This is a genomic window from Streptomyces sp. NPDC013187, assembly GCF_042899705.1.
GTDB lineage: Bacteria > Actinomycetota > Actinomycetes > Streptomycetales > Streptomycetaceae > Streptomyces > Streptomyces hawaiiensis_A.
Genome location: NZ_JBIBAF010000003.1, coordinates 476,781 through 534,000 on the forward strand (window position 1 = coordinate 476,781; position 57,220 = coordinate 534,000).

At 71.3% G+C, this 57,220-nt stretch carries 48 protein-coding genes and 1 pseudogene (2 of these 49 only partly in view); 26 read left to right on the top strand and 23 right to left on the bottom strand.

What is annotated here, in order from left to right; translation table 11 throughout:
* A protein-coding gene (locus ACFY5B_RS08045; RefSeq protein WP_389966131.1) for an acyl-CoA dehydrogenase family protein crosses the window boundary here: on the bottom strand, positions 1–326 show its beginning. 1,309 nt of this gene lie to the left of the window's left edge; 326 of the gene's 1,635 nt are visible here — the first part of the coding sequence; its start codon is at positions 324–326; its stop codon lies beyond the left edge, outside the window.
* 110 nt (positions 327–436) lie between these two features.
* Here ACFY5B_RS08045 and ACFY5B_RS08050 point away from each other — a divergent pair, with 110 nt between their 5' ends.
* From ACFY5B_RS08050 to ACFY5B_RS08070, 5 genes are all read left to right on the top strand, one after another.
* On the top strand, positions 437–1,564 hold the full coding sequence (locus ACFY5B_RS08050) for a YihY/virulence factor BrkB family protein (protein ID WP_389966134.1): 1,128 nt from the start codon (positions 437–439) through the stop codon (positions 1,562–1,564).
* Between the two features lie 262 nt (positions 1,565–1,826).
* Complete coding sequence (locus ACFY5B_RS08055) at positions 1,827–5,720, top strand: hypothetical protein (protein ID WP_389966137.1); 3,894 nt, start codon at positions 1,827–1,829, stop codon at positions 5,718–5,720.
* A 22-nt stretch (positions 5,721–5,742) separates the two neighbouring features.
* Positions 5,743–6,162: a hypothetical protein gene (locus ACFY5B_RS08060; protein ID WP_389966140.1), complete on the top strand. Its 420-nt coding sequence runs from the start codon at positions 5,743–5,745 to the stop codon at positions 6,160–6,162.
* Complete coding sequence (locus ACFY5B_RS08065; RefSeq protein ID WP_389966143.1) at positions 6,159–6,551, top strand: hypothetical protein; 393 nt, start codon at positions 6,159–6,161, stop codon at positions 6,549–6,551. The genes ACFY5B_RS08060 and ACFY5B_RS08065 overlap by 4 nt, the downstream gene beginning before the upstream one ends.
* A gap of 69 nt (positions 6,552–6,620) precedes the next feature.
* Positions 6,621–7,307, top strand: a complete 687-nt coding sequence (locus ACFY5B_RS08070; protein WP_389966146.1) for a helix-turn-helix domain-containing protein — start codon at positions 6,621–6,623, stop codon at positions 7,305–7,307.
* On the opposite strand, the gene ACFY5B_RS08075 is transcribed toward ACFY5B_RS08070, so the two are convergent.
* From ACFY5B_RS08075 to ACFY5B_RS08125, 11 genes and pseudogenes are all read right to left on the bottom strand, one after another.
* A complete protein-coding gene (locus ACFY5B_RS08075; RefSeq protein WP_389966149.1) occupies positions 7,290–7,691 on the bottom strand; it encodes a VOC family protein in 402 nt (133 codons plus the stop codon). The two genes, ACFY5B_RS08070 and ACFY5B_RS08075, sit on opposite strands and share 18 nt — an antisense overlap.
* 73 nt (positions 7,692–7,764) lie before the next feature.
* A complete protein-coding gene (locus tag ACFY5B_RS08080; RefSeq protein WP_389966152.1) occupies positions 7,765–7,953 on the bottom strand; it encodes a DUF397 domain-containing protein in 189 nt (62 codons plus the stop codon).
* Positions 7,950–8,484, bottom strand: a pseudogene (locus tag ACFY5B_RS08085) (DUF5753 domain-containing protein); the annotation flags it as partial. The pseudogene ACFY5B_RS08085 and the gene ACFY5B_RS08080, both read right to left, overlap by 4 nt.
* A 271-nt stretch (positions 8,485–8,755) precedes the next feature.
* Positions 8,756–10,009 carry a TolB family protein gene (locus tag ACFY5B_RS08090; RefSeq protein ID WP_389966155.1) on the bottom strand — a complete coding sequence of 418 codons (1,254 nt, stop codon included), beginning with the start codon at positions 10,007–10,009 and terminating at the stop codon, positions 8,756–8,758.
* 148 nt (positions 10,010–10,157) lie between these two features.
* The gene (locus ACFY5B_RS08095; RefSeq protein ID WP_389966158.1) at positions 10,158–11,201 is read right to left on the bottom strand and encodes a LacI family DNA-binding transcriptional regulator; all 1,044 of its coding nucleotides are present in this window, start codon (positions 11,199–11,201) and stop codon (positions 10,158–10,160) included.
* Between the two features lie 185 nt (positions 11,202–11,386).
* Complete coding sequence (locus tag ACFY5B_RS08100) at positions 11,387–13,066, bottom strand: glycoside hydrolase family 43 protein (RefSeq protein ID WP_389966161.1); 1,680 nt, start codon at positions 13,064–13,066, stop codon at positions 11,387–11,389.
* A gap of 93 nt (positions 13,067–13,159) precedes the next feature.
* Entirely contained in the window at positions 13,160–14,074 is a 915-nt protein-coding gene (locus ACFY5B_RS08105; RefSeq protein WP_389966164.1) for a carbohydrate ABC transporter permease, read from the bottom strand.
* A complete protein-coding gene (locus ACFY5B_RS08110) occupies positions 14,074–14,958 on the bottom strand; it encodes a carbohydrate ABC transporter permease (RefSeq protein ID WP_389966167.1) in 885 nt (294 codons plus the stop codon). The genes ACFY5B_RS08105 and ACFY5B_RS08110 overlap by 1 nt, the downstream gene beginning before the upstream one ends.
* An 8-nt stretch (positions 14,959–14,966) precedes the next feature.
* Positions 14,967–16,304 (bottom strand): ABC transporter substrate-binding protein, encoded by a 1,338-nt coding sequence (locus tag ACFY5B_RS08115; protein ID WP_389966170.1) that lies wholly within the window; start codon positions 16,302–16,304, stop codon positions 14,967–14,969.
* Between the two features lie 406 nt (positions 16,305–16,710).
* Positions 16,711–17,799, bottom strand: a complete 1,089-nt coding sequence (locus ACFY5B_RS08120; RefSeq protein WP_389966172.1) for a LacI family DNA-binding transcriptional regulator — start codon at positions 17,797–17,799, stop codon at positions 16,711–16,713.
* Positions 17,800–18,161: 362 nt separating this feature from the next.
* The gene (locus ACFY5B_RS08125; protein ID WP_389966175.1) at positions 18,162–19,175 is read right to left on the bottom strand and encodes a hydroxyacid dehydrogenase; all 1,014 of its coding nucleotides are present in this window, start codon (positions 19,173–19,175) and stop codon (positions 18,162–18,164) included.
* 426 nt (positions 19,176–19,601) lie between these two features.
* On the opposite strand from ACFY5B_RS08125, the gene ACFY5B_RS08130 reads away from it, so the two are divergent.
* The 9 genes from ACFY5B_RS08130 (at position 19,602) to ACFY5B_RS08170 (ending at position 32,799) form a co-directional block, all read left to right on the top strand.
* Positions 19,602–20,951, top strand: a complete 1,350-nt coding sequence (locus ACFY5B_RS08130; protein ID WP_389966178.1) for an extracellular solute-binding protein — start codon at positions 19,602–19,604, stop codon at positions 20,949–20,951.
* Complete coding sequence (locus ACFY5B_RS08135; RefSeq protein WP_389966181.1) at positions 20,948–21,943, top strand: carbohydrate ABC transporter permease; 996 nt, start codon at positions 20,948–20,950, stop codon at positions 21,941–21,943. Before ACFY5B_RS08130 ends, ACFY5B_RS08135 begins: the two co-directional genes overlap by 4 nt.
* Entirely contained in the window at positions 21,940–22,803 is an 864-nt protein-coding gene (locus tag ACFY5B_RS08140; RefSeq protein ID WP_389966184.1) for a carbohydrate ABC transporter permease, read from the top strand. The genes ACFY5B_RS08135 and ACFY5B_RS08140 overlap by 4 nt, the downstream gene beginning before the upstream one ends.
* A gap of 34 nt (positions 22,804–22,837) precedes the next feature.
* Positions 22,838–24,367 carry a glycosyl hydrolase family 28 protein gene (locus tag ACFY5B_RS08145; protein WP_389966187.1) on the top strand — a complete coding sequence of 510 codons (1,530 nt, stop codon included), beginning with the start codon at positions 22,838–22,840 and terminating at the stop codon, positions 24,365–24,367.
* An 83-nt stretch (positions 24,368–24,450) separates the two neighbouring features.
* The gene (locus ACFY5B_RS08150; protein ID WP_389966468.1) at positions 24,451–27,735 is read left to right on the top strand and encodes an alginate lyase family protein; all 3,285 of its coding nucleotides are present in this window, start codon (positions 24,451–24,453) and stop codon (positions 27,733–27,735) included.
* A gap of 25 nt (positions 27,736–27,760) precedes the next feature.
* Complete coding sequence (locus tag ACFY5B_RS08155) at positions 27,761–29,008, top strand: alginate lyase family protein (protein ID WP_389966190.1); 1,248 nt, start codon at positions 27,761–27,763, stop codon at positions 29,006–29,008.
* 102 nt (positions 29,009–29,110) lie between these two features.
* Entirely contained in the window at positions 29,111–30,727 is a 1,617-nt protein-coding gene (locus ACFY5B_RS08160; RefSeq protein WP_389966192.1) for a carboxylesterase/lipase family protein, read from the top strand.
* A 255-nt stretch (positions 30,728–30,982) separates the two neighbouring features.
* The gene (locus ACFY5B_RS08165; RefSeq protein ID WP_389966194.1) at positions 30,983–31,951 is read left to right on the top strand and encodes an ABC transporter ATP-binding protein; all 969 of its coding nucleotides are present in this window, start codon (positions 30,983–30,985) and stop codon (positions 31,949–31,951) included.
* Positions 31,948–32,799 (top strand): ABC transporter permease, encoded by an 852-nt coding sequence (locus ACFY5B_RS08170; RefSeq protein WP_389966197.1) that lies wholly within the window; start codon positions 31,948–31,950, stop codon positions 32,797–32,799. Before ACFY5B_RS08165 ends, ACFY5B_RS08170 begins: the two co-directional genes overlap by 4 nt.
* A gap of 22 nt (positions 32,800–32,821) precedes the next feature.
* On the opposite strand, the gene ACFY5B_RS08175 is transcribed toward ACFY5B_RS08170, so the two are convergent.
* Together ACFY5B_RS08175 and mmuM are read right to left on the bottom strand one after the other, a co-directional pair.
* Positions 32,822–33,883 carry a LacI family DNA-binding transcriptional regulator gene (locus ACFY5B_RS08175; RefSeq protein ID WP_389966200.1) on the bottom strand — a complete coding sequence of 354 codons (1,062 nt, stop codon included), beginning with the start codon at positions 33,881–33,883 and terminating at the stop codon, positions 32,822–32,824.
* Between the two features lie 289 nt (positions 33,884–34,172).
* Positions 34,173–35,084 carry a homocysteine S-methyltransferase gene (mmuM, locus tag ACFY5B_RS08180; protein WP_389966203.1) on the bottom strand — a complete coding sequence of 304 codons (912 nt, stop codon included), beginning with the start codon at positions 35,082–35,084 and terminating at the stop codon, positions 34,173–34,175.
* A 128-nt stretch (positions 35,085–35,212) separates the two neighbouring features.
* Here mmuM and ACFY5B_RS08185 point away from each other — a divergent pair, with 128 nt between their 5' ends.
* The 3 genes from ACFY5B_RS08185 to ACFY5B_RS08195 are packed head-to-tail and all read left to right on the top strand — an operon-like array spanning position 35,213 to position 38,582.
* The gene (locus ACFY5B_RS08185) at positions 35,213–36,604 is read left to right on the top strand and encodes an amino acid permease (protein WP_389966206.1); all 1,392 of its coding nucleotides are present in this window, start codon (positions 35,213–35,215) and stop codon (positions 36,602–36,604) included.
* Between the two features lie 9 nt (positions 36,605–36,613).
* Positions 36,614–37,732, top strand: coding sequence for an aminoglycoside phosphotransferase (locus ACFY5B_RS08190; protein ID WP_389966209.1), 1,119 nt, complete (start codon positions 36,614–36,616; stop codon positions 37,730–37,732).
* A gap of 22 nt (positions 37,733–37,754) precedes the next feature.
* Positions 37,755–38,582, top strand: coding sequence for an MOSC domain-containing protein (locus ACFY5B_RS08195; protein ID WP_389966212.1), 828 nt, complete (start codon positions 37,755–37,757; stop codon positions 38,580–38,582).
* 27 nt (positions 38,583–38,609) lie between these two features.
* On the opposite strand, the gene ACFY5B_RS08200 is transcribed toward ACFY5B_RS08195, so the two are convergent.
* On the bottom strand, positions 38,610–38,858 hold the full coding sequence (locus tag ACFY5B_RS08200; RefSeq protein ID WP_389966215.1) for a hypothetical protein: 249 nt from the start codon (positions 38,856–38,858) through the stop codon (positions 38,610–38,612).
* Positions 38,859–39,036: 178 nt separating this feature from the next.
* Between ACFY5B_RS08200 and ACFY5B_RS08205 the strand changes: the two genes are divergently transcribed.
* Together ACFY5B_RS08205 and ACFY5B_RS08210 are read left to right on the top strand one after the other, a co-directional pair.
* The gene (locus tag ACFY5B_RS08205; RefSeq protein WP_389966218.1) at positions 39,037–40,152 is read left to right on the top strand and encodes a family 43 glycosylhydrolase; all 1,116 of its coding nucleotides are present in this window, start codon (positions 39,037–39,039) and stop codon (positions 40,150–40,152) included.
* A 1-nt stretch (position 40,153) separates the two neighbouring features.
* Positions 40,154–41,566: an RICIN domain-containing protein gene (locus tag ACFY5B_RS08210; RefSeq protein WP_389966221.1), complete on the top strand. Its 1,413-nt coding sequence runs from the start codon at positions 40,154–40,156 to the stop codon at positions 41,564–41,566.
* 27 nt (positions 41,567–41,593) lie between these two features.
* Here the strand turns inward: ACFY5B_RS08210 and ACFY5B_RS08215 are convergent, their stop codons facing one another.
* A complete protein-coding gene (locus ACFY5B_RS08215) occupies positions 41,594–43,258 on the bottom strand; it encodes a rhamnogalacturonan lyase B N-terminal domain-containing protein (protein WP_389966224.1) in 1,665 nt (554 codons plus the stop codon).
* A gap of 190 nt (positions 43,259–43,448) precedes the next feature.
* On the opposite strand from ACFY5B_RS08215, the gene ACFY5B_RS08220 reads away from it, so the two are divergent.
* From ACFY5B_RS08220 to ACFY5B_RS08230, 3 genes are all read left to right on the top strand, one after another.
* Positions 43,449–44,531 (top strand): rhamnogalacturonan acetylesterase, encoded by a 1,083-nt coding sequence (locus ACFY5B_RS08220; RefSeq protein WP_389966227.1) that lies wholly within the window; start codon positions 43,449–43,451, stop codon positions 44,529–44,531.
* Between the two features lie 79 nt (positions 44,532–44,610).
* Positions 44,611–46,293 carry a DUF2264 domain-containing protein gene (locus ACFY5B_RS08225; RefSeq protein WP_389966230.1) on the top strand — a complete coding sequence of 561 codons (1,683 nt, stop codon included), beginning with the start codon at positions 44,611–44,613 and terminating at the stop codon, positions 46,291–46,293.
* 76 nt (positions 46,294–46,369) lie between these two features.
* Positions 46,370–47,170, top strand: a complete 801-nt coding sequence (locus ACFY5B_RS08230; protein WP_389966233.1) for an isocitrate lyase/phosphoenolpyruvate mutase family protein — start codon at positions 46,370–46,372, stop codon at positions 47,168–47,170.
* A gap of 145 nt (positions 47,171–47,315) precedes the next feature.
* Here the strand turns inward: ACFY5B_RS08230 and ACFY5B_RS08235 are convergent, their stop codons facing one another.
* Complete coding sequence (locus tag ACFY5B_RS08235; protein WP_389966236.1) at positions 47,316–47,993, bottom strand: response regulator transcription factor; 678 nt, start codon at positions 47,991–47,993, stop codon at positions 47,316–47,318.
* Positions 47,990–49,243 (bottom strand): sensor histidine kinase, encoded by a 1,254-nt coding sequence (locus tag ACFY5B_RS08240; RefSeq protein WP_389966239.1) that lies wholly within the window; start codon positions 49,241–49,243, stop codon positions 47,990–47,992. The genes ACFY5B_RS08235 and ACFY5B_RS08240 overlap by 4 nt, the downstream gene beginning before the upstream one ends.
* A gap of 125 nt (positions 49,244–49,368) precedes the next feature.
* On the opposite strand from ACFY5B_RS08240, the gene ACFY5B_RS08245 reads away from it, so the two are divergent.
* Genes ACFY5B_RS08245 through ACFY5B_RS08255 form a run of 3 tightly spaced genes read left to right on the top strand, consistent with a single transcriptional unit; the run spans position 49,369 to position 52,708 of the window.
* A complete protein-coding gene (locus tag ACFY5B_RS08245) occupies positions 49,369–50,316 on the top strand; it encodes an ABC transporter ATP-binding protein (protein WP_389966242.1) in 948 nt (315 codons plus the stop codon).
* Positions 50,313–51,875 (top strand): ABC transporter permease subunit, encoded by a 1,563-nt coding sequence (locus ACFY5B_RS08250; RefSeq protein WP_389966245.1) that lies wholly within the window; start codon positions 50,313–50,315, stop codon positions 51,873–51,875. The genes ACFY5B_RS08245 and ACFY5B_RS08250 overlap by 4 nt, the downstream gene beginning before the upstream one ends.
* On the top strand, positions 51,872–52,708 hold the full coding sequence (locus ACFY5B_RS08255; protein WP_389966248.1) for an ABC transporter permease subunit: 837 nt from the start codon (positions 51,872–51,874) through the stop codon (positions 52,706–52,708). The genes ACFY5B_RS08250 and ACFY5B_RS08255 overlap by 4 nt, the downstream gene beginning before the upstream one ends.
* A gap of 56 nt (positions 52,709–52,764) precedes the next feature.
* Here ACFY5B_RS08255 and ACFY5B_RS08260 read toward each other — a convergent pair whose 3' ends face one another.
* Both ACFY5B_RS08260 and ACFY5B_RS08265 read right to left on the bottom strand, forming a co-directional pair.
* Positions 52,765–52,941: a hypothetical protein gene (locus ACFY5B_RS08260; protein ID WP_389966251.1), complete on the bottom strand. Its 177-nt coding sequence runs from the start codon at positions 52,939–52,941 to the stop codon at positions 52,765–52,767.
* Positions 52,938–53,537, bottom strand: a complete 600-nt coding sequence (locus tag ACFY5B_RS08265; protein ID WP_389966254.1) for a TetR/AcrR family transcriptional regulator — start codon at positions 53,535–53,537, stop codon at positions 52,938–52,940. Before ACFY5B_RS08265 ends, ACFY5B_RS08260 begins: the two co-directional genes overlap by 4 nt.
* 165 nt (positions 53,538–53,702) lie before the next feature.
* Between ACFY5B_RS08265 and ACFY5B_RS08270 the strand changes: the two genes are divergently transcribed.
* On the top strand, positions 53,703–54,992 hold the full coding sequence (locus ACFY5B_RS08270) for an MFS transporter (protein ID WP_389966257.1): 1,290 nt from the start codon (positions 53,703–53,705) through the stop codon (positions 54,990–54,992).
* Here the strand turns inward: ACFY5B_RS08270 and ACFY5B_RS08275 are convergent.
* The 3 genes in view from ACFY5B_RS08275 to ACFY5B_RS08285 are tightly spaced (at most 1 nt apart) and all read right to left on the bottom strand, a layout consistent with a single transcriptional unit that may run on beyond the window.
* Positions 54,982–55,788: an ABC transporter permease gene (locus ACFY5B_RS08275; RefSeq protein ID WP_389966260.1), complete on the bottom strand. Its 807-nt coding sequence runs from the start codon at positions 55,786–55,788 to the stop codon at positions 54,982–54,984. The two genes, ACFY5B_RS08270 and ACFY5B_RS08275, sit on opposite strands and share 11 nt — an antisense overlap.
* A 1-nt stretch (position 55,789) precedes the next feature.
* A complete protein-coding gene (locus ACFY5B_RS08280) occupies positions 55,790–56,593 on the bottom strand; it encodes an ABC-2 family transporter protein (protein ID WP_389966263.1) in 804 nt (267 codons plus the stop codon).
* 1 nt (position 56,594) lies between these two features.
* Positions 56,595–57,220, bottom strand: partial view of an ATP-binding cassette domain-containing protein gene (locus ACFY5B_RS08285; RefSeq protein WP_389966471.1) — the 3' portion only. Its footprint extends 370 nt past the window's final position; 626 of the gene's 996 nt are visible here — the last part of the coding sequence; its start codon lies beyond the right edge, outside the window — the gene reads right to left on this strand; its stop codon occupies positions 56,595–56,597.

The window sequence follows — 57,220 nt, forward strand, 5'->3', positions numbered from 1 at the left end:
CCCCAGGCGGCCGTCAGACCGGCCGAGACGCCCTTGCCGAGCAGCCGGTGCCAGGAGGGGTGGAACTCGACCTCGTCGAGGCGGTTGCCGTACCGGTCGTGCGTCAGCAGCCGCGGCGGGTTCTCGTTGGCCAGCCGCCCCCACTCCTGCACCTGGGCCGAGCCGGAGGTCCGGCCGAGCGCGGACAGCTCGCCGAGGACCTCCTCGCGCGGGCCCGGATCCAGATGCCGGTCGACCGCCTCGGCCAGGGCCCGGTCGGCGGAGAAGACGTCGTACCCGACCAGAGGCGGGACCTGGTTCGTCACGGTGTGGGTGCTGCCTGCCATGCTGCGAACGTACCCCGCGGTAGCACCTTGGCACCCGGTGGACCCGGCCCGGTCCGCGAAGACCCGGCCTGTGGGTGAGTGGGGCAGGGCACGGCGGATACCGTTAGGGGGTGCAGCCAGCAAGTGAAACCCCCGACACGCCCTCCGGGCGCCTCCACCGGGCGCGGGCCCTTTACCGGAACGTCTCCAAACGCAGGACCGCCTGGCTGTTGGTCAAGGACACCGTCAATTCCTGTGTCGAATACCGCATCCTGGGCCTCGCGGCCGAGGCCGCGTTCTTCACTCTGCTGTCGGTGCCGCCGCTGCTGCTGAGCATGATCGGACTGCTCGGCTACGTCGACGCCTGGACCGGCGCCGACACCATCCAGAGCCTTCAGACCAACCTCCTGGAGGCCTCACGCACGGTCCTGTCCGACCAGGGCGTCCGCGAGATCGCCCAGCCGATCCTGCACGATGTGATGAAGGGCGGCCGGCCGGACGTCATCTCCATCGGCTTCCTGTTCGCCCTGTGGTCGGGCTCCCGCGCGGTGAACGTCTTCATCGACACCATCACCGTGATGTACGGCCTCGACGGCGTCCGGGGCATCGTCAAGACCCGCCTGATGGCCTTCCTGCTGTTCATCGTCGCCCTGCTGATCGGCTCGGTGGCGCTGCCGCTGATGGTGGCCGGGCCGGACGCGGTGGTGCGGATCGTGCCCTGGTCGACGACCGTCGTGCAGGTCCTGTACTGGCCCACGGTGATCCTGCTGTCGATCGCCTTCCTGACGACGCTGTACCACGTGTCCGTCCCGGTCCGCTCCCCGTGGATCGAGGATGTGCCCGGCGCGCTGGTCGCCCTCGGCATGTGGGTGCTCGGCAGCTTCCTGCTGAGGATCTACCTGACCAGCACGGTCGAGGGCCCCACGATCTACGGCTCCCTCGCCGCGCCCGTCGCCGTGCTGCTGTGGATCGGTGTGTCCGCGTTCGCCGTGCTCGTCGGGGCCGCCGTCAACGCCGCCATCGACCGGGTCTGGCCGGCCGCCGCCACGGCCGCGGCCCGCGAGGCCAACGAGCGGCTGCGGCAGGCCCAGGTCGCCGAGTACGTGGCCCGCGCCAGTGCCGCGGGCGAGGCCGACCCGGACATGCCCTCCGAGTTCCCGGAACGCTGGTCCCGCTTCCTGCCGCCGGAGGACGTGACGTCGCGGTTGCGGACGCACGTGAAGAGCACGCACCCGCCGCACAAGCGGGAGGACTCCTAGGTTCCCGAGCATCGGGCGTGGCCGAAAGTAATCGAACTCCGGACCGAATCGCGCGTTCCGTGAGGATCATTCGGTTGCCATGATGAGCGCGTCCCCGAGGGGAGGGGGCGCGGGGGTGCGTGCTGACCACACGCGAGAACGGGGACATCTGTACCGGGGGCTTCTCTCTTTCCGTACATCTCTGGCTTTTTCTGCGCCGTGTCTTGCCGCAATCGTGCCTTTCCCTCGTGGACGGACTGACCATCCACAGAGAGGCGTCGGCGTGCGCACAGCACGAAGAGAACCCCGAAGAGAACCCCGAAGAGGACCACGAAGAGGGACCTTCCGCAGTGGCCTGGCGGCCACCGCACTGACCACCGCGGCGGTCGTACTCGGCGGCCTTGTCACCGCCGCCCCCGCCGTCGCGGACGAACCGGGTGACAATCCCGCCAACCCCTACGAACGCACCCTGCGCATCAGCCTGGGCGCCCAGGCCCGCAAGGACCGCTGCCAGGCCGGGCAGGCCGTGCACTACGGCGGCCCCGAGCTGAAGTCGGTCACGGCGGCGAAGCTCACCGGCACGGACGCCGGACTGCGCGAGTACGTACGTCCGGATGCCCTCGGCGGCGAGTGGGACCAGGCCGCCGACCGCGACCGGGACGCGGGGATCGCCGCCCTGCGCGCCTTCGAGGCCCGGCAGACGAAGCTGGACGAGAGCAACCAGCCGTACCGCTCGGTGAATTCCTCCGGCGGCCGCGACTTCTGGGCCCCCGAGTTCGGCGAGGACATCGTCACCTTCACCCTCCGCGACCAGGAGAAGCTGTACAACAAGAACTCGGATGCGACCCCGCGTCCCGGCAAGGCCGCCCTGGACAAGGCGCGGCAGGTCTTCGACGCGTTCAGCACCGGCGACGACGCCTGGGCGGGCGCGTACAAGGACGTCGCGGGGCGCGCGTTGTTCGGTACGGATTCCTGGGATCGGGCCTCGGCCAACGACATCGCGACCTTCCTGCGCTTCGGTGGCTTCGCCACCCAGGCTCCCGAGCCGGACTCGCTGGAGTTCCGCACCGAGGTCGAGGCCCTGAAGCAGGCCTGGGCGGCCTGTGACAGCGACAACCCCATCGACCACTACCGGGTGCTGACTGGCCCCGTCCTCCAGGCGTACTCGGAGTGGGAGACCGAATACACCGGCCAGGCCGAACAGCGCAAGCTGATTCTCGCCGCCGAGGCCTCCGCGTCCAAGGAGACGCGGATCGCCACCGAGGCGATGATCGAGTCGGTGCGCCAGGCGTGGCTCGCGGACCAGATCCTGTACTGGCAGAAGCACTGGGCGGCCAACAAGGACGCCCTGAACTACCCCAGCAAGGCCACCTTCACCAAGGCGACGGCCGACCTGAACGCGGCGAAGACGGCGGCCGCCAAGCAGGTGGCCCTTGCGGACGCCGCCGCGGCACGGGCCAAGACCGCCGCGAGCAGTGCGACCGCGGCACAGCAGAAGGCGTGGGAGATCGCCGACGCCGCGAAGCAGCCGCGCGGCCGGGGCCTGCTCTACGCGCAGCAGTCCGTTCAGGTCGCCAAGGCCTCCGCCGCGGCCGCGCAGGCGGCGGCGAAGGCCACGCTGACCGCGTCGAACGCGGCGAAGGCCACCGTGGCCGATTCCCAGACGCTGCTGGCGCTGGCCAAGACGCAGACGCACGCGCTGAACACCGAGTTCCGCAAGGCGGCCGCGCTGGAGGCCAAGGCACAGGCGAAGGCGGCCGCCGAGTCCGCCGCGAAGCAGGCCGAGGAGGCCGCCGCCAACGCGGCCACGGCCAAGCAGGCCCGCGCCACCGCGGAGAAGGCGGAGCAGGACGCCAAGGCGGGCGCGGCCGAGGCGAAGCGGCAGCGGGGCATCGCGGAGGCCGAGAAGGCCAACGCCGAGCGGGAGCGGGACAACGCGGCGCGCGAGCGGCAGAAGGCGCAGGCCGCGGAGGCGCGGGCGCGCGACGAGCAGGACAAGGCCGCGCAGGCCCGCTCGGCCGCCGGTACGGCGGGTACGACGGCGAGCGAGAAGGCTGCCGTGGCCGAGGAGGCCGAGCGTCGCGCCTACGAGCTGCGTGACGAGGCGGTCAAGGCCGAACGCGAGCGGGACGCCACCCGGTCGCGGGCCGCGGCCCTGGAAGCGGCTGCCGCGGCGGCCGAGGGCACGGCGGCGGCCGGTGAGACCCGGGCGGCGGCCACGGAGGCGCGGAGCGCCGCCAACACTGCGGCGGGTGCCGCGACGCGAGCCAGGTCGGCGGCGAACGAGGCATCGACGGCCGCGGTGAACGCACGTGCGGCTGCGACCCGCGCCGAGGGCGCGGCCAAGCGCTCCCGTTCCGCTGCCGACGCGGCCTGGTCGGCGTACCAGAAGACCAGCGCGGCGGCGGCCACCGCCCACGCGGCGGCCGCCGAGGCGATCGACGCGGCGGCCGCCGCGAAGGCGAACGCCGAGAAGGCCGATGCCGACGCGAAGAAGGCCCAGGCCGCCGCGATCAACGCGCGCAAGCAGGCCACCGCGGCGGTGGCGGAGGCGGCCAAGACGGCCGCCTGGGCGGCGAAGACCGCCGGGTTCGCCGCCGCCACGGCCCAGTACGCGCAGGCCGCGCGGGACGCGGCCACCGCCACCACGAAGGCGGCCGACAAGGCGATCAGCCTCGGCTCCCCCTACCGTGAGACGGACTCCGCGGCCGCGTTCGCGGTGCTGATCGGCCAGACCTCCAAGACCCTCGCCGAGCAGCAGGCCGCCGCGGCCAAGGCCAAGTCGGACGAGGCGAAGAAGGCGGCGGCCCAGGCCAAGGCCCTGGCCGACAAGGCGGCCGGTGACGCCAAGATCGCCCTCCAGGCGGCGGCCGACGCCGCGATGTACGCGGAGAAGGCACAGGACTCCGCGGACGCGGCCCGTGCCTCGGCCGCTGCGGCGGCCATCGACGCGAAGGCGGCGAAGAAGGCCGACGCGAACGCCCAGAAGTACGACGAGCAGGCGGGCGTGGACGCGGTCCACGCCGGTTTCGCCGCGAACGACGCCGAGTCGGCGGCCGCCCAGGCCGACCGCGAGGCCACCGACGCCGAGCGCGACGCCGCGAGCGCCCGCTCCGCCGCGTCCTCCGCCGAATCCGACGCCGCCGCGGCGGACCTGATCGCCACCCACGCGGAGTCGGACGCGACCAGGGCTGAGAAGTCCGCCGCCAACGCGGAAGGCGCGGCCAAGGACGCCGACGCGGCTGCCACCCGCGCCGAGGAGGCCCAGCGCAAGGAACTCGAGGAACTCCGCAAGGAGCGCGCGGAGAAAGCTCCCGATCTCGGCGCCGACCTCTCCAGTGACGAGGAAGCGGCACTGCTGCGCATGTGCGGCCAGGAGTGCGTGGACCAGTACCGGGCCGCGCGCGCCCTCGCGGGCCAGAGCCTGCTGGACTGGGTGAAGGCCAATGGCGGCCAGATCCTGCTCGACCACATCGGCTGGACCGACGTCAAGAACTGTCTGACCAAGGGCGATGTCGAGAGCTGCCTGTGGACCCTGGTCACGGCGGTCGGCGTGGCCATCCCGGTCACCAAGATCCCAGCGCTGGGCAAGGCGATCATCAAGATCGCCACAGGCGTCGTCGGCTTCTTCGAGAAGTCGGCCCAGGCGAAGCGGACTCTCGACAAGCTCCGGAAGCTCGCCGAGAAGGCGAAGAGGGAACCGGACCTGCCGCCCTGCGCGAAGAAGAAGTCCGTGAAGGTGGCGGCGTTCACCAGTCCGGTGTCCTTCGCCCAAGGGTCCGCGACTGCGGCTGCGGCCTCGGGCGACGACGAGCCGGACGTGTGCAGCCTCGACCCGCAGAAGGCCCTGCCCTACGAGATCCTGGACAAGATCGACGAGAAGTACGGGCCCGACGTGGCGGACGGCGTCGAGTACCAGTGGCAGCGGATGATGGGGAACAGCAAGGAAGCCGGCGACCACAACATCCCGGGGGTCGGCCGTGACCTGACGGCGATGGCCGAGTACTTCAAGAAGTGGCGCGGAAAGGCCACCCACAAGGACTCGGACACGGGTAACGGCGTCGCCTACGACGGGGACAAGGGCGTGGTCGTCATCATCACGGCCCGGTTCATCCACGGATACAAGATGTCCGAGGCCGACTTCCTGAAGGCGGGAAAGTATGTGCCGAAAAAGTAGCGAAGCGGGAGGAGGAACACGTATGCGAACGGAGTTCGAGCTGACCCGCGACGGGGAGGATTTCGTCGCGCGGCTCGACCCGTCCCAGGCGAGCGCCCTGGGGGAGGCGCTGAGCTATGCGCGCCGCGGCAACGCCGGTGACGCGTACCTGAGAGTGCTGCTCGGCGCCGGCCGCGACGTGGTCGACGGCCTGGTGCAGCGCCTGCGGGGTCCCCACACCGAGCCGCTCGACGTGCGACTGCGGCCGGAGGAACTGCATGTCGTGCTGAGCGCGCTGACGAATGCCGCGGCGCATTTCGTCTCCCCCGACGGCCGGTTTCCCCAAGAGCCCTTTCTCATCCGGCTGGGATTCTTCCGGGAGAACTTCGACGCCTTGGCCCTGGCCATCGTCAACGCGGCCTACCGGGCGTACGAGACTGGAGCCGACGAGGTGACCGAGTGAGACTGCGTATCCGCCTCACCCGTGACGGAGAGGAGTTCATCGCCCGGCTTCGCCCGTACCACGCCGATGTCCTCCACCGGGCACTGACCTGCCTGCGGGCCCAGCGGCACGGAGACACGGCCCTGGCCGTACAGGTCGGCGCGGGTCCGGAAGGGGTGGACGCCCTCGCCGCACGTCTCGCGGGGGACCACTCGACCTCGTTCGACCTGCGGCTGTCCGCGGTTGAGGTGCACCTCCTCCACAGTGCGCTGACGGCCGTGCCGCTGATGTTCCTGGACGGCGAGGACCGTCTGTTCTCGGCAGAGCGGTTCCACCAGGAGACGGGCTCCTTCAGGGAGCATTTCGACTCCCTGGCGCGCAGCCTCGTGGAAGAAGCCTCCGAGGCATGATCATGACGAGGGCCCGGAGACCTGTGCTCCGGGTCCTCGTCCCGTTCCGCTACGGCGTAGCCTCGATACGTGTATGCGGAGCGCACGTCCCGGCTGGCCGGTGCGGTGGTGTGGACGAACACCCCGGCCGGCGGCGGTGCGGGGCGCATCCTGCCCGACGGGTGTATGGATCTGCTCTGGAACGAGGGCCGGCTGCTGGTCGCGGGCCCTGACACGCGGGCGTACGTCACCGAGGGCGAACCCCGCAGCTGGGCGGGGATCCGCTTCTACCCGGGCACCGCGCCCGCCCTCCTCGGCGTACCCGCCCACGAACTGCGTGACCGCCGCGTCGCCCTCGCCGACCTGTGGCCCGCCCCGGAGGTACGCCGCCTCACGGCACGGGTGAACGGGGCTCCAGACCCGGCGAGCGGCCTGGAGCAGGTGGCCCTGGCGTGCGCGGCCGACGCCGAGCCTCCTGACCCACTGCTCCGGCAGGTCGTCGCCGCGCTCGACGCGGGCCGCCCGGTCGCCGCGACCGCCGACGAACTCGGCCTCGGCGCACGGCAGTTGCACCGCCGCTCACTGGCCGCCTTCGGCTACGGCCCCAAGACGCTGGCCCGGGTACTGCGGATGCGACGCGCCCTCGCACTGGCCCGGAACGGTGTGCCCCTCGCGGAGACGGCCGCCCGGGCCGGGTACGCGGACCAGGCCCATCTGGCCCGGGACGTCAAGGACTTGGCGGGTGTGCCGGTACGTGCCCTACTGGGCGGCCGGTAGGGGAGCGAAAAGATCGACACCGTTGCCGTCCGGGTCGGTCACCACCGCGTACCGCTGCCCCCAGAAGGCATCCCAGGGTTTGAGCTCGCCGTGGTAACCGGCGCCCACCAGCTCCTCGTACAGAGTGTCCACCTCCTTCGGGCCGTCGCACAGGAAGGCCAGCGAGGACCGGCCCCCGCCGCTGGGCGGTTGCCATCCGGGGTGGAACGAGCGCACCGTCTCCTCGGTGTCGAGCAACAGCCGAAACCCACCCGGCAGTTCGGCCTCGACGTGCGGCTGCGCCTCGGATCCCTCCGGGAAGGGGAGCCCGAGGCGACGGTAGAAGGTCACGGACGCGGCCATGTCGGAGACGACGAGGCCGATGGCGTTGAATCGTGCGGTCATGCGGCCACCGTAGGCAGGGCCTGGCGGGCCGGTCTTGAAGGAATCGGACAGGCGGGCCGCCACCTGTCCGTTCTCAGGCCTCGTCGTCGGGCAGCTTCAGGAACGCGGTCCAGGCGGACGGGGTGACGGTGAGGTGAGGTGCGGTGGGAGTCTTCGAGTCGCGGATGTGGACGGTGGTGGGGCGGGTGGCGACTTCGAGGCATGCGCCGCCTTCACTGCCGCTGTAGCTGGACTTGAACCATTCAAGCGCGGTGCCGCTCATTGCTCTCCCAGAAGACGGTCCAGCAGGTCCCTCGTGTCCTCGGTGATAAGGGCCTCTGTCGGCAGCCTCGCATACTTCTGATTGAGGATCGCCACTTCGTCCGGGTCACCGATCAGCTGGCTGCCCCGATGGGCTCCGGTGTAGGCCAGCCGCTGATGCTCCGGTGTCTCCAGCAGGATGAACGGTCCGTCCAGCCCGGCATGCGAGGTGCGTCCCAGTGGCAGGACCTGCAAGGTGAGGCCGGGAAGATCGGCGTACTCGCGTGGTGCCGCAACTGTTCGACGTATACCTCCCGTCCGCCCAGCCGATCCCGCAGCGCTGCCTCCCAGACCACGAGACCCGTCGTCGGAGGCACCTTCCGGTGCAGGATCTCCCGCCGCTCGATGCGTGCCGTCACCAACTGCTCGATCCGGTCCTCGTCGACACAGGCACGCGGCTTCGGAAGACCGCCCGTGCATACGCCTCGGTCTGCAGCAGGCCAGGGATCACCTGGCTCTCGTACCAGGAGATGGCGATCGCCTCCCGCCTCCGTGCCGTCGAGTCGTGCTCATGCGGTCCAACTCCCCACCCGCGCAGGTACGTTCACCGTCGTGCGCCCGTACAGACGCGCTGTACGGGCGCACGCACTGTTCCATGATGGGGCTAGGAGGGCTGTATGCCTCGACGTCGAGGTCGTCGCGCCGGCCGAACTGCGCCACGTCATGGCCGAAACCGTAGGCGCACTCGCCAGGGCCTACGGACCGGCCTCCCCCCCCAGGACCACCTTCAGGCGGCCGTGGAGCAATGTCGTTCGCGCGGGCCGTCACCGCACGCGCGTCACGACCGCCTGCCGCTCGCTGAAGCCGTTCTCGCCCTGGAGGTCGAGCCGCTCCCCGTCGAAGGCCACGACACGGCCCCGGGCGTCGATGCTCGGACGGGCGGCGGGCCGCTGGTTCACCGAGCCGTCGGGGCGCGCGCTGAGCAACTCCACCCGGCCGGTGCGCAGATCACGCCAGTAGACGACCTGAAGCGGGCGCTGACCGACCTCCGACTTGGTCGCGGTGAAGGCGATCCGGCTGGCATCCGCGCTCGGCCGGGGGTTGTGCGCGCCGTACTTCGGGTCCGGGGCCGGCACGGGCCGCAGGGTGCCGCGCCGCAGGTCCCGTAGGAAGACGCCTCCGGCATCGCCGGAGCCATCCGGGGGCCCGGTCCGGCACCCCCAGTTGAACGCGACGTGGCGGCCGTCGGCGCTGATCCGAGGATCACTCACCCCGCTCTCCAAGGGGTCTCCCGTGCACTCGATGTCCGCGCGGATCCGCTCACCCGTCCGCCGGTCGAGGACGTAGACACCCTCGTGGTCCTCGCCGGGATCGGTTCCCGCGTCCCACACGGCGTAGGCGACGCGGCTGCCGTCGTGGCTCAGTGTGGGGGAGATGAGGTCCTGTTCGCCGCTGGGCAGCGGGTGGTCGATCCAGGTACCGGTGTCGCGCCGGAGGTCGCGCACGTAGATCCGGGATCGGTCGCCGGTCCCGGCCGGCTGCCCGGTGAAGGTCAGGTACCGTCCGTTTCCACTGAGGACCGGTGTCGACACGCGGCGGAGGGCGGGGTCGGTCGACTCGTCGATTCGTTCCGTGCGGCCCGTCCGGGTGTCATGGACGTAGGCCGGGAGTGTCACGTCCCGGGGCGGCGGCCAGGTGTTCGGGGGCAGCGCGGCGAACGCCACCCGGGTGCCGTCCCCGCTGATCGACGGCGTCCCGAAGGCCACCCCCTCGCCCTCGCCGCCGGGGACGTCGCTGACCCAGCGGAGCTTCCCGGTCCGCAGGTCCTTCACGTAGACATCGGCGGTGCTGTCGGTGTCGCCGGGCGCCAGGTTCGTGGCCCAGGACAGGAACGCGACGTGCCTCCCGTCGGCACTGACCACGGGGTCCGACGACGCTCCGTTCCCCTTCACACCGTTGGCAGTGAGGTCGACGAACTCCAGGCCCGGTCTCAGCTCTGACGCCTCAGCGGGCACGGCCGACGCCACCGCGCACAGGGATGCGACGGCGGCGACGGCCGCGCGTAACGCAAAACGCATTCTTCCCCCCCGGTAGACACGTCCCCTCGCCCCTGCGGCAAGGGGCCCGCCCTCATGCAACGGCCGCATCGGCCCCAGGTCAATGCGCTCTTTTCCGTACAACATAAATGCGTGGCCGTCCGTCCGCGCCCGCGAGGGAGGCGCGGCCCTACACCCGCCGCGCCGCCGTGCTCGCCCGCTCCACCAGCCGTGTCGACAACTCCGTGCGTGTGCTCTCCGGGCGATGGCCGTCCATCATGCGCAGCAGCGACCGCAGGGCCGTGGCCGCCATCTCCGACAGCGGCTGGCGCACGGTGGTCAGGGCGGGGGAGGCCCAGCGCGCCTCGGGCAGGTCGTCGAAGCCGACCACGCTGATGTCGTCCGGAACCCTCAACCCCCGTTCCGCCAAGGCCTCGTAGACGCCCAGTGCCATCCGGTCCGAGCAGACGAAGACGGCGGTCGGCGGCTCGGGCAGGTCGAGGAGTTCCAGCATGCGGCGGCGGGCGACGCTCTCGTCGAAAGCGGCGTGCCGGACGTACTCGGCGCGGTGCCGGATTCCTGCCGACGTGAGCGCCGAGCGGTATCCGGCGACCCGCGCGCTGCTGCACATCGTGCGCCGGGGACCGGCGATGACGGCGACCCGCTCGTGGCCCAGGGACAGCAGGTGCTCCGTGGCGGTCAGGCCGCCCTGCCAGTTCGCCGCCCCCACCGAGACCACGCCCTCCGGCGGCTCCTGCACCGGGTCGATCATCACGAACGGGATGCGGTGCTGCTCCAGCCACGCGTACTGCGAGTCGCTCAGCTCGGCCAGGTTGAACAGCACGCCGGACGAGCCCCGGGCGACCAGCTTGTCCAGCCAGCCGCGTTCGGGGCGGCCGACCCGGGAGCGGATCAGCGCCGCCGACACCACGACCTCCAGGCCCGCGTCGTGGGCCGCCTCCTCCACGCCGTGCAGCACCGCGCCCGACCAGGAACTCTCCAGCGAGTGCACGACCAGGTCGATCAGCCGGGGTGCCTTCGCCGCGTCGAAGCGGGGTCTGCGCACATACCCGAGCCGGTCGAGCGCCTCGGTCACGCGGCGGCGGGTCTCGGGTGCCACGTCCTCGCGGCCGTTGACCACCTTCGACGCGGTCGGCACCGACACCCCCGCCTCGCGAGCCACGACCGCCAGCGTCGGACCGGCCGTCACGCTCGCACTCGCCGTACGGACCATCGGGAACCCACCTCTCCGGCCCGCCCGAGGGCCGTGGAAAGTTTCGACCAGCGCTGCACACGGCGGTCACGGGGTCCGGCCGCGCAGAAAGCGCTTCCTATCGTAGATGGGGCGCAGGACGGCGGGAAGACAACTGAATTCACTGCTTCGCGCCGGTCAAAACTTTCGAAACCCCGAACACGGCCTCAGCGGGGTGTGCAGGTCAGCCGAAACCCGGTGAAGTCCGCCGTGAACGCCGCGTCCACGAGGTCCCGGGCGTGGATCCCCGCCATCGCGCCGGTGAACCGCAGCCGGGAGCCGTGGTCGTCGGACAGCCGGCCGAAATCCAGCGCCGGCCCGACCGCCGTACGCACCCCGTCGCGGACGTACCAGAAACGGGCGTCGGCCCCCTCGACCGTCACCCCCAGCGTCACCGGCCCCCTGTCCACCCGCCGGCCCACCAGTCCGTCCACCGGCCCGTCCCCCTGTCCGTCCACCCGCCCCTCCACCCGTCCGTCCACCGGCACGTCGACGACGGCGATCTGCCGCTGCCCGTCCTCGCCACGCTCGACGAGACTGAGCACCGTACGGCCACGGCCACGGCCTCCTGTCCCGCTCCACTGCTGTCCGCGCTGCGGTTCGCCCTCCGGCTCCGCCCACGTCAGGTCCAGGGCGAGATACGCCTCGGGGTTGTACCAGAGCACCAGACCGGCCGCCTGCGTGAAGGTCACCGGCCGTGCCTCCACGGTGACTTCGGCCTCCGCGTGGTGCTCGGTGACACGCTGGGCCAGCAGGGAGGCCGCCCACCGGGACTCCGGCCCGTGCCGGCCGCGCAGCCGGATCCACCCGGGGCGGACCGTCGTATCGGCCCAGGACGGGTCCGGCGGCTCGCGCAGGGTGCTCCACGGCCAGGACAGGTCCGCCGGCGGTGCGGCCGGTGGCAGCGGGTGCGGACGCGTCGGCACGTCGACCTCGACCGCGGGGTGCCACCCGCCCTGCCGCAGCCGGGGCCAGCCCTCCGCGTCCCAGGTCACCGCCTGGATCGCGGTCTCCCGGCCGAGGGTGCAGCGGCGGCCCCGCGGGGTGTGCAGCGGACGGGCCGTCAGATGGCTGAGCAGCCACTGTCCGTCCGCCGTCTCGACCAGCTCACCGTGCCCGGCCTTCTGCAACGGCACCCTCGGATCGTCCCGGGTCGTCAGCAACGGCCGTTCGTCCAGCTCGTACGGCCCCGTCAGCTCCTTGCCGCGAGCCACCCGCACCCCGTGTTCCCAGCCCGTTCCGCCCTCGGCGAGCACCAGGTAGTACCAGCCGTCGCGCCGCAGCAGCTTCGGCCCCTCGATCAGCCGGTCGTGCTGGAGCAGCAGGTGCGTGCCGCCGACGGGTTCCAGCGTGTCCCGGTCCAGCTCGGTCGCGACGATCCCAGCGAACCGCTCACCCCCGGGCCGGTGGTCGTTCTGCAGGTTCAGCAGCCACAGCCGGCCGTCCTCGTGGAACAGCGCCGGGTCGAAACCGTGGCTCGCGACCCGGCGCGGGGCGCTCCACTCACCGCCGACGCGGGAGGCCGTCGAGATGTACGTGTCGAGGTCGAAGTAGGGGGTGCCGACCGAGCGCACGACGGTGTACGTCACCCAGAACCGTTCCCCGTCCCAGCTCAGCGACGGGGCCCAGACGCCACCCGAGTCGGGCACCCCGGCCAGCGAGTCGCCAGGCGCCGCCCCCCGCACATGGCCCGCGTACTCCCAGTGGGCCAGGTCCCGGGAGCGGTGCAGCGGGATCGTCGGGAACCACTCGAAGGAACTGGTCGCCACGTAGTACCAGTCGCCGACCCGCACCAGCGACGGATCGGGGGCGAAGCCGCGGAGGACGGGATTGTGCAGGACGGTCACGCGAGGGCTCCCGGAGCGTCGGCCGCCCTGGGGGCCGCAGGGAGTCAGGGTCACCTGCGGCCCCCAGGAGTCGGGGGATACGGCGAAGGGGTCTCACTTGAGGGCGCCGAGGGTCACACCGGTCCGCCAGTAGCGGCGCATGGCGACCATCATGATCCCCATCGGGACGATGGACAGCAGCGCGCCGGTCAGCACCAGCCCGGTCAGGTCGATGCCGGACTCCAGCCGCGTGCCGGTCCAGTTGTAGAGACCGAGGTTGAGCGTCCAGTTCTCCTTGCCGCGCAGCACGGTCAGTGGCAGGAAGAAGGCGTTCCAGGTGTTGACGAAGGCCAGCAGGAACACCGTCGCGCCGCCCGTCGTCATCATCCGTAGCACGATGCTGAAGAAGATCCGCAGCTCCCCGGCACCGTCGATCCGGGCCGCCTCCAGCAGCTCGTAGGGAATCGTCGCCTCGGTGTACACCTTGGCCAGGTACACACTGAACGGGTTGATCAGGCAGGGGATCAGCATCGCCCACGGTGTGTCCACCATGCCGATCGCGGAGAACAGCAGATACAGCGGCAGCGTCAGCAGCGCGATCGGGATCAGGAACGAGCCCACGACACACGCGAAGATCGCGTTGCGCCCGGGGAAGTCGAAGCGGGCCAGTCCGTAACCGGTTGCGAGGGCGATCAGCGTTCCGCCGAGCGAGCCGACACCCGCGTACAGGAACGAGTTGGCCGTCCACCGCAGGAAGATCCCGTCCTGGTACGTGAACACCTGATGCAGGTTGTCCCACAGGTGCCAGCCCGAGAACCACAGGCCGTTGCTCTGGTACAGCGCCGTACGGTCCTTCGTCGCCGCGACGATCAGCCACCAGACCGGGAACAGACTGTAGGCGCTGGCGAGCACCAGCCCGACGAGGAGGAAGCGCTGGCCGCCCCGTCCACGGGAGGCCGGGTCGGGCTCGGACAGCCGCCGCACGCCACGGACCTGCGGCCGCTCGGTCGTCCGCTCGGTCAGCGTCATCAGTCGGCCTCCTTCGAGGTGAGCCGGTAGAAGAGGAAGGAGGCGATGCCCAGGATCAGGGCAAGGAGCACCGACAGGGCGGCCGCGTAGTTGTAGTTGCCCGCGTTGAACGCCTGGTTGTAGATGATCATGATCGGGGTGAAGCTGTCGCTGACCGTCTGCGGAGTGATGTTCCGGAACAGCGCAGGCTCGTTGAAGATCTGCAGCATCTGGATGATCGACAGCAGACCCGTCAGGACCAGCGCCCCACGCACGAACGGGATCTTGATACTGCGCGCGATCCGCAGCTCGGAGGCGCCGTCCAGCCGGGCCGCCTCGAACAGCTCCCGGGGCACGCCCTGCAGCGCCGAGTAGATGATCACCATGTTGTAGCCGATGCCGTGCCAGGTCAGCAGATTGCCGATGGACGGCCACACCATCGACGGTGCGAAGAAGTTCCAGTCGAGGCCGAGGGGCTTGCCGATCGCGGTGAGCGGGCCGACGTCGGGGCTGTAGAGGTTGACCCACACGATCGCCGCGACCACGCCCGGGATCATGTACGGCACCAGCAGCACGATCCGGAACCTGCTCGCCACCCGGGACGTCAGCGCGTCCAGGAACAGCGCCAGCAACAGGCTGATCAGCAGCATCACCGGGATCTGGACACAGGCGAAGAGCACCACCCGCAGGATGGAGTTCACGAACGCCGAGTCCGTCAGCCCCTGGGTGTAGTTGTCGAGCCCGACGAACTCCGTCGTGGCGCCACCCAGACCGAGCCCGGACTGCTTCTCCGTGAACAGTGACTCGTAGACCGCGTAGCCGATCGGAAGCAGATACAGAAACAGGAAGCCGAGCTGGAAAGGCACCGTGAAGGCGGCGCCTTTCCAGCGCATGGAGCGAATCATCGAGTGCCTCAGCCCTTGACGCTGATACCGCGGGACTTCAGGTCCTTCACCGTCCACTCCTGCATGTGCGCGAGCAGGTCGGTGACCTTCTCCTGCTTGTTGACGACCTTGGCCCAGCCCGCCTGGAGCTCGGTGAACATCGCCGTCCAGTTGGGCCCGAAGGTCCAGTCGGTGGTGACCGTTCCCAGACTGTCCGTCACGACCTTCTGCGCCGGCTCGTAGTTCTTCCCGAGCAGCTTCTGCGAGATCGACTCACCGACGTAGGAACCGCTGTCCTTCAGTGCCGGCATCACGCCGTTGCCGGTCTCCGGGCTCGCCATCGTCTTGACCGCGTCCTGGTTCGTCGACATCCACAGCGCCGCCTGGGCCGCCTGCTTCTGGTCCTTGCACTGCTTGGTCACCAGGGTCACGCTGCCGGTCAGGTTCGTGCCGGCCGGTGTCTTCGCCGCCTCGCCCTGGTACGCCGGCCAGGGCGCGAGCGCCCAGTCGCCGAAGGACTTGGTGAAGTTCTGCACCATCCCGGCCATCTGCCAGGTGGAGATCTGCCGGGTCGCGGTGGCACCGCTGTCGTAACTGCGCTGCACGGCCGCGTAGTCGGCGAAGGACAGCTTGGCGTTCAGGTCGTTGTCGATGATCTCCTGGATCACCTTCGCGGCCTTCAGGGTGCCCTCGTCCTGGAAGTCCACCTTCCAGGCGTTGCCGTCGATCGCGTACCAGTGCGCCCCGGCCTGCATCGCGAGCACCTCAAGGGTGCTGGGGTCCTCACCGGCGTAGTTCGTGATCTTGATGTTGTGCTTCTTCAGGACCTTGCCGGCGGCGATGACGTCGTCCCAGGTCGCCGGAGGCTTGAGCCCGTACTTCTTGAAGATGTCCGTGCGGTAGATCGTGAACTGGGGCGCCGAGCTGGTGGGAACGCCGTAGAGCTTGCCCTGCACCTGCGCGCTCGCCCAGGCACCGGTGTTGAACTTGTCCTTCTCGCCCTCGACGTAACTCGTGATGTCGGCGAGTGCGCCCTGCGACACCCAGCTGGTGACGTACTCGGCGGTGTTCTGCACCAGACAGGGGGCGTTGCCGGCCTTCACCGCGTTGGTCAGCTGCTTCTGCATGGTCAGCTGGTCGGTGACCTTCGTGTACTTCAGCTGGACGTCCTTGTGCGAGGCGTTGAACGTCTTGACGACCGCCTCCTGGCCGTTGGCCCAGCCCCAGAAGGGGAGGGTGACCGGGCCGGACTCCGACGCCGCGTCGTCACCCGAGTCGGAACCGCCGCAGGCGGAGAGCAGACCTGTCAGCGCGATACCCGCGACAGCGGCGGAGGCGAACCTTCTCCGGGGGCTGGTGAAGTTCATCTGACCGTGATCCTTCGGAATAGGGCGTTCTCAGAACGAGAGGACGGCGGCGGCTCAGGCTGTCGACCGGGAACGGCGGCCGGAAAAGCGTCGGCTCGCGGTGGTGGGGGGTTCGGCCAAGCGGAAGCTGTAGTAAGCGGTTGCTGGGACGTTAGGCGGATGTGTCCGCTCATAGCAAGAGGTGCGCGGCAATTTGTTGCGGCGGGCGGTCCGGGACGAGTCCGGCCGGTCGCACGGGAGTGTCGCCGTCGTGCTGAACAGATCCGCAGGTCAACGCCGGGTGACAGGGGGCGCGCCGACGTGCGGCGGGCAGGGTGAAGGGCCTCAGGACGAGGCTCGACATTCGAGTAACCGGTTACGTAACGCTCTCTGCGAGGGTGCGCGCCGGTTGCCCCGGGCTCGGGCGCTACCCGCGGCGAGCGGGCGGCTGGACCGAGTTGCGGACCACGACATGGGTGCCCAGGATCAGATGGTCGCCGTCGGCGCCCTTGCGGCGGCCCGCGCCCCCCTCGCGCCGGTCGGCCACCGCCCGCAGCGCGACCCGGCCCATCTCCTCGTACGGCACGTGCACCGTGGTCAGTTGGGGTGTGAGCTGCGAGGCCAGCGGGATGTCGTCGTAGCCGACGATCGAGACGTCCTCGGGCACCCGCAGCCCCGCCGCGCGCAGGGCCTGCATGGCACCCGCGGCGACCACGTCCGTCCCGGCGAGCACCGCGGTGAAGTCCGGCGTCTCGTGCAGAGCCGCCTCGACGGCCTCGTACCCGTGGTCGTAGTCGTACGGGCCGTGCCGGACCAGCCCCGGGTCGAACTGCACCCCGTACGCCTCGAAGGCCCGCTGAGCACCCCGCAACCGGCCCTGCGCGGTGGTCAGTTCGGCGTGACCCGGCAGGACGAGGACGCGGCGGTGCCCCGCCGAGAGCAGGTGGCTGGCCATCGCGTAGGCGCCGCCCTCGTTGTCGTAGTCGACGGTCGTCGCCGGGACGTCGCCCTCCAGCGGGGGGCGGCCCACCAGGACCAGATGCGAGCCGGCCGCGTCCAGGGAACGGGCGAAGCGGGCCATGCGCAGCTGGTACTCGTCGTAGTCGTAGGCACCGCCGAGAAGGATCACCGCGGCGACGCCCTGCTGGCGCATGAGGTTCACCAGCGCGAGCTCCCGCTCGGGGTCGTCGCCGGTCGTTCCGACCAGGGAGAGCCAGCCGCGCAGGGTGGCGGCGCCCTCGACACCCTTGGCCACGTGGGCGAAGGCGGCGCCGGTGATGTTGTTGATGAGGATCGCCACCGTCGGGGTGCCGCCGCCGGCGAGCGAACGGGCATGGGCGTTGGTGACGTAGTCCAGGTCCCGGACCACCTTCATCACCCGGCGGCGCAGCTCCTCCGACACCGGGTAGTTGCCCGACAGCACCCGCGAGACGCTGGCGACGGAGACGCCCGCGCGCTCCGCGACGTCACGGATGGTCGCCCGGCCGGCGTCGCTCGTCGCCTTGCGCTGACTCACCCTTGCGGCTCCTTCGCGGTAGTGGTCCGGTCCGTTGTGGTCCGGTTGTCGCGGTCCGGCCCGTGGCGGACCGGTGCGGTGCGGCCGCTGTGCTGCGGCCGCGGGCCGGAGGCCGTGGCGTCCCGGGTCCCGGCGCACCGGGCCGTGGGGCGCCGGGCCGTGGTGCGCCGGGCAATGATGCCCCGGCCCCCCGTGCCTCAGTCCGCCGTTGCCTGGCCCGCCGGGTCGTAGAGCCGGTTGTGACGGCCCCGGGGCCCTCGGTGCGGAAACCGTATCCCATCATTACTCCAGGCCGGCGGGCCTGTGGACAACGGGCGCCTCGGTCCGCCGCCGCGCTGTCACGCACCCGCGCCGGATCCGCCTCACGCCACCCGCGCCAGATCCGCGTGCCGCACCTCGTGGACCGGCGGCACGCCCGCCGCCAGACGCTCCAGTTCCTCGACGACGATGCGTCCGAGCCGCTCCAGCTCGTTGCCGAGGGAGCCGGCGATGTGCGGGGTGAGGAACACGTTGGGCAGCTGATACAGCGGCGATCCGGCGGGCAGCGGCTCCGGATCGGTCACGTCCAGCACCGCGCGCAGCCGGCCGGAGACCAGCTCTTCGGTGAGCGCCTCGTGGTCGACCAGCGCGCCGCGGGCGGTGTTGACGAGCACACCTCCGTCCCGCACCAGGGCGAGCCGGTCGCGGTCGAGCATGTGATGGGTCGCCGGGATGTCGGGGGCGTGCAGGCTCACGATGTCGCTGCGGCGGAGCAGATCCTCCAGCGACAGCGACTCGGCACCGAGGGCGGCGGCCTCTGCGGGGCTCACGTAGGGGTCGTGCAGCAGGACGGTGAGGTCGAACGGCCGCAGCAGTTCCAGCAGCCGCCGTCCCACACGCGAGGCGCCGATGACGCCGACACGACGGCCGAGGTTGCCGGTCGCCGCCGTCTCGGCGGGGCCCGGGTAGGCGTGGGTCCGGCGGAAGCGCTCGCGGTGGTCGAAGGCGTCCTTGCCCAGCAGAAGGATCATCGCGAGCGTGTACTCCGCGACCGGCAGGGCGTTGCCCGTCACCGCGCTGGACACCGTGACCCCGCGGTCCCACAGAGCCTCCCCGACCAGGGAGCGGACCGAGCCGGCCGCGTGCAGCACGGCGCCGAGCCGCGGAGCCGCCGTGAGGACGCCGGCGTCCAGGTGCGGGCAGCCCCAGCCGGTGATCAGTACCTCGGCCGAGGCCAGGGCGGCGGAGCCGGCCGGATCGGCGAAGTCCCGTACCACCAGCCCGGGATCGATGTCGGCCGTGCGCCTCAGCCGCTCCATCAGCGGCGGAGGGAAGAGCAGCGGGAGGTGAACCGGGTCCATCGCGAACACGGCCCGCGGCAGCTGAGGGCTGGGCATGACTCTCCTGGAGCAGAGGATGGAAACAGTTTCAGAAAGCGCCTTCTACCGTAGATCTGTCAGGAAGCGGCGGTCAATCGCCCGTCGGGGGCGTCCTTGAGGGGTCGGGTAGGGGGCGATCCTCGTGCCTCAGCTCCGCGAGAGCGACGTCCTCGGAAATCGATTACTACGATTTCGGTGGCGGAGAGTCAGACCCGGACGGGGCTTCCGCATCGCTGAGCAGCGGTGAAGGCCTGCGACGCAACCGGTTCCCGCCGCACAGTGTTTTCGAAAATTCGCTCAGGCTCTTGACGCGCCATCTGGCCCGGAAGAAGCTCTGCCCGACGCGTAGCAACCGGTTGCCACAGTGATTCCCCCGGTCCGCGTCCCGAGCGTTCCGGCATGCGACCGGCATGCCGAACAGCAAGAGCAGGAGGTGGTGCGTCCATGCACCCACGTGCCGGTGCATCCCTGAGCCGCCGCCGGTTCCTCGCCCTTTCGGCATCCGGTGCCGCGACCGGCGCGGCAGCGCTGAGCGGCTGCGCGATGCGGGTTTCCAGCGGTGTCAGCGGCGGCGGCGAGACCGTCACGGTGATGGCCAAGCCCGACGACATCTCCCCGGAGCTGGTCCGGCAGGCCCGTGAGGAGATCGGCGTCGAGATCGTCACGGTGCGGTACGACATCACCAAGCTCATCGGCATGATGACCAACGGCGCCCCGCCCGACCTGGTGCGCGGCGTCGGCGCCTCGGACGCGCCCTACTTCGCGGCACGCGACGTGATGGAGGACCTGGACCCCTATTTCGCCCGGAGCCACGTCCTCAGGGCCGCCGACCTCGACCCGGTCAACGACCTGTGGCGCTACGACGGCCGCACGCAGGGCAAGGGCCCCCGCTACGGCATGGCGAAGGACTTCTCGCAGGACTCCATGTTCTGGTACAACACCGCCCTCTTCGACGAGGCGGGGGTCGGCCACCCGCCGGAGACCGAACCGGCCACCTACGAGGAGTGGCTGGAGGACGCCAGGCGGCTCACCCGGCGCAGGAACGGCCAGACGACCGTCTTCGGCGGCAGCTACCAGGGCGTGCTCACTCCCAACCTGCTGGCGAGCCTGACGGCGTCCGCCGGAGGCGACCTCTTCACCGACGACTTCTCCCGGATCGACTTCACCACCCCCGAGGCCCGCAAAGCCCTGGCCTGGTACGTCGAGTACGGCCGGAGCCGGGTCGGGCCCAGCATCGTCCAGCCCGACCCCAACGCCTGGGACGGCCCGACGTACCAGGCGGGCCGGATGGCCATGTCCAACTCCGGCTACTGGCTGGGCGGTCTGATCAACACCGACAAGAAGCTGGCGCCCCTGTCACGGCTCGCCCCGGCCCCGCTCTTCGCGGGCGGCCGACGGGTCAGTCCCTGCCAGGCCGGAACCGGATTCTGGATGCCGAAGAAGGCGAAGAACAAGGACGCCGCCTGGCGGGTCTTCGAGTGGTTCTTCGGCGAGGGACCGGCCAGGGCCCGCACCTCCGGCGGCTGGGGCATCCCCACTCTGAAGTCCCTGCGCCCGCTGATGCCCGCCCGGGAGGACTACCAGAAGCGGGTGCTGAAGGTGCAGAACGCCGAGCTGAAGCACTTCTCGGTGATCGCTTTCACGCCCTACGCCTCGGCGGACTCGCTCTACGCCCTCTTCAACCAGGAGGCACCGGCAGCGATGAACGGACACATGTCCGTCGACGCCCTCGCGGGCCGCCTGAACTCCGTCATGAACGAGCAGCTGAAGCGCGGGAAGGAGCAGGTGGGATGACGGTCGACCAGATATCCGTCTCCGGGCGGCCCGGCGCGCCCGACACCATCGCCCGCAGGGCCCCGGCCGAGCGGCCCCGGGTCTCCATGACCGGCCGCAGGCATCGCGCTTTCTACCTGTTCACCGCACCCTGGATCATCGGTTTCCTGCTGCTGACCGTCGTGCCGATGGCGTACGCGCTGTGGCTGAGCTTCACCACGTACGACGGCATCTCGCCGCACTGGCGCCATGTCGGCCTCGGCAACTACACCGAGCTGTTCGGCGATCCGCAGACCTGGAGTTCCCTCGGCCGCACAGGCCTGTTCGCGGTCACCTCGGTGCCGCTGTCGATCATCGCGGGACTCGGCCTGGCCGTCCTGGTCAACCGGCCTATCAGGGCACGCGGACTGTTCCGCACCCTGCTCTATCTGCCGGCCGTGGTGCCACCGGTCGGTGCCGGTCTCACCTTCAAGGCGCTCTTCGACCAGAACTCCGGTGCGGCGAACGGTGTCCTCACCCTCTTCGGGTTCGACGCGCTCGGCTGGCTCGCCGACCCCTACGCCCGCTACGTGCTGCTGATGAGTGTGCTGTGGGCCGCCGGGAACGTCATGATCATCTCGCTGGCCGGGCTCCAGGACGTACCCCGCGAACTGCACGAGGCCGCCCGGATCGACGGAGCCGGCGCCTGGCGCACCTTCCGCAGCATCACCGTGCCACTGCTGTCGCCGGTGCTGCTCTTCCAGACCGTCACCGGTGTGATCGCGTCCGTGCAGACCATCATGCCGCTGCTGCTCACCCCGGACGGCACCACGGCGGGCGTCACCGCGCTGCCGCAGTCCAACTACCTCTACATGATGCACGTGTTCTCGCAGTACTTCGCGCTCGGCCGGTACGGCTACGCCTCCGCGCTGCTGTGGGTGCTCTTCGTCCTGATCCTCATCGCCACCGGGCTCATCTTCAGGTTCACGTCCGGCGTGGTGTTCTACAACGTCGACCCGGAGGCGAAGAAGTGACCGCCACCAGTCTTCCTCCCGAATCCGTGCCCCGGGTGCGGATACGTGCCGGCCGCCTGCTCCTCTACACGGTCCTCGTCGTCATCACCGGGCTGTTCGTCGGTCCGTTCGGCTGGCTGGTCCTCAGCGGCCTGAAGACCCCGGCGGAGCTGGCCGCCTCGCCCGTGCACTGGTTGCCCACCCACGTCCAGTGGCACAACTTCGCGGACGCCTTCAACCTGATCGACTTCCTCGGCTACGCCCGCAACTCCCTGATCATCGCGACCCTCTACGCCACCCTCGTCACCCTCAGCTCCGCCTGGGTCGGCTTCGGTTTCGCCCGGCTGGAGGCACCCGGGAAGAAGACGCTGTTCGGCATCCTCATCGGCTCGATGATGCTGCCGCAGATGATCACGCTGCTGCCGACCTACCTGATCTTCGCGAAGCTCGGCATGGTCGACACGTACTGGCCCTGGGTGCTCTGGGGCCTGGCCGCCGCCCCCTATCTGGTCTTCCTCTTCCGTCAGTTCTTCACCGGACTGCCCCGTGAGCTGGAGGAGGCCGCGATCGTCGACGGCTGCGGATACGGCACGATCTTCTGGCGCATCTTCCTGCCGCAGTCCTGGCCGGTGCTCTCCGCGAGCTTCGTGATCGCCTTCACCTGGTCCTGGGGCGACTACATCGCCCCTCAGCTGCTGCTCTCCACCGACCGGTCCACCCTCGCGGTGGCGGTCATGTCCACCTACGTCACCTCGGCCGGCACCCCGGTGGCCAACCTCCAGGCCGCGGGGTCCGTGATGTACGTCGTGCCGATCCTGCTGATCTTCCTGATCGCCCAGCGCGGGTTCGTCGCCGGGATGTCCACGACCGGACTGAAGTAACCCCTCCTACCGAACCTTTTGCAAGGAGTTGCGCATGAACTCGCCCCTGTCACGCCGGACCACCCTCCAGGCCGCCGGTGTCATCGCTGCCGCCGGCCTGGCCGGCAGCATCGCCGGCACCGCACAGGCCGCCGCGGCGGAGAACGGCACCACCGGCGACAGAGTGGTCATCCACCCCACGCTTCCGAAGGTGCCTGTCAACAACTCCTTCACCGTCAAGGTCCGGCCCCTCGGCGGCACCTGGCAGAAGCTCGGCGTCTACCTCGCCAAGCTCGCACTGATCGACGCGAACACCGGCAGCAACAGAGCCCAGAGCTCCTCCTGGGCCGCCTTCGACTTCTCCGGCACGGTCGAGGTCGAGGTCACGTACAACCCGGGCGGCGGCGAGAAGGTCCGCGTCCGCCCGGACTCGTACGGCATCAAGCCCGAAGTGCTCGGCAGCACCGCGCGCTTCACCGTGGACCGGCCCCGCAACCTCGTCGTCCAGATCGACGACAAGATCTTCGACTGCCTGCACCTGTTCGCGAACCCGATCGAGCAGGACGTGCCCACCGAGGGTGACAAGAAGGTCATGTACTTCGGGCCGGGTCTGCACACCCACCCCGACCGAACCCTGAAGGTACCCACCGGTACCACCGTCTACCTGGCCCCGGGCGCCGTCCTCACCTCCAGCGTGATCTTCGAGGGGGTGGAGAACTGCCGGCTGATCGGCCGCGGCGTGGTCTACGACACGACCGGCGGAGCGGTCTTCGTCCGCAAGTGCGAGAACGTCACGATCGACGGCGTCACGATCCTCAACCCCCGGTACGAGAACATCAGGGTCGCCGAGTCCGAGAACCTCACCATCAAGAATCTGCGTGCCTTCAGTCACCAGGGATGGGGTGACGGCATCCAGCTCTACTGCTCCGAGAACGTCACGATCGACGGCTGCTTTCTGCGTACCTCCGACGACTGCGTCGCTCTCTACACCCACCGCTGGGACTTCTACGGCGACACCCGCAACATCACCGTCAAGAACTGCTCCCTCTGGGCCGACGTCGCCCACCCGATCAACATCGGCGTGCACGGCAATTCCGACACACCGGAGGTGCTGGAGAACCTGCGTTACGAGAACATCGACATCCTCGACCACCGCGAGCCGCAGGTGACCTACCAGGGCGCCATCGCCTTCATGGTCGGCGACAGCAACATCGTCCGGGACGTCAGGTTCGACGACATCCGCGTGGAGGACTTCCGCTGGGGCCAGCTCATCCACATGCGGATCGAGTACAACCCGAAGTACAACACGTCGGCAGGCCGCGGTATCGAGTCCGTCTACATCAAGGACCTCAGCTACAACGGCAAGAACGCCGACCTCTCGATCATCGCCGGCCTCGACGCGGAGCACGCGATCAAGGACGTCACCTTCGAGAACCTCCGCGTCAACGGCAGGGTGATCGCCGACAGTTCGGGCAAGCCGGCGTGGTATCTGGCTTCGGACGGCGTGCCCATGTTCGTCAACGAGCACGTGACGAACCTCAAGTTCCTCACCACCGCCGAGGCCGAGGCGGCGGCCGCGTCATGAGCACCGACCCCGTGAGAAACAGCGCCTTGAGCATTCCCGCACCGAGCCGCCGGGGCTTCCTCGGCGGTGCGGCCGCCGCCCTGATGCTGGCGTCGGGCGCGAGCGGGCTGCTCGCCCCGGGCACAGCCCGGGCCGCGGGCCGGGACGGCACCGCGCCGCGCTCCTTCACCCACCCCGGCCTGCTGCACAGCGCCGACGACCTGGCCCGGATGAAGGCCGCGGTCGCCGCCAGGGAAACCCCGGTCTACGACGGTTACCTCGCCCTCGCCGCCCACGCGCGTTCCAAGGCGACGTACGCCGTCCAGAACACGGGCCAGATCACCACCTGGGGCCGCGGGCCCACCAACTTCCAGAACCAGGCCGTCGCCGATTCGGCCGCCGCCTACCAGACCGCGCTGATGTGGTGCATCACCGGCGAGCGCGCCTACGCGGACAAGTCCCGGGACATCCTCAACGCCTGGTCGGCGTCCCTCATCGCCGTCACCGGCGCGGACGGGCCACTCGGCGCAGGACTCCAGGTCTTCAAGTTCGTCAACGCGGCCGAGTTGCTCCAGTACACCGGTTATGACGGCTGGACCGAGGAGGACATCGCCCGCTGCAAGGAGTCGTTGCTGCGCGTCTGGTATCCCGCGATCTCCGGTTACATGCTCTACGCCAACGGCAACTGGGACCTCACGGCCATCCAGTCGATCCTGGCCATCGGCGTGTTCTGCGAGGAGCCCACCCTCTTCGAGGACGCGCTCCGGTTCGCCGCCGCCGGGGCGGGCAACGGCAGTGTCCCGCACCGCATCGTCACGGACGCCGGACAGGGCCAGGAGTCCGGGCGCGACCAGGGGCACGAGCAACTCGCCGTCGGCCTGCTCGCGGACGCCGCGCAGGTCGCCTGGAACCAGGGCGTCGACCTGTACGCCTTCGACGGAAACCGGCTGCTGAAGAACGTCGAGTACGCCGCCCGCTACAACCTCGGCGGCGACGTGCCCTTCGTCCCCGACCTGGACCGCACCGGCAAGTACGTCAAGACGTCCGTCTCGGCGACGGGACGCGGCACCCTGCCCCCGATCTACGAGATGGCGTACGCGCACTACGCGGGCGTCCGCGGCCTCGACACACCCTTCACCGAGGCGGCCGTCTTCCGCGGCGGCGGCGGTGCCCGCGTGGTCGAGGGGAGCAACGACGACCTCCCCGGCTGGGGCACCCTCACCTTCGCCGGCACGAAGGCCCCGTCGCCGTCCGCGCCCACGGCTCCGGCCGGTGTCACGGCGGTGGGCGGCGACGGGTCCGTCACGCTGGCCTGGCTGCCGTCGGCGTGGGCCGAGTCGTACACCGTCCTGAGCGCAGCCGCCGCCGACGGGCCGTACGAGAAGCTCGCGACCGGGATCACCGACACGGCGTACACCGACCGCCCGGCCCGCCGGGGGCGCACCTCCTACTACAAGGTCGTCGCGGCCAACTCCCAGGGTCGGAGCGCCCGTTCGGCCTGGGCGGCGGCGGCCCCCGGGCTCCCCGGCCCGTGGAAGACCCGGGACGTCGGTGACGTGGAAATCCCCGGGTCGGCGCTTTTCGACGGGGAGCGGTTCGTGCTGGAGGCGTCGGGCACCGCCGACACCCACCGCCTGGCGTATCTGCCGCTGCGCGGCGACGGTACGGTCACGGCCCGGATCGTGTGGCCGCTCAGCTCCCAGTACTCCAAGATCGGCGTCACCGTGCAGGCCGCCCTGGACGCGGACGCCGCCCACGCGGCCATGCTGATCCAGGGCCTGCCGCTGCACACCTGGAGCGGTGTGTGGAGCGTGCGGGCGAAGGCCGGGGGAGCGGTCAGGGGTACCGGCAGCACACCCGTGCCGCCCTCACAACAGCCGGCCATCACGACCGGCGCCGCCTTCCCGATCTCATCCCTCGGTGACCTCCCCGAGTCGGCGACCCCGCTCCGGGCCCCGTACGTCGAGGGCGCCGGCGACGGCTACCGGCTGCGCATGCCTTACTGGGTCCGGGTGACCCGCCGGGGCGGCCGCTGCACAGGGGCCATCTCCGCGGACGGTGTCCACTGGACCGAAGTCGGCACCAGTGACGTCCAGTTGGGCAGAACGGCCTACGTCGGCCTCACCCTCACCTCCTGCCTCGGAGTCGACGAGGACTACGCCGAGACCGGAACCGGAGCCTTCGACAACGTCAGCGTCACCTCCCGCACGGGCGGTGAGGTCTGGTCCGTGCCACGCCCCGCCCGGGCCGCGGGCGACCTGCGGGCCATACCGGGCGCCGACGCGGTCGAGCTGGCCTGGACCGACCCGGATCTCTCGGCCCGCTACACCATCCTGCGCTCAACCTCCGCCGACGGCCCGTTCGAGACCCTCGCGAGCGACCTCGGCCCCGTGGGCTTCGGCACCCGCATCCGCTACGCCGACGCGACCGGCACACCCGGCACGACGTACCACTACGCGGTGGCGAAGACGAACCGCGCCGGACACGGCCCGCTGTCGGCTCCGGCGAAGGCGACCATGCCGACGCCCGCCACGCCCCGACTCACCTCGTCCACCGTGGCGTTCACGAACCGGGGCGCACCCTTCCAGCACCTCCTGCGTGCCACGCACGAACCCACCCGCTTCACCGCGAAGGGACTGCCCGACGGCCTGCGCCTCGATCGGCGCACCGGCCTGATCTCCGGAACCCCCACCCGGACCGGTGAGTTCACCGTCACCACCACCGCCGGCAACGCGGCCGGAGAGGCCACCGGCACGCTCACCCTCACGGTCGGCGACCCGCCGCCCGCCCCGTGGACCCATGGCGACCTGGGCGACGTCATCCTCGACGACCGCGCCTACGGCACCCTCGGCGTGGTCGCCGTCCAGACCCCCGGCAGCACCTCACACGAGGACGGCACCTTCGTGGTGCGGGGCGCCGGAACCGACCTCACCGTCAACAACCAGGGCATGACCGGCCAGTTCGTACGACGGCCCGTCAGCGGTGACTGCGAGGTCACCGTCCGCCTGGTCTCCCGCGCCGGAGCCACCGGCGACCGGGTGGGCCTGCTCATGGCCAAGTCCCTGTCGCCGTTCGACCTGGCGGCCGGGGCGATCGTGACCGGCGGCACGAGCGCCCAGCTGATGCTGCGCCCGACCGTCGCAGGAAAGTCCGGCTTCACGGGCAACGCGGCGGTCACCGTCCCCTGCCTGCTGCGGCTGAAGCGCACCGGGACGCACTTCACCGCATCCGCCTCGACCGACGACGGCGCCACCTTCACCCCCCTCGCCGACGGAGACATCCCCGGCTTCGGTGACGCCCCCTACTACGTGGGCCTCGTGGTCTGCTCCCGCGACCCCCTGGCCCGCAGCACCACCGAGTTCGACGAGGTGAGCATCACCCCCATGTAGTACTCCACGGATCGGAGAGCCCCACATGAGCCGCACTTCCCCCCACACGCACCACGAGGGCGGCCGGGTGAGCCGCCGCGGTCTGCTCAAGACCGCCGGCGGCCTCACCGCAGCCCTCGCCCTCGGCACCACGGCCACGGCCACCACGGCCGACGCCGCACCCGCCACCTTCGCCCACCCCGGCATGCTCCACAACGCCGGCGACATCAACCGCGCCAAGGTCAGAGTCGCCGCGGGCGACGACCCCTGGCTGTCCGGCTGGAACAGGCTGACCGCCAACTCCCACTCCCAGTCCACCTGGACGAACCGGGCCACGGCGACGATCGTCCGCGGCGGCACCGGAGAGAACTACCCGCAGCTCTACAACGACATCGCGGCCGCCTACCAGAACGCGCTGCGCTGGAAGGTCGGCGGCACCGAGGCCAACGCCCGGTGCGCCGCGACCATCCTCAACGCCTGGTCACACACCCTGACCGCGGTCACCGGCAACGCCGACCGGTTCCTCGCCGCTGGCATCTACGGCTGGCAGTTCGCCAATGTCTGCGAACTCATGCGTGACTACCCGGCGTTCGACCTCGCCGCCGCCCAGGAGATGCTGGTCAAAGTCTTCTACCCGCTCAACAACCAGTTCCTGACCGGCCACAACGACGCCTGCATCACCAACTACTGGGCCAACTGGGACCTGTGCAACATGGCCTCCGTCATGGCCATCGGCATCCTCACCGACAACGCCGCCAAGTACGACCAGGCCGTCACCTACTTCAAGTCGGGCGCCGGAAACGGTTCCGTCCAGCACGCCGTCCCGTTCCTGTACGGCAACGTCGAGGGCTACGACCTCGGCCAGTGGCAGGAGTCCGGCCGCGACCAGGGCCACACCATGATGGGCATGGGCCAGATGGGCGCGCTCTGCGAGATGGCCTGGAACCAGGGCGACGACCTCTACTCGTACGACGGCCGCCGCTTCATGAAGGCCGCCCAGTACGTCGCCAAGTACAACCTGAACATGGACGTGCCGTTCACCACCTACACCTGGGGTACCGGTCAGACCTGCTCCCAGCAGTCACAGACGGTGATCAGCTCGAACTCCCGCGGCCAGGCCCGCCCGGTCTGGGCGATGCTCCACTACCACTACGGGCGGCGTCTGCTCCTCGACGACAAGTACATCGCCCAGATGTGCTTCTCCGTCGCCCCCGAGGGCGGGGGAGGTGACTACGGCACCACCAGCGGCGGGTTCGACCAGCTCGGCTTCGGCACGCTGATGTACGCCAAGTAGCCCGAACAGTCCTCCCACCCGCTCGTGCACCGGAATACCGGACCACAATGAGGTGCTCTGATCTTCACGGTGCACGAGCGCGGTGAGGAGGCTGGTGGACGAATGACAGCAGAGCAGGCGGACCCGCAGGCGGACCCCGTGGTGAGCACGCCGTTCGGTGCCCTGCGGGGCCGGTACGAACGCGGTGTCGCCGTCTTCCGCGGCATCCCGTACGCGGCCCCTCCCTTCGGCCCCCGTCGCTTCCGCCCACCCGTGCCGCTGCCGCCCTGGGACGGTGTCCGCGACGCCGGCGCCTTCGGCCCCACCCCGCCGAAACCGCCGTACTCCGACGCCTTCGCCCCCTACCTGTCCGATCCGGTCGTGCCCGGCGACGACTGCCTCAACCTCAACGTCTGGACCCCGCAGCCCGACCCGCAGGCCCGCCTCCCCGTCCTCGTCTGGCTGCACGGCGGCGCCCTGACCAGGGGTTCTTCTGCCGTACCCGTCTACGACGGGCATGCCTTCGCCCGCGACGGCGTGGTCTGTGTGTCCATCAACTACCGGTTGGGCGTCGAGGGCTACGGACTGTTCCCGGACACACCCCCGAACCCCGGCCTGCGCGACCAGATCGCCGCCCTGACCTGGGTGCACGAGGCCATCGAGGCCTTCGGCGGCGACCCCGGCCGCATCACCCTCTTCGGCCAGTCCGCCGGGGCGATCAGCATCGGCGCCCTCATCGCCGCCCCGCAGACCCAGGGACTGGTGCGGCGGGCCGTCCTGCAGAGCGGGCCGCCCGAGGCGTCCGAACGGGCCAAGGTCCGGAGGATGGTCCGCCGGATGGCCTCCCGGCTGAAGATCCCCGCCACCGCCGAGGCTTTCGCCGCCGTCGACCGCGATCTGCTGCTGCGCACCCAGGCCGAGGTGGGCAGGCTGAGCAGCCCGGTGGTCGGCGGACCCGCCTTCGGTCTCGTCATCGACGGCGACGTCGTCCCGCGCGACCCCCTTCAGGCACTCACGGACGGCGGCGCGGCCCCCGGCGTCGAGCTGCTGCTGGGCTGGACCCGCGACGAGTACAGACTGTGGCTGGTGCCGGGCGGCCTCCTGGACCGCGTCGACCGCCTCGGGGCCGTCGCCCTCGCGGGCGCCATGGCCCGCTGCCACTGCGGCAGCGAGGTCCCGCGCGGCTACCGCACGCTGCACCCCGAGTTCGGCACGGCGGAGACCGTCGGCCAGCTCGTCACCGACCATCTGCTCCGCATCCCCCTGCACCACCTGGCCGACGCCCGCACGGAACCGTCCTACGTCTACGAGTTCGCCTGGCCCTCGAACCTGCCCGGCCTCGGCGCCTGTCACGCGCTGGAGCTGGGCTTCGTCTTCGACACCGGGGACGTCCCCGAGTCGCGGAGACTCGCCGGGGAGGGCGCCCCGCAGGAACTCGCCGACGCGATGCACGGGGCATGGGTCCGTTTCGCCACGGACGGTGACCCCGGCTGGGAGCGCTGGGACGCGACGCACCCGGTGCGCGTCTTCGGGGACCGCGCACCGGATGCCGGGAACGGCCTGGCATACACCGCCCACGGTCCCCGTGACCGTGAACTCGCCCTCTGGAAGGCCGACGCCCTCAGGCCCGCGGATCCCACACCGCCCTCGGTCCCCGTCGACGACCCGCTCGGTCGCGTCACGGAACTGCGGTCGGCCGTACGGCGCCTGCGCCGCTCGGGCGCTCTCCGGCGCCACTGACGGCGCACGCCACCCCCGGCCGGCCGCGCGGCCGGCGCGCCGACGGGAAAGGTCGCCGGATCGCCGCAACACGAGGAGATACCTGAACGGTTCGGTAATGTGTTCGCCCGGGAGGGCCCGAACGGCTGCTGCCAGGAGGCCATGGCAGCCTCAGCCGTGCACCACGTCCCATGACCACGGACGTCGGCACGGGCATCGGCACGGCCTCCGGCCCCTGCCCGCCAGGACGGATCACGAGAGGGACGGGGGAACACGATGACGACCGCTCACGCCTTATCGGGGGTGCGGAGCAGCCCGCCGCCGGAGAGCGACACGGTCATCGACGTACGGGACCTGCGGATGCGCTACCGCAGCCAGGACGTGTTGAAGGGGGTCGGCTTCACGGCCCGGCGGGGTGAAGTCGTCCTGCTGCTCGGCCCGAACGGCGCGGGCAAGACGACCACGATCGAGGTCCTGGAAGGCTTCCGGATGCGCTCGGCCGGGGACGTGACCGTCCTCGGCACCGATCCGGCCGCCGGGGACGAGCGGTGGCGTGCGCGGCTGGGCATCGTGCTGCAGTCCTGGCGCGACCACGGCAAGTGGCGGGTGCGGGAACTGCTGGCCCATCTCGGCTCCTACTACGTGCCGTACTCGACCGCTCTGGTGCGGCGCCCCTGGGACGTCGACGCGCTCCTCGCCGCAGTGGGGCTGACCGAGCAGGCGAACCAACGGGTCGGGACTCTGTCCGGCGGGCAGCGCCGGCGTTTCGACGTGGCCGTCGGCATCGTGGGCAGACCCGAGGTGCTGTTTCTGGACGAGCCGACGGCCGGCCTGGACCCGGAGGCGAGGAACGAGTTCCACGGCCTGGTACGCGGGCTCGCGGACGAGAACACCACCGTTCTGCTGACCACGCACGACCTCGCCGAGGCGGAGAAGCTCGCCGACCGGATCCTCATTCTGGCCGGTGGCCGGATCGTGGCCGACGGTTCCGCGGAGGAGCTGTCGCGGCAGGCGTCGGCCGAGGCCACGGTGCGCTGGACGCGGGACGGGCAGCCGTTCGAGGAGGCCACGGCCGAGCCCACCCGGTTCGTCCGTCGGCTGTTCGAGGAACACGGCGAGGCGATCGGCGGGCTGGAGGTGCGCCGGGCGAGCCTGGAGGACACCTACCTGACGATGGTGCGGGAGCTCGAGACGGGCAGCGTTCCCGACGAGCGGGCAGTACACGCTCTCGGGGAGGGTTCATGAATCCGGTGTGGTACGCGGCGCTGGTAGGGACACGGCGCGGCTGGACGGAACTCCGGCAGACCTTCACCACGGGCCAGGACGTGTTCGGCTACGTCCTGTGGACCGTTCTGCTGGTCGTGCCGCTGTACTTGGGCAGGGACGATCCGCTGGAGGGCGCCGGCATCTCGACCGGCGCGTTCATGCTGCCGAGCCTGCTGGGGATGACGCTCGCGTTCACCGGGCTGATGACCACCGCGCAGCTGCTCACGACCGAGCGCGAGGACGGCACGCTGCTGCGGGCCAAGGCCGTGCCCCACGGCATGGTCGGCCACCTGATCGGCAAGATCGTCATGGTGTCCGGTACGGCACTGGCCTCCATGGCGATCCCCTTCGCCGTGGGCGTGTTCCTGGTGGACGGGGTGGCCCGGCAGGGCGGCGGAGCGTTGCTGGCGCTGGTGTGGGTGGTGCCGCTGGGGCTCCTGGCCACCCTGCCGATGGGCGCCGTGGTCGGCTCACTCGTCGACAGTCCGCGCACCGTCGCCTTGCTGATGCTTCCGGTGATGGGACTCGTCGTGATCTCCGGGATCTACTTCCCGCTGTCGGAGCTGCCCGGGTGGCTGCAGACCGTCGGGCAGATCTTCCCGTTCTACTGGCTCGGCCTCGGCCTCCGCTCGGCGCTGCTGCCGGCCGACGCGGTCGCCGCCGAGATCGGCGCGTCCTGGCGGCACCTGGAGACAGCGGGAGCGCTGGGTGCCTGGGCGGTCGCCGGGCTCCTCCTCGCCCCCTCCGTCCTGCGCAGGATGGCCCGCCGGGAGTCCGGGGCCTCGATGGCGGAACGGCACCGGAAGGCGATGCAGCGGGTCGGCTGAGGAGGTCCATGCATGCCGGAACCTACGCCGGCACAGCAGCAGGCCCCACCGAGTCCCGGACCACCACGTGCGTGCCCAGCAGCAGGTGTTCGTCCGGGGCGCCCGGGGTGTGTTCCAGGGCGGTCCGGACGGCGAGGCGGCCGAGTTCCTCGTAGGGGACGTGGACCGTCGTCAGGGCCGGGTGCAGGTCGCGGGCGAACGGGATGTCGTCGTAACCGGCGAGGGAGACGTCGTCCGGCACCCTCAGGCCCGCTTCGTGCAGTGCCGTGAGGGCACCCGCCGCGACCATGTCCGTGGCCGCCACCACCGCGCTGAACTCCAGCCCGTCCGCGAGAGCCTGCCGCATCAGACGGTGGCCGGCGTCCCGCGTGAAGTCGCCGTGCAGGAGGAGGGACGGATCGGGGGTGAGGCCGCGGGCCCGGTGCGCGGCGAGGTAGCCGCGTTCGCGGCCCAGGGCCGTCGTGTGGTCCGCCCGGCCGCCGAGGAACAGCACCCGGCGGTGGCCCTGCGCGAGCACGTGGGCGACCAGGGTGTGGGCGCCGCCCTCGTTGTCGTACTCGATGACCGTCACCGGGGCGCCCGGGTCCAGCGGCGGCCGGCCGCACAGGACCAGGCGGGAACCGGCCGAGGCGAGGGAGTCGGCCATGCGGTGGGTGCGTTCGCGGTACGCGGGGGTGTCGGCCGTACCGCCGACCAGGATCACGGCGGCGGCCCGCTGGGCTCGCATCATCTCGACGAACTCCAGCTCGTGCCGGACGTCGCCCTCGGTGCTGCACACCAGGCAGAGATGGCCGAGCCGGGTCGCCTCACGCTCGACGCCGTGGGCCATGAGCGCGAACGACGGGCCGGTGATGTCCTCCAGCACGAAGGCGAGGGTGGGGGTGCCGGCGCCGGCGATCGCCTTCGCCCGGGCGTCGGCCACGTAGTCCAGCTCGCGGACCGCCCGCATCACGCTTCCGCGCGTCGCCGCGCTCACCGGATACACCCCGCCCAGCACCCGGGACACCGTCGACGCGGAGACCCCCGCGCGCGCCGCCACGTCCCGGATGGTGCTACGGCTCGCGTCCCCGCTCTTCCTCGTCATGCCCCGCCTCGTCTCTCCCGGGCGCCGGTCAGCACCCACCCCCTGGGGAACCGCGGCAACGCCGTAGCAACCGGTTCCCACGACGGAGGCTAGCAGCGCGGGACGAGGGGGAGGAGGCCCGTGCGCGCCCGGCCCGGGCGGCGGGGCGCTGCGCCGGGACGGCGGGGTGCTGCGTTGGGCAGCGGACTCCTACCGGGGCAGTGGGGTGCCGCGCCGAGACAGTGCGCCACACCACTGCGGTGGGGCGCGTCGCCAGGACGGCGGGGCGCTTCGCCGGGGCCGCCGGGTGTTATGCCGCCCTCAGTGTCTCGGCGATGCCCGAGACGGCGTCCGGCCCCACCCGGCAGCAGCCGCCGATCAGCCGGGCTCCCGCCTGCCGCCAGCCCTTCACCTGGCCGGCGGTGAAGCTGGAGCGGCCGGTCCAGGCACGCGCCTCGGCGTCCCACGTCTCGCCGCTGTTGGGGTAGACCACGACGGGCTTGCCGGTGACCCGCGCCGCCGTCGCCACCGCGGCGTCCACGTCCTGCGGCGCGCAGCAGTTCACCCCGACCGCGATCACCTCGTCCACCTCGGCGGCCGGGGCGAAGGCCTCCTCCAGCGGCTGTCCGGCACGGGTGCGGTCACCGGCGACGGAGTACGTCAGCCAGGCCGGCACTCCGAGCCCGCGCACCGCCCGCAGCAGGGCCGTGGCCTCGTCGGCGTCCGGGACCGTCTCCAGGGCGAGGACGTCGGGCCGGGCCGCGGCCAGCACCTCCAGGCGCGGCCGGTGGAAACGCTCCAGCTCGTCGACGCTCAGCCCGTAGCGCCCCCGGTACTCCGAGCCGTCCGCGAGCATCGCCCCGTACGGACCGGCCGAGGCCGCCACCCACAGGGGCCGGGAGACCCGAGCCCGCCGGGCCGCCTCCCGGGCCGACTCCACGCTCAGCGCCATGAGTTCGGCTGCCCGGTCGTGGTCGATCCCGCGCTTGGCGAAGCCCTCGAACGTCGCCTGGTAGCTGGCCGTGATCGCCACGTCCGCCCCCGCCCGGAAGTAGGCGAGGTGCGCCTCGGTCACCGCCTCCGGCTGTTCGGCGAGCAGCCGGGCGGACCACAACTCGTCGCTCAGGTCGTGCCCGGCCGATTCGAGCTGGTTGGACATGCCTCCGTCGAGGACGACCGTCCCGGCGGCGAGGGCTTCTGCGAGGGAGGGGGTGCTGGTCATGCCGACGACGGTAGTCGACGTTCCGCCACGGATCCCAGCCGCTTGTGTCCATCAGATGAACAGATCGACCAGCATGTGGGATCGCGGTTACGATCAGGACCCTCCTCCTCCGCTTGTACAGGAACCTCATGACCGTCCCCAGCCCCACCGAGAACGCAGAACCCGCCGACCGGGCCGCGACCGGCACCACCCCGGCGCCCGCTCCGCGCCGCACCTTCGGCCTCGCCGCCGCCACGGCCCTCGTCATGGGCAACATCATCGGCGGCGGCATCTTCGCCCTGCCCGCTACCGTCGCCCCGTACGGCACGATCAGCCTGCTCGCGTTCCTCGTGCTCTCGGTGGGAGCCGTCCTGCTCGCGCTGCTCTTCGGCAGGCTGGCGCGGCGCAGCCCCGTCACGGGCGGCCTGTACGTCTACCCCCGGGACGCCTTCGGCGAGTTCGCCGGGTTCCTGTCGGCCTGGTCGTACTGGACGATGTGCTGGGTCAGCATCGCCGCCCTGGCCGTCGCCGTCGTCGGCTACGTCGAGGTCCTCATACCCCTGCACGGCAACCACGCCCTCCAGGCCCTCGTCGCGATGGCCGCCCTCTGGCTGCCGGCCGCGGCGAACTTCGCAGGCACGCGCTGGGTCGGGGCGGTGCAGGTCGTCTCCACGATCCTGAAGTTCGTACCGCTGCTGCTGCTCGCCACGATCGGCCTGTTCTTCGTCGACGCGGACAACTTCGGCCCGTTCAACGCCTCCGGCCAGAGCGTCTCCGGCGCGCTGGCCGCCTCCGCCGCGCTGCTGCTGTACAGCTTCCTCGGGGTCGAGTCCGCCGCCGTCAGCGCGGGCGAGGTGCGCGACCCCGAGCGCACGGTCGGCCGGGCGAGCGTCCTCGGCACCCTGGCCTCCGCCCTCGTCTACGTCCTCGGCACGATCGCCGTCTTCGGCCTGGTCCCGCACGACCGGCTCGTCGACTCCGGCGCCCCCTTCGCCGACGCCGTCAACGCCCTCACCGGCAGCTCCTGGGGCGGCACCGCCATCGCGCTGGTCGCCGTCGCCTCGATCACCGGCTGCCTCAACGGCTGGATCCTCATGGCCGCGCAGATGCCGTACGCCGCCGCCCGCGACGGCCTCTTCCCCGCGCCCTTCGCCCGCCTCGGCAAGGGCGGCGTCCCCGGTTTCGGGGTGTGGGCCTGCGCGGTCCTCGGCAGCCTCCTCATCGCCCTCAACTACACGGCCGGCCCGGACACCACGTTCCGCGTCCTCGTCCTGATCACCACCTTCACCGGTTGCGTGCCGTACCTGCTGTCGGCGGCGGCCCAGCTGTACTGGCTGGCCCGTGGCACCCGTGAACGCGTCCGCCCGGCCGGACTCGCCCGGGACCTGACGGTCGCGGTCCTCTCGTTCGGCTTCTCGTTCTGGCTGATCGCCGGGGCCGGTTATGCGGCCGTGTACCAGGGGGTGCTGTTCCTCTTCGCCGGCATCCCGGTGTACGTGTGGCTGCGGGGACGCAAGGACAGGGCCGAGGCGGAGGCATAGCATCGGGGGATGCCCGAGGTCGCCGCAGCGCATGCCGAAGTACGTGAGGTCCTGGGAGTCCCCGCGGACAGGGCGGTGTTCGAGCCGCTCACACACAACCCGTCGAACGGCGTCACGGCCGGGGTGTGGCGGGTCACCGGCGGCGACCGCTCGGCCGTCCTGAAGGTGCTGACGCGGACGAAGGAGACCAGCGTCGCGTGGTCGGCGTCCAACGACCCGCGCCACTGGAACTTCTGGCGTCGCGAGGCGTACGTCTACCGGTCCGGGCTCGCCCGGGTCTGGCAGCGGCACGGCATCCGCGCCCCGCGGCTGCTGGAGTGCGTCGAACGCCCGGACGGTGACGTGGCGTTGTGGCTGGAGAACGTGCCGGGCGAGCCCGCAACCGTCTGGCCCCTCACCCACCACGTCGAGCACGCCCACCGACTGGGCGCAGCGCAGGGTGCGGTCGGCGCGGGGGAGGACACCCCGTGGCTGTCGCAGGGCTTCCTGCGGGACTACGCATCGGCACAGACGACGGGCCGGGCCCTGCTCGACGACGACGCGGCGTGGCGACACCCCCTGGTACGGCGGCACTTCCCGCCCGGCCTGCGCGAGGACATGGTCCGCCTCCACCACGACCGCGAGTGGTTCCTCACCGTCATGGAGTCGCTGCCCCGCGTCCTCAGCCACCTCGACCAGTGGCCGGCGAACGTCGTATCCGACCGCTCGGGAACCAGCGTCCTGCTCGACTGGGCGTTCACCGGCGACGGCGCCCTCGGCGAGGACCTCGGCAACTACCTCCCGGACTGCGTCCTCGACCTGTTCGTCCCGGCCGCGGACCTGCCGGGCCTGGCCAAGGCGGCCTACGACGCCTACCTGCACGGACTGCGCGAGAGCGGCTGGCGGGGCGACGAACGCCTCGTCCGGCTCGGTGTGTGCGCGTCCGCGGTGAAGTACGACTGGCTCACCGCGCTGATGCTGGCGCGGGCGGACCAGGAGCCGGTGGCCTACGGCGGTGAGGGTACGGTCCCGGCCGAACTCCGTTACCGGGAAAGGGGCCTGACCCTGGCGTTCCTGGCCGAGTGGGCGGCCGAGGCGCGGATGCTGGCTCCCCTGCTCGGGTTTCCCCAAGCCCCCAGCGGCCCTTGAACGCGGAACGGAACGAGAGGTCATGGCCCGAGTCGTCGAGCTGTCGTTCTACCCGGTCAAGGGCTGTGCCGGGACGCCGGTGCGCGAGGCGCTGCTGACGCCGGCCGGACTGGCGCACGACCGCAGCTTCATGGTCGTCGGCGAGGAGGGCGTGTACCGCACGCAGCGCCGGAACCCGCTGCTGGCCGTCATCCGCCCCCGCATCACGCCCGACGGCGACCGTCTCACGCTCACGGCACCCGATACCGAGGCCCTCCACCTCCGGGTGGACACTTCCGGCACCCGGCGGAAAGTGGACCTGTTCGGAACCGCCCACCAGGGCATCGACCAGGGGGCAGAGGCAGCCGACTGGCTCTCGGACCTGCTCGGTGTCCCGAGCCGGCTGGTACGGGTCCCGCCGGAACACGACCGCGTGACCGACGGCCTGACACCCGGCACCTCCGGATACGCCGACGGCTGCGCCCTGCACGTCGTCTCCCGCTCCACCCTGGACCTCCTCGACACGAAGATGACCGACCGCGGCTTGCGCCCCCTGCCTGCCGACCAGTTCCGCGCCAACCTCGTCATCGACGGCTGGGACGACCCCCACGCGGAGGACCGCGCCCATCGCCTGCGCATCGGCGACACGGAACTGGGCTACGCCAAACTCGCCATCCGCTGTGCGGTCACCCTCGTCGACCAGCACACCGGCACCCGAGCGGGCCCGGAACCCCCGCGCACCCTCGCCACCTACCGCCGCGCCACCCAGGGCGGCATCGCCTTCGGCACGAAGTACGCGGTCCTGCGTCCCGGCACGGTGGCGGTGGGGGACGAGGTGGAAGTCAGGGCGTGGGGGGAGTCCGAACTGTGAGGCCGGCGAACCCCCGCAGCGGACGATTCATTCACCCGGACCCCGCCCGCCCCGCTGACCACCCCGGCGCCGCCCCCTGGGCGGCACCGGTATCGCGAGGCTGATGAGCAGGGCGGCGCCCAGGGCGTAGGGCCACCAGCCGAAGCCGACGCCGACGTCTGCTGAGGCCCCCGCGCTGCCGGGGGTCGCGGCCGCCGCCGGGGGAGCGATGAGCAGGGGGACGACCGCCGCCAGGGCGCCCGTGGTCGCTGCTGTGGTGTGAGTGAGGCTGCGCACACCATGGGGACGGGCCCGACTTGAGCCGATAACAGAAAATCGGTGAACGACTCGCACCGTCAGACCCGTTGACCTCCTCGTGGCACACCCTTACCTTTTCGGCGTTCGTAATGACAGATGACGTTCGAGATATCAGACGGCGTGGTGTGTCCCCCCCACCCCATGAGAGGCAGGCCGCATGAGCCGCGACCCTGTTCTGCCCGAGTCCCCCAGCCGCAGACTGCTGCTGAAGGGCGCCGCAGCCGCCGGCGCCCTGGCCGCCGTCCCCGCCCTCCCCGGCGTGGCCCAGGCGGCATCCCCGGCAGAAACCGCTGCCGAAACACCCAGGAGGCACCCGAAGCCGGCCCCCTTCGTGAACCCGCTCGTCCGCAACCGTGCCGACCCGCACATCCACCGGCACAAGGACGGCTTCTACTACTTCACCGCCACCGCCCCCGAGTACGACCGCATCATCCTGCGGCGCTCCCGCACCCTGAACGGCCTCGGCACGGCGGACGAGTCCGTCATCTGGCGCGCCCACGCCACCGGCCCCATGGGCGCCCACATCTGGGCGCCCGAACTGCACCGCATCGGCGGCAAGTGGTACATCTACTTCGCCTCCGCGCCCGCCGAGGACGTCTGGGCGATCCGCATCTGGGTGCTGGAGAACGCCCACCCCAACCCCTTCCAGGGCACCTGGGTGGAGAAGGGCCAGATCAAGACGGCGTGGGAAACCTTCTCCCTGGACGCCACCACCTTCACCCACCGGGGCAAGCGTTACCTCGCCTGGGCCCAGCACGAGCCCGGCCTGGACAACAACACCGGCATCTTCCTGTCGGAGATGGCGAACCCGTGGACCCTGACGGGCCCCCAGGTGCGGCTCTCCACCCCGGAGTACGACTGGGAGTGCATCGGTTTCAAGGTCAACGAGGGCCCGTACGTCCTCAAGCGCAACGGCCGCCTCTTCATGACGTACTCGGCCAGCGCCACCGACTTCAACTACCGCATGGGCCTGCTGACCGCCGACGCCGACAGCCACCTCCTGGACCCCATGAGCTGGTCCAAGTCGCCGACCCCGGTCTTCACCAGCAACGACACGACCAAGCAGTACGGCCCGGGCCACAACTGCTTCACGGTCGCCGAGGACGGCCGCACCGACGTCCTCGTCTACCACGCCCGGCAGTACAAGGAGATCAACGGCGACCCGCTGAACGACCCCAACCGCCACACCCGCGTCCAGAAACTCGGCTGGAAGCGCGACGGCACTCCCGACTTCGGCATACCGGTCGCCGACACCGCAACGGCAGGTGAATGACATGAGACGTGCCTGCACCATCCTTCTCGCCCTGTGCCTGGGGCTGTTCGGCGCCCTCGCCACCGCCGGGCCCGCCCAGGCCGCGCCCCAGACGATCACCAACGGCACCCAGTTCACCGACACCTCGGGCGGTCCCGTCCACGCGCACGGCGGCGGAGTCCTCAAGGTCGGCAGCTACTACTACTGGTTCGGCGAGCACCGCAACGCCGACAACACCTTCCGGTACGTCGACGCCTACCGCTCGACCGACCTGAAGAACTGGGAGTTCCGCAACCACGTCCTGACCGAGGCGAGCGCCCCCGAGCTCGCGACCGCCAACATCGAGCGGCCGAAGGTCATGTACAACTCCTCCACCGGCAAGTTCGTGATGTGGATGCACAAGGAGAACGGCACCGACTACAGCGAGGCCCGCGCGGCCGTCGCCGTCTCCGACACCGTCGACGGCGACTACACCTGGAAGGGCAGTTTCCGCCCGCTCGGCCAGCACATGTCCCGCGACATCACGGTCTTCGCCGACACCGACGGCGCCGGATACATGATCTCCGCCGCCCGCGAGAACTACGACCTCCAGATCTACCGCCTCACCGCCGACTACACCGGCGTCGCGAGCCTGGTCGCCAACCCCTGGCCCGGTGGCCACCGCGAGGCACCGGCGCTGTTCAAGCGCAACGGCGTGTACTTCATGCTGACCTCGGGCGCGACGGGCTGGAACCCCAACCAGCAGCAGTACGCCACGGCCACCAGCATCGCCGGGCCCTGGTCGGCCATGAAGAACATCGGCGACTCGACGGCGTACGGCTCGCAGACCGCCTTCGTGCTGCCCGTGCAGGGCACCGCGGGCACCTCGTACCTCTACCTGGGCGACCGCTGGGGCAACTCCTTCAGCGGCACGGTCAACGACTCGCGGTACGTGTGGCTGCCGCTGACCTTCTCGGGCGCGACCACCATGTCGATGTCCTGGTCGCCGGAGGTCACGATCGACACGGCCGCCGGAACCGTCACCGGCACCGGCGCCACGTACAACACTCTCATCGCCCGCCACTCCTCCAGGTGCGCGGACGTGACGAGCCAGTCGCTGTGGCCGGGTGCCCAGATCAAACAGTACGACTGCAACGGAGGCGCCAACCAGAAGTACTGGTTCAAGTCCGTCGGAAGCGGTTACTACCAGTTGATGGTCAGGAACAGCAGCCTGTGCGTGCAGGAGAACGCGAACACGGTCACGCAGGAGAACTGCACGTCCTCCGCGACGAGCCAGCAGTGGTCGCTGACCACCACCGGCTCGTACGTGAACGTCAGGTCCCGCGCGAGCGGCGAGTGCCTCGACGTGAACGGGGCGTCCACCGCCAACGGTGCCGCGCTCATCACGTACACGTGCAACGGCGGCACCAACCAGCAGTGGACACGCGGGACATGACAGCGGTCCGGACGGCCCTGAGGGCGCTCAGGTCAGCAGGTCGATCGCATCGACGGCCGTCCCCGCGCTGAGAAACCCGCTCGCCCCCGACCCGCTCACCACGTCGATCCTGAGCACGTTGTACTGACTCGTGTCCGCCTTCCAGGCGGACGCCGGGACGCTGTACGTGAACGTGTGGTTGTTGCCCCGGTAGGAACCGTTGGTCAGCGACCGGGTGTCCGGCTGGGTGGGCGGGGCGGGGATCGCCGAGGTCCAGGTGTCGTTGACGGTGACCTGGGGCCGGCCGTTCGCGTACGCCGTCGTCACCCCGATGCGCAGGGTGTGCGCGGCGGCCGCCTGGGCCGCCGTCAGCTTGAAGTACACCAGGATCCCGCTGTTGACGTCCTTCCAGAGGTAGCAGGGGAAGGCCGCCGTCTCGCCGCTGCCGACGACCACGTTCCCCGTCCAGGAGGCGGCCCGTGCGTCGGACGGATGCGCGTACGTCATCAGGTCCGCGTTCTTGAACCCGGCCGGCGTGCCGTTCCAGTCACCGATCCGCCAGATCGCGCCCGCGTTCGACGGGTCGTTGGAGGCGGGGATCGCGATCGTGTTCAGGGTCGTCGTGCTACCCGCCGACACGCTCACCGACGTGGTGTACACCGCCAGTTCGCCCTTGTACACGGTCAGCGTGTACGTCCCCGGGAGCACACCGGAAAGGGAGAACCCGCCGTCCGAGGAACGCGCCGGACCCCAGTACTGCGCCGACGGGCCGGCGAGCCCGACGGTGTACGGGTACGCCGTGTTCCGCCCGGAGATCCCGACGCCCGCCACCTTGCCCCGGCCGCTCGCCGGCACGTACCCCGCGATGCCGAGCGAGTCGGCCCACGGTGTGGTCAGCGTGCCCGCGTACAGCGCCGAGGAGGGCGCCCCGCCGTCCGTGAAGGCGATGACGTACGGCCCCTGGAGGCCGTAGCGCTGCGCCTCGGTCTGGTTCTGGCCGTAGTGGAGGATCTCGTACAGGCCGCCGCCGTCCGCGCTCTGGTGGCGCAGCAGAGAGCGGTAGAAGGGGCCGCCGGCGGCCTTCTCGTGGTTGCTGCGCACCATCCACAGGCCGACGCCGCCCGCGGACCAGCCGATGTACTGGTAGTCCATGACACGCCGCCCCGAGTAGTGCTTGGAGCGGGTCTGGCCGTCGGATTTCCGGAAGACGTCCGAGGCCTCGATGGTGGTGGGCGCGTAGGTGTAGGAGTCGGGCTCGTCGTTGAGGAAGGCGCCCTTCCGTACGCGCACGATGTACCGGCTCGCGGTGACGGACGTGTCGGCCTTGTTCGTCCACAGGTAGACGTTGTTCTCGCCGCTGCGCGCCGCGTAGTAGTGCTTCAGCGTGCCGTGCGTGACGGAGATCAGGATCGTCGAACCGGACTGCTCGACGCTCACGGTGGAGGCGCCGAGGCCGGACTCGATGTGCGAGTTCATGCCGCCGTAGCCCTGGTACTCCGTGCCGCGGTAGACCAGGGAGGTCAGGTCCCCGGTGGACTTGCTCACCTTGAAGACCAGCTGGGCGCCGGTGTCGACGACGTAGTTCGCGCCGTCGTCGGTCCAGCCGAAACCGGCGGCGTGCGCCGTGCGGGTGAGGGCCGCGCCGACGGCACCGGCGCCGGCGGCGAGGACGACGGTGCGGCGGCCGACCGGTCTGTTCGTGGGTCCGGACATGGGGGGTGCCTCCTGAGAGGGGTGGGGGGATGCGGTGGGAGCGAGGGTGACAGTTGAATCGATTTCGCGAAAGGGCTTTCGCTCATCCTCGATCGGAGATGCGGTGAATGCTGCTCGGGGTCTAGAAAGCGCTTGTCCGGAGCGGTACGGTCCCCCTCCAGGTCATGTCGTGTGCCGGGAGGAGCCTGGAGTGAGACGTTTCAGCATCGCCGTCGCGGCGGTGGTAGCACTGGGGACCGCGTCGCCGTCCGTCCCCGCCCACGCGGACACGGGGAGCGGGAGCCGGGGCCTGGCGAACTGCGCCGCCGGCACCTGTCACTTCGACGTCCCGCCGGGCACGTACGACGTACGGGTCACACTCGGCGGGAAGGCGGCGTCCAGCACGAACGTCACCGGTGAGAGCCGCCGCTCCCTGCTCCCCGAGACGGTCGCACCGGCCGGACGACGCGTCACCCGCAGTTTCACGGTGAACGTCCGCACCCCCGAGGGCGAGCCCACCGGCCCCGAGGGAACCCCCGGCCTCGACCTGAGGATCGGCGGGACCGCCCCGGCCCTCGCCGGGATCGAGGTCAAGCGCGCCCGGCTCCCCCAGGCTCTCGGCTCCGCTCGAGCAGGGGGGACCCCCGTCCGCCAGATCTTCCTGGTCGGCGACTCCACCGTCTGCGACCAGCCCGGCGACCCGTACTCCGGCTGGGGCCAGCAACTGCCCCAGTACCTCCGCAAGGGCGTTTCCGTCGCCAACTACGCCGATTCCGGGGAGAGTACGGTCACGTATCTGGGGAACCCGCAGCTGTGGGCCACCGTACGGCCCCTGATCCGCCCCGGCGATCTGGTCCTGGTCCAGCTCGCCCACAACGACAAGACCACGGACGAGGCCACCTACCGGGCCAACCTGGACACCCTGGTGGCCGGCGTCCGGGAACAGGGCGGACAGCCGGTCCTTGTCACTCCCATCGTGCGGCGCTGGTTCAACCCCGACGGCACGCTGAACAACGGAACCGCGCTCCTGGTCAACGGCCTCGGTGTCGACCACCCGGCCGTCATCCGCGCGGTCGCCGCGGCGCGGGACGTCCCGCTGATCGACCTCACGGCGAAGACCAAGGCGCTGGTGGAGTCCCTCGGCGTGGAAGGCTCCAAGGCGCTGTACCTCACCAACGAGGCGCGGGACAACACGCACACCTCCGTGCGCGGTGCGACGGCCTACGCGGCCCTCGTCCGCGACGAACTCGTCACCCGGCATCTGGTGCCCAAGGGCACGGTGCGGGTGGGATGAACCCCTGGGGCGCCCCGACCGGAACCGGGGCGCTCCAGGTCCGATCCGTATCCACCGGCCCGAGCACGAAAGACATCCGATGCAGCTGCCTCCCGCCGACCGCACGACGTCCCCGTTCACCGGCTACACCCGCGCCCACTGGGAGGCGGCGGCCGACTCCCTGCTCGCCGCCGTCGAGCCGTACGCCAGCGAGGACCGCGCGCTCTACCACCTGCCCGGCGACCGGGCCGGCTGGACCGGGCACCTCTCCGACGGCCTGGAGGGCTACGCGCGCACCCTGCTGCTCGCCGCCTTCCGCCGCGACGAGAAGGCCCTGGAGCGCTACGCGACCGGCCTCGACGCCGGTGTCTCGGGCGTCTGGCCCCGCATCGAGGACCGCCACCAGTCCCTGGTGGAGGCGGCGTCCATCGCCCTGGCCCTGCGCCTCACCCGGGACCTGCTGTGGGACCGCCTGGACGACGGCGTGCGCCAGCGGACGGCCGCCTGGCTGGCCGACGCCCTCACGGCCGAGCCCTGGCCCTGCAACTGGGAGCTGTTCCCGGTCACCGTGGGCGGCTTCCTGGCCGAGGTCGGCCACGAGCCGGACGCCTCCCGCGCGGCGATCGACCGCGGTCTGGAACGCATCGAGCAGTGGTACGTCGGCGACGGCTGGTACACCGACGGTGACGGCCGCAAGTACGACTACTACAACGGCTGGGCGATGCACCTCTACCCGGTGCTGCACGCCTGGCTGGAGCGCGACGAGCGACTGCTGGAGCTGTACGGCGACCGCCTCCACCGGCACCTCGGCGACTACGCCCGTCTGTTCGGCGGCGACGGCGCCCCCATGCACCAGGGCCGCTCCCTGACGTACCGCTTCGCCACGACGGCGCCGCTGTGGCTCGGCGCGCTGACCGGCCGTACGCCGCTGCCCCCCGGCGAGACCCGGCGGCTGGCCTCAGGAGCGCTGAAGTACTTCCTGGACCGGGGCGCGGTGGACGACCGGGGCCTGCTCTCCCTCGGCTGGCACGGCTACGACGAGTCCGTCCTGCAGGGCTACTCGGGCCCGGCCTCGCCGTACTGGGCGAGCAAGGGCTTCGTCGGCCTGCTCCTGCCCCCCGACCACGAGGTCTGGACGGCACCGGAGGAACCCGCCCCCGCCGAACGCGCGGACTTCGTCACCCCCGTCGGCCCTCCCAACTGGCTGCTGCAGTCCACCCGTTCCGACGGTGTGGTCCGCCTCCACAACCACGGCAGCGAGGACGTCCGCTACGACCCGTACTACACGCGGCTCGCGTACTCCACCGTGACGACACCCGCGGACTCGTACGACAACAGCGTCCTCGTCGGCGGCGACCCGAGCCGCACGGGCATCGAACCGCTCGGCGTGGGCGAGGGCTGGGCGGCGTCCCGGCACACGGCGGGCGGGGGAGCGCGGGTGACGAGTGTGGTGCTGGTGCGCGGGGCGGCGGAGGTACGGGCGCACCTGGTCTCGGAGGCGGAGCCGGGGACGGAGGTCCGCGTGACCGGCTGGGCCGCACCGGACGGTACCCGGGCGGAACTGCTGCCCGCCGTCGGTCTCGACGCCGACCTGACCGGCGTCACCACCGGGGACACCACCCTGTTCGTCGCCCTGGCCCGGCTCACCGCCGAGGCGGAACCGGTCCCGCTGGCGGAAACGGTCGCGGTAACCGCTTCCGGGGAGGGGCGGCTGACGGTCCGCTGGAGGGGCGGGCCCGAGGTGGAGGTCCGGCTGGACGTGTCCGGCGTGCACGTCGGCTGAGGCCATCACCCTCCGGGTCGCCGTGGTCCGCCGTCCTTCGGTCCGCGCCGAAGCGAACCGGGCCTAGCGTGACGCCATGACCGCGAATCCGCAGCAGACACCGGCCGGCCGGGCCGCCGCCTTCGCCGCCCTGCACCGGGCCGCTGAGCCCCTGCTCCTGCCCAACGCCTGGGATCACGCATCCGCCCGGGCCCTCGCGGGGCAGGGCTTGGGGGCGGTCGGGACGACCAGCCTGGGCGTCGCCGCGGCGGCGGGTCTGCCCGACGGGGCGGCGGCGACCCGGGAGGAGACGCTGCGGCTGGCCGTGGCCCTGGGATCCGAGCCGTTTCTGCTGTCCGTCGACGCGGAGGGCGGATTCAGCGACGACCCCGACGAGGTGGCCGAGTTCGCGCGGGAGTTGTACGCCGTAGGAGCGGTCGGCATCAATCTGGAGGACGGTCTCGGGCCGACCGCCCGGCACGCGGCGAAGATCGCGGCGGTCAAGCGGACCGCTCCCGGCCTGTTCGTCAACGCCCGCACCGACACCCACTGGCTGGGCGACGGCGACGGCACCCTCGCGCGCCTCGACGCCTACCGGCAGGCGGGCGCGGACGGGGTGTTCGTGCCCGGCCTCACCGACCTGCGGGGGATCGAGACGCTGGTGCGCCACCTGGAGGTGCCCCTCAACGTCCTCTACTCGCCCGGAGGCCCGTCCGTCGCCCGCCTCGCCGACGTCGGCGTACGCCGGGTCAGCCTCGGCTCGCTGCTGTACCGGCGGGCCCTGGGCGCGGCACTGGAGGCCGCGGACGACATCCGAGCGGGCCGGCCACCGACGGGCACCACACCGCCGTACGGCGACGTGGCGGGGCTCGCCGCGCCGAGCCGCACGCCTGATTGACGCCGGCCACGAGGGGTTCTGTCCCTTGCGCCGGGCCATGCCGTGGGCGGTGAGGTGGTCGGCGGGCGCGTTCGCCGCCCTTGCCCACCGGACCCGCCGCATCAGCACGGTCTCCGTTCGCGTGCCGCCGGCCCCTGGCGGCTGCTCAGTCGGGTGGGACGGTTGGGTCGATGATCCGATACCCCACCCCGGGTGTGGTGACGATGACCGGGGGGTCGCCGAGTTTGCGGCGCAGACGGCTGATGGTCACCGTGACCGTGTTGGTGAACGGGTCGGCGTGTTCGTCCCAGACCTGTTCGAGGAGGTTCTCCGTGCTGAGGAAGGCGGGGCTCGCGTTCAGGAGGGCTTCGAGTACCGCGAATTCCTTGACGGAGAGGTCGAGTTGATGGCCGTCGCGGTCGGCGGTGCGGCGCATCGGGTCGAGTTCGATGCCGGCCGCACTCAGGGTGCGGGACCGGGCGGCGGGGCGGCGGCGTGCCAGGGCGCGGATGCGCAGGACGAGTTCGGGAAAGTGGAAGGGCTTGGCGAGGTAGTCGTCGGCGCCCAGGGTCAGGCCGCTGACGCGGTCCCCGGGTGAGTCGGCGGCGGTCAGCATGAGGACCATCACGCGGCCGTCTCCCTCGGTGATCATCTGGCAGAGGGTGTCGCCGTGGATGCCTGGCAGGTCGCGGTCGAGCACGACGACGTCGTACGCGTTGACGTCCAGCTTGGCCGCGGCGTCGAGCCCGTCGTGGGCCACGTCCACAGCCATGCCCTGGTCGCGCAGTCCCTCGGCGATGACTTCGGCGAGGGGGCGGGCGTCCTCGACCACCAGGACTCTCAACGCGCCACGCTCGTCTCCGTGTCGGGGGCTTCCGCCGTCGCCCTGCCGTCCGTACGGGGGAGGGTGATGGTGACGCGCAGGCCGCCGTCGGGGCGGGCACGCAGGTCCAGGGTGCCGTGGTGGGCCTGGGTGATGGCCGCGACGATGGAGAGGCCGAGGCCGCTGCCCTGGCCGGTGCCGGTCCGGTCGGCGCCGAGGCGGCGGAAGGGCTGCGCGAGGTCCGCCACCCGCCGCTGGTCGAGGACCGGTCCGCTGGACTCGATGACGAGGGACACTGCGCCTGCGTCGTCTCCTTCGGCCCGTACCGCGACACTGATCCAGCCCTCCGGGTCGTTGTGCGCGATCGCGTTGTCGACCACGTTGTCGACCGCGCGGCGCAGCAGCGTCCGGCTGCCCCGTACCCACGCGCAGTCGTCGATCCGGTTCTCACGCACGGTCAGGCCCTTGGCCGCAATGTCCTTTGCCCGTCCGGTCAGGGCGGTCAGCGCGAGTCGGCCGAGGGTGAGGCGCTCCGAGTCGGTGAACTCGCCGTGCTGACTGCGAGCCAGGACGAGGAAGCTCTCCAGCAACCGGTCCACCTGGTCGAGTTCGGCGCGCATCCGCGCGGCCAGCGTGGCCGTGGTCTCGGGTACCGGGCCCGGCTTGGCGAGGGCCACGTCCAGGGAGGCCCGCATCGTGGTGAGCGGGGTGCGCAGCTCGTGGGAGGCGTTGGCGACGAAGAGGCGCTGGGCGTCGAAGGAGCCCTCCAGGCGGCCGAGGAGGTCGTCGATGGTGTCGGCGAGGTCCTTCACCTCGTCGCCGGGGCCGCCGATGGCCAGGCGTTCGTGCAGGCTGTCGGCGGTGATCCGGCGGGTGGCCGCTGTCATCACGCGCAGCGGGCGCAGCACCCGGCCGGCGACGAACCAGCCGAGCCCCACCGAGATCACCGCCATGACGCCGAGGGCGATGGCGGAGCCGATCAGGATCTGCCGGGACTGGGTGTCGTGCGCCTGGGCCAGCTGATGCTCCAGCTCGTCGATGCGGCCCTGGGCGTGTGCCGCCGTGGCGGGCTGATCGGTGCCGCCATCGGGGGCGGTCCGGCTGGAGCGCGATCCGCCGGATGCCACCACGGCCGCGATGGCCAGCAGCGCCGTTCCCGACAGCAGGAACAGAGTCACGTACAAGGCGGTGAAGCGGGTGCGGGCAGTGCCACGGCGCAGGCCGAGCCGGGCGGCCAGGCCCGCGAGCCGTCGGGGCGGACCCCATTTCATCCGCATGCTCCCCTCTCGCCACCGCACCAGGACACGTACCAGGTCAGGCTAAGCCGAGGCGCCTAACAGCGAGATGACAGCGACCGTTCGGCCCCTGTAACTCGCTCCGTCACAGGGTGGGGCCCATGAGCGATGAGAGTACGAAGGCGACGATCGAGGTCATCGGTCTGCGTAAACGCTTCGGGCCACAACTGGCTCTGGACGGGATGACGTTCACCGTGCGGCCCGGACGGGTGACAGGCTTCGTCGGCCCGAACGGCGCGGGCAAGTCCACCACCATGCGCGTGATCCTGGGCCTTGACGCGGCTGAGGAGGGGAAGGCCCTGGTCGGCGGGGTGCCGTACCGCACCCTGCGTCGCCCGCTTCGGCATCTGGGGGCACTGCTCGACGCCTCCGCGCTGCAGCCGAGCCGCACCGCCCGTAACCACCTGCTGTGGCTGGCCCACTCACAGGGCGTGCCCGCCCGGCGGGTGGACGAGGTCATCGAACAGGCCGGCCTGGGCACGGCGGCCCGGCGCAAGGCCGGCGGCTTCTCGCTGGGCATGCGCCAGCGCCTGGGGATCGCGGCGGCGCTGCTCGGTGACCCGGCGGTGGTCATGCTGGACGAGCCGTTCAACGGCCTCGACCCCGACGGCATCGTGTGGATGCGCGGCTTCCTGGCGGAGCTGGCCCGGCAGGGCCGCGCCGTCCTGGTCTCCAGTCACCTGATGAGCGAACTCGAAGACACCGCGGACCATCTCGTGGTGATCGGCCGCGGCCGGGTCGTCGCGGACGCGGGCGTGTCCGAACTGCTCGCCGAGGCGTCCGGCGGCCGGGTCACCTTGCGTACCTCCGCGCCTGCGCGCGCCGCCCAGGTCCTGCACGGCGCGGGCGCCACCGTTGTCGCCACCGGCCCCGACACCCTCGGCGTCACGGGCCTGCCCGACGAGGAGACCGTGGCCCTGCTCGCCCGGAACGGGGTGCCGTTCTCCCAGGTGTCCGCGCACCGGGCGACGCTCGAAGAGGCGTACATGGAGCTCACCCGTGACGCGGTGGAGTACCGGGGCATCCCGGCAGGGGAGGCCACGCGATGACCGCCACCCTCACCCCTCACCCCCCGGCCGCGAGGCGCGCTGAGCGGGGCGGGTTCCTCAGGACGCTGCACGCCGAGTGGACGAAGTTCCGTACGGTACGCGGCTGGGTCCTCGCCATGGCGGCGGCGCTCCTGGTGACGATCGTGGTGGGTCTGCTCGGCACGGCCGCCCCCGCCCCCGGCGGTCGCGGCGCCGACTCCGCCTCGTACCCGAAGGGCCCCGGCGGCGAGGCCGTCAACGACAGCTTCCACTTCGTCCACAAGACGCTCACCGGCGACGGCACCCTCACCGTTCCCCTGCGGTCGCTGACCGGTGTGGCCGACACCGGGACCGGCAAGACGGCCCAGGGGGTCCAGCCCTGGGCGAAGGCCGGGATCATCGTGAAGGAAAGCCTCGCCCAGGGATCCCCGTACGCGGCGGTCATGGCCACCGGCGGCCACGGCGTACGCATGCAGTACGACTACACGCACGACACGGCGGGCCCTTCCGGCAAGGTCTCCCAGGAGTCCCCGCGCTGGCTGCGCCTGGTCCGCTCCGGTGACCGTCTCACCGGTGCCACCTCCACCGACGGCTCCCACTGGACCGAGGTCGGCCATGCGAAGCTGCCGGGGCTCGCGCGCACCGTGCGGGCCGGGCTCTTCGCCACGTCACCGCAGGCGAAGCAGGACACCGCGGCGGGCACGGGCTTCAGCCCCGCCGTGGCCACCGGCACCTTCGGCCGCCCCGCCCTCACCGGCCACTGGTCCCGGGGGGCGTGGCACGGCACACAGGTGGGCGGCGACGCGGGCACCTCCGGCAGCTACACGAACACTCTCAAGGGCGGCTTCACCCAGACCGCCGACGGCGGGTTCACCGTGACCGGGGCCGGTGACATCGCACCGGTCGTCGGCGGGCCCGTCATGGGCGTCGGCTTCTCCGTCGAGAACTTCCTCGTCGGCACCTTCGCCGGGCTGATCGTGGTGATCGCCGTGGGCGCGGTATTCATCACCGGCGAGTACCGGCGCGGTCTGCTGCGTACGACCATGGCGGCAACTCCCCTGCGGGGCCGGGTGCTCGGTGCCAAGGCGCTGGTGGCCGGAGGCGTCGCGTTCGCCATGGGCCTGGTGGCCGCCGCGATCACCATTCCCGTCGGGGAACGCAGTGCGCTCGGCAGGGGCTTCCATGTCTTCCCCGCCACGTCGGCGACCGAAGTGCGGGTCATGGCCGGCACCGGCCTGCTCTGCGCGGCCGCCGCCGTGCTCGCCCTAGGCGTCGGTGCCCTGCTGCGGCGCAGCGGCACGGCGGTCGCCCTGGTCATCGCGTCGATCGTGCTGCCCTTCCTGCTTGCCACCTCCGGCGTACTGCCCCCGGGTGTCTCGGAGTGGCTGCTGAGGGTGACCCCGGCTGCGGGCTTCGCCGTCCAGCAGACCCTGCCGCAGTACGCGCAGGTGCTCAGCGTGTACGAACCCTCGACCGGCTACTACCCGCTGGCGCCATGGGCCGGCCTCGCCGTGCTGTGCGGATACGCCGTGCTCGCCTTCGGTCTGGCCGTGGTGCGGCTGCGCGGGAGGGACGTATGAGTCTTCTGAGCGGTGCACGACTCACGAGCACGGCGGACGGCGCGTGGCGAGGGGACTTCGGCCGCGCCCTGCACGCGGAGTGGACGAAGCTGCGCACCGCAGGGGGAACGGGCGGGTTGCTCCTGCTCGCCGTCGCGCTGACCGTGGCCGTCGGCTGCGGCACCGCCAAGGCCGTGAAGTGCCCCGACTCAGGGTGCGGCCAGGACGCCGTCAGGCTCGCCCTGACCGGCGTCACCGTCGGTCAGGCGGTCATCGCCGTCTTCGCGGTGCTGGCCGTCAGCGGCGAGTACGGCACCGGGATGATCCGCACCACGCTCATGGCAGTGCCGAACCGGCTCACCGTCCTCACCGCCAAGGCGACGGTCCTCACCACGGTCGTCCTGGCCTCCGGGACGGCGGCCGTCCTGGCCTCCCTCCTCGCCGGCCGTCACATCCTGTCCGGCAACGGATTCACCGAGGCGCACGGCTTTGCCCCGCTGTCCCTGGCCGACGGCCCGACCCTGCGCGCGGCCGTGGGCTCGGTTCTCTACCTCGTCCTGATCGCCCTGATCGGCCTCGGCGTGGCGACGGCGGTACGGGAGGCGGCGAGCGCCATCGGGATCGTGCTCGGGCTGCTCTACCTGTTCCCGGTCGTCACCCAGGTGGTCAACGACCCGGAGTGGCAGCGCCACCTCCAGCAGATCTCGCCCATGACCGCCGGGCTCGCGGTCCAAGCCACCGTCCATCTGCACGAGCTGCCCATCGGTCCATGGGCCGGCCTGGGCGTGCTCGCCATGTGGGCCGCGGCCGCGCTGCTGGTCGGCGGCCTGCTGCTGCACAGGCGCGACACGTAGCCGAATCGAGCCGTGCGCGAGCACGGTGGCTTCGGGCCGCTCCCCGGCCCGGCGCCTCACCCGGTCGACGATCCAGCCGACCGGGAGCGACGCCGGGGGCCGGGCACCATGAACGCCAGGGCGACGAGGGCGAGGTGTGAGTCCATGTCCAGTCCGAAGGAGGCGCCGTGCCTGTCGGTGTACTGCCGGTCGATCTCCACGTCCGTGCGGTGCCGCAGCACGCCCTCGATCATCGCGGCGGCCTCGGAGGCCGCCCCTTCTCGCCCGGCCAGTTCTGGAGCAGTACGTGCAGGGCGTCGATCGCCCTGTCCCAGGAGACCTGCACGTCACGGGGCGCACCGAAGGCGCCGGTGGACTCCAGGGCGCAGTAGCCGTGGAAGGTGCTGCGCAGCAGGCGCACGGCGTCGGTGAGGTCGGGTTCCTCCAGGCCGTAGGCGCGGAGCATGCCGTAGGTGACGTCCGCCGTTCGCCGCATCGCGGGGGAGTCCGTGACGAGTTCCCGGTCGATGCGGATCTGGGTCGCCGCGTACCGGCCGGGGTGCTCCAGGGCGTAGGCCCGGTAGGCGGCGGCGAAGGCGGCGAGCGTGTCCCGGCCGCTCTCCCGTCCCTCGACCGCCTCCGCGATCCGGTCGATCATCTCGCCACCGGAGAGGAGGGCCATGCGGGTCCGCAGGTCCCTCAGACTCCGGACGTGGGTGTACAGACTCGCGTCCTTCACCCCGAACCGGCGGGCCAGCGCGGACAGGGTGACGCCCTCGAACCCGACCTCGTCGGCGAGCTCGACCGCGGCCGCGACGAGGCGCTCGGGGGTGAGACCGGCTCTGGGCATGGGGTCGGGGTCACCTCTCGAAGAGCGCCATGCCGAGGGCGAGACCCCTCGGACGCACCACGTGATCGTAGCCGCCCAGGTGAAACGCGTTCGCGGCATCTCCCGGTCACCCGCGCCGCCATAGGGTTGCCGGGGGTTCCGGCTCGGGACGTGGGGGAGGCGGGCATGACGCACGGGGCAGCGCGGCGCGAGGACGGACCCGGCGGCTCGGCGGAGACCGTCGACGACGGCTTACGCGGAACGCGCCCGTTGTGGCGGCAGCGCGACTTCGGGATCTTCTGGGCCGCCCAGACCCTCTCCGTGCTCGGCGACTCCTTCGCGCTGATCGCCCTGCCCCTGCTGGTCCTGGACGCCACCGGATCCCTCGCGCGGATGGGCCTGCTGACGGCGGTGGGAGGGGCCGCGGCGGTCGTGGCGGCGGTGTTCGCCGGGGCGGTCGTGGACCGCGTGGACCGGCGCCGCCTGCTCATCGCCTGCGACCTGCTGCGCATGGGCCTGTACGGGGCCGTCCCGCTGGTGTGGCTGTTCGGCCCGCAGATCTGGCTGCTGTACGTGGTGCTGCCGCTGTGCGAGGCCGTCGGCATGCTGTTCGCGGTCGGCTACGTCACGGTCGTGCGCGGCCTGGTCGGCACCGAGCGGCTCACCGAGGCCAACGGACGGCTCAACGCCACCGCCGCCGCTGCGGGTGTCCTCGGGCCGCTGTGCGCGGGGCTGGTCGCCGCGTGGTCCGGCCCGGCCGCGGCCGTCGGCGTGGACGCGGCCAGTTTCGGGGTGTCGGCGACGTGCCTGTGGTTCGTACGGTTCCGCCGACGCGCCCCGGACGAACAGCCGGGCGAGCGCACCGGACTGTGGCGGGACCTGCGCACCGGCGTCACCTTCCTCCACGGCCACCCCGTGCTGCGCTCGCTCACCGTCCTGCTGTTCGTCTTCAGCTTCCTCACCCTCGGCATCCACGACCTGGTCATCTATCACCTCAAGCACGACCTCGGGCACGACGACGGCACCGTCGGCACCGTCATGGCGGCCGGCGCACTGGGCACCGTCACCGGCGCCCTGCTCGTGGCCAGGATCCGCCGCCGCCTCGGCTTCGGGCCGACGTGGACCGGCTCGGTCGCGGGCTGCGGGCTCGCCTTCGCCGGTCTCGGCTGGGCCCGTGACGTGCCGGTCGTCGCGGCCCTGAGCGCCGCCTTCCTCGCCTGCGCCGCCGTGGGAGGCACCTGCTCGTTGTCACTCCGTCAGGAAGTCACCCCGGAGCACCTCCTGGGCCGGGTGACCTCCGCGTTCTGGACGCTGCACTACGCGGCGGCACCGATCGGTGCCGCCGTGCTGACCTGGGCCGCGGAGGAACAGGGCACGACCCCGGTCGCCCTGGCCGCCGGAGCGGCCTGTGTCCTGCTGGCCGTGGCGGCCCTGTTCACCCCGGTCCGCGGCGCTGGCCGGACCGTCAGCCGTTGATGCCGCTGTAGTGCCGCAGACTCCACCGCCACACCAGCCGCGCCGCCAGATACGCCAGCAGCCCGAGCAGCGGTGAGGCCGCCGCGAGCCAGTAGGGGACTCCGGTCGTGTGGCCGTGGCCCGTCAGGACCGCCGCCGGGAAGTAGGCGACGAAGGCGAGCGGGAGGCCGAAGGTGAGGAATCCCCCCACCGCCCTGGGCAGGACGTTCAGCGGGTAACTGCCGAAGGTGCCGAGGAGTTCCTCCAGCCAGCGGCCCCACATGTCGGCGGCCGGGAAACGCAGGGACGCACTGGCCACGACCGTGAACAGGGCGGCCTCCAGCAGCATGCCGCCGAGCACGGCCGCGACCAGGTACGTGACGCGGCCGGTCGTCCAGTCCAGGTCGCTGCGGGAGAGCGCGCCCGCCATCAGGCCCGCCGCCACCGTGAGGTCCCCGATGGCGTTGGTCGGGAAGAACGCCAGCTGGATCTGGCGGTGGACCGGCATGGGGCGCATCAGGTAGATGTCGATCCGGCCCTCCTGGACCTGCCGGCCGGCCCAGTGCATGCGGCCCAGGAACAGCACGAACAGCCCGTGCGCCAGCATCCGCGTCGCCGGGATGAGCAGGACGTCGGAGCTGTCCCAGCCGCCCATCCCGGCGAACCGGGACAGCAGCACCGTCGCGAACACGATCACCGACACCTGCCAGATCGCGCCGATCGCGATCATCAGCAGGAACTCGGTGCGGTACTCCAGCTGCGCGCGGAAGTTGAGCGCCGTCACGCGCCACACGATCCGCAGAGCCTTGAGCGACATCTCAGCCTCCCTGCGAGATCACGCGCCGGGCGGCCCGCCGCCACAGCAACCGGGTGAACAACGCCAGCGCCACGACCCACGCGGCCTGCACGGAGAGCTGGAACGCCGCGTCCGACAGCGGAATGCGCCCCACATACAGCGACAGCGGCACGCTCAGCGTGGCCTGGAAGGGCAGGAAGGCGCTCATCGTCACGAACCAGTCCGGGAAGAACCACAGCGGCGCGTACACCCCGGACAGCAGGTTCTGCGCGAACAGCAGGATCAGCATGGCCGCGGTGTTGCGGACCGTCCAGAAGCACAACTGGTCCAGCACCAGCATCACGTAGTACAGGACCCACTGGCCCAGCAGCATGCTGAGCAGGAACACCCCCGCCGCGGCGGGCGACGCGGGCGGCTCGACGACGCCCGCGGCCAGGCAGATCACGTACCCCGTCAACGCCCACGCCAGGCCGTACAGTTGCTCGCCGGCGGCGCGCAGGGCGTAGTAGCGCTGCGGCGGCAGCGGGCGCAGGTACCAGTAGACGATGGTGCCGAAGTGCATGTGCTGCAGGACCGTGTCCCGGCCCGCGTACTGGTCCAGCTCCCGCAGCCGGGACGCCAGTACGGCCAGCACGGCGTACGTGACCGCCTGGTCGCGGCTGAGTCCCGCGGTCGTGCCGGACTGCGCGTACAGGCCCCTCCACAGCGACCAGACCAGCACCACCTGCACGGCCAGCCGGAGGGCGACGGCGGTCATCCGGGGCGGTGCGTTCAGCTCGCCGAGCGGGGTGACCCGGGCGGCGCGCCAGGCGCTGAGCACGGCCACGTCAGACCTCCCCGGCGTGCGCGTACGCGGCCCGCATCACGTCCTCGAGGTCCGCCTCGTCCAGCGCGATGTCCGTCACCTCGAACCGCTCGATCACCGCTTTCAGCGCCTGCTGGACGGTGAGGGTGCCCGGCCCGTCGGGGCCGAGGACGATCTGCGCGCCGGTGTGCCGCAGCAGCGTGGTGCCCGGCGGCGGCACGACCTCGGCGTCCGGCGAGGCCAGCGTGGCCCGCACCTGCCACGTCGAGCCGAACTTCCGGCGGATCTCGTCGAGCGAGCCGTCCAGCATCAGCCGGCCGTGGTTGACCAGCACCACCCGCTCGGCGAGCCGCTCGACCTCCGTCATGTCGTGCGTGGTCAGCAGCACCGTACGGCCGCGCTGTTCCACCTGGTGCCGCAGGAACTCCCGCACCTGCTCCTTCACCACCACGTCCATGCCGATGGTCGGCTCGTCGAGGAACACCACCGGCGGGTCGTGGAGCAGGGCGGCGGCCAGATCGCTGCGCACCCGCTGGCCGAGCGAGAGATGACGGACCCGGGTGTCCCAGAACGACGACAGCTCCAGGATCTCGTCGAACTCCGCCAGCCGCGCGGCGTGTTCGGCCTTGGGCACCTCGTAGATGTCCC

Excerpts from the sequence above, each read along its gene's own strand:
- ACFY5B_RS08060 (WP_389966140.1), top strand. The coding sequence starts at position 5,743 with ATGCGAACGGAGTTCGAGCTGACCCGCGACGGGGAGGATTTCGTCGCG.
- ACFY5B_RS08075 (WP_389966149.1), bottom strand. The coding sequence starts at position 7,691 with ATGACCGCACGATTCAACGCCATCGGCCTCGTCGTCTCCGACATGGCC.
- ACFY5B_RS08080 (WP_389966152.1), bottom strand. The coding sequence starts at position 7,953 with ATGAGCGGCACCGCGCTTGAATGGTTCAAGTCCAGCTACAGCGGCAGT.
- ACFY5B_RS08090 (WP_389966155.1), bottom strand. The coding sequence starts at position 10,009 with ATGCGTTTTGCGTTACGCGCGGCCGTCGCCGCCGTCGCATCCCTGTGC.
- ACFY5B_RS08095 (WP_389966158.1), bottom strand. The coding sequence starts at position 11,201 with ATGGTCCGTACGGCGAGTGCGAGCGTGACGGCCGGTCCGACGCTGGCG.
- ACFY5B_RS08105 (WP_389966164.1), bottom strand. The coding sequence starts at position 14,074 with ATGACGCTGACCGAGCGGACGACCGAGCGGCCGCAGGTCCGTGGCGTG.
- ACFY5B_RS08110 (WP_389966167.1), bottom strand. The coding sequence starts at position 14,958 with ATGATTCGCTCCATGCGCTGGAAAGGCGCCGCCTTCACGGTGCCTTTC.
- ACFY5B_RS08115 (WP_389966170.1), bottom strand. The coding sequence starts at position 16,304 with ATGAACTTCACCAGCCCCCGGAGAAGGTTCGCCTCCGCCGCTGTCGCG.
- ACFY5B_RS08125 (WP_389966175.1), bottom strand. The coding sequence starts at position 19,175 with ATGCCCAGCCCTCAGCTGCCGCGGGCCGTGTTCGCGATGGACCCGGTT.
- ACFY5B_RS08130 (WP_389966178.1), top strand. The coding sequence starts at position 19,602 with ATGCACCCACGTGCCGGTGCATCCCTGAGCCGCCGCCGGTTCCTCGCC.
- ACFY5B_RS08135 (WP_389966181.1), top strand. The coding sequence starts at position 20,948 with ATGACGGTCGACCAGATATCCGTCTCCGGGCGGCCCGGCGCGCCCGAC.
- ACFY5B_RS08145 (WP_389966187.1), top strand. The coding sequence starts at position 22,838 with ATGAACTCGCCCCTGTCACGCCGGACCACCCTCCAGGCCGCCGGTGTC.
- ACFY5B_RS08150 (WP_389966468.1), top strand. The coding sequence starts at position 24,451 with ATGCTGGCGTCGGGCGCGAGCGGGCTGCTCGCCCCGGGCACAGCCCGG.
- ACFY5B_RS08155 (WP_389966190.1), top strand. The coding sequence starts at position 27,761 with ATGAGCCGCACTTCCCCCCACACGCACCACGAGGGCGGCCGGGTGAGC.
- ACFY5B_RS08160 (WP_389966192.1), top strand. The coding sequence starts at position 29,111 with ATGACAGCAGAGCAGGCGGACCCGCAGGCGGACCCCGTGGTGAGCACG.
- ACFY5B_RS08165 (WP_389966194.1), top strand. The coding sequence starts at position 30,983 with ATGACGACCGCTCACGCCTTATCGGGGGTGCGGAGCAGCCCGCCGCCG.
- ACFY5B_RS08170 (WP_389966197.1), top strand. The coding sequence starts at position 31,948 with ATGAATCCGGTGTGGTACGCGGCGCTGGTAGGGACACGGCGCGGCTGG.
- ACFY5B_RS08175 (WP_389966200.1), bottom strand. The coding sequence starts at position 33,883 with ATGACGAGGAAGAGCGGGGACGCGAGCCGTAGCACCATCCGGGACGTG.
- mmuM (WP_389966203.1), bottom strand. The coding sequence starts at position 35,084 with ATGACCAGCACCCCCTCCCTCGCAGAAGCCCTCGCCGCCGGGACGGTC.
- ACFY5B_RS08185 (WP_389966206.1), top strand. The coding sequence starts at position 35,213 with ATGACCGTCCCCAGCCCCACCGAGAACGCAGAACCCGCCGACCGGGCC.
- ACFY5B_RS08190 (WP_389966209.1), top strand. The coding sequence starts at position 36,614 with ATGCCCGAGGTCGCCGCAGCGCATGCCGAAGTACGTGAGGTCCTGGGA.
- ACFY5B_RS08195 (WP_389966212.1), top strand. The coding sequence starts at position 37,755 with ATGGCCCGAGTCGTCGAGCTGTCGTTCTACCCGGTCAAGGGCTGTGCC.
- ACFY5B_RS08205 (WP_389966218.1), top strand. The coding sequence starts at position 39,037 with ATGAGCCGCGACCCTGTTCTGCCCGAGTCCCCCAGCCGCAGACTGCTG.
- ACFY5B_RS08210 (WP_389966221.1), top strand. The coding sequence starts at position 40,154 with ATGAGACGTGCCTGCACCATCCTTCTCGCCCTGTGCCTGGGGCTGTTC.
- ACFY5B_RS08215 (WP_389966224.1), bottom strand. The coding sequence starts at position 43,258 with ATGTCCGGACCCACGAACAGACCGGTCGGCCGCCGCACCGTCGTCCTC.
- ACFY5B_RS08225 (WP_389966230.1), top strand. The coding sequence starts at position 44,611 with ATGCAGCTGCCTCCCGCCGACCGCACGACGTCCCCGTTCACCGGCTAC.
- ACFY5B_RS08230 (WP_389966233.1), top strand. The coding sequence starts at position 46,370 with ATGACCGCGAATCCGCAGCAGACACCGGCCGGCCGGGCCGCCGCCTTC.
- ACFY5B_RS08240 (WP_389966239.1), bottom strand. The coding sequence starts at position 49,243 with ATGAAATGGGGTCCGCCCCGACGGCTCGCGGGCCTGGCCGCCCGGCTC.
- ACFY5B_RS08245 (WP_389966242.1), top strand. The coding sequence starts at position 49,369 with ATGAGCGATGAGAGTACGAAGGCGACGATCGAGGTCATCGGTCTGCGT.
- ACFY5B_RS08250 (WP_389966245.1), top strand. The coding sequence starts at position 50,313 with ATGACCGCCACCCTCACCCCTCACCCCCCGGCCGCGAGGCGCGCTGAG.
- ACFY5B_RS08255 (WP_389966248.1), top strand. The coding sequence starts at position 51,872 with ATGAGTCTTCTGAGCGGTGCACGACTCACGAGCACGGCGGACGGCGCG.
- ACFY5B_RS08260 (WP_389966251.1), bottom strand. The coding sequence starts at position 52,941 with ATGATCGAGGGCGTGCTGCGGCACCGCACGGACGTGGAGATCGACCGG.
- ACFY5B_RS08265 (WP_389966254.1), bottom strand. The coding sequence starts at position 53,537 with ATGCCCAGAGCCGGTCTCACCCCCGAGCGCCTCGTCGCGGCCGCGGTC.
- ACFY5B_RS08270 (WP_389966257.1), top strand. The coding sequence starts at position 53,703 with ATGACGCACGGGGCAGCGCGGCGCGAGGACGGACCCGGCGGCTCGGCG.
- ACFY5B_RS08275 (WP_389966260.1), bottom strand. The coding sequence starts at position 55,788 with ATGTCGCTCAAGGCTCTGCGGATCGTGTGGCGCGTGACGGCGCTCAAC.